The sequence below is a fragment of the Vreelandella lionensis genome (genome assembly GCF_002087295.1).
Taxonomy (GTDB): Bacteria; Pseudomonadota; Gammaproteobacteria; order Pseudomonadales; family Halomonadaceae; genus Vreelandella; species Vreelandella lionensis.
Genome location: NZ_MWVI01000074.1, coordinates 114,915 through 156,265 on the forward strand (window position 1 = coordinate 114,915; position 41,351 = coordinate 156,265).

The 41,351-nt window shown below is 56.4% G+C and carries 36 protein-coding genes, 7 pseudogenes and 1 riboswitch (1 of these 44 only partly in view); of the genes and pseudogenes, 26 read left to right on the forward strand and 17 right to left on the reverse strand.

Annotated features, from left to right (window positions below):
* The 3 genes from B4967_RS19470 to B4967_RS10670 form a co-directional block, all read left to right on the forward strand.
* On the forward strand, positions 1-206 hold the 3' portion of the coding sequence (locus tag B4967_RS19470) for a Gfo/Idh/MocA family oxidoreductase (protein ID WP_243470519.1). 148 nt of this gene lie to the left of the window's left edge; the window shows 206 of its 354 coding nt (coding positions 149-354); its start codon lies beyond the left edge, outside the window; it ends in the stop codon at positions 204-206.
* Positions 207-270: 64 nt separating this feature from the next.
* Positions 271-1,533: an ABC transporter substrate-binding protein gene (locus tag B4967_RS10665; RefSeq protein ID WP_083025149.1), complete on the forward strand. Its 1,263-nt coding sequence runs from the start codon at positions 271-273 to the stop codon at positions 1,531-1,533.
* A gap of 84 nt (positions 1,534-1,617) precedes the next feature.
* Entirely contained in the window at positions 1,618-2,601 is a 984-nt protein-coding gene (locus tag B4967_RS10670) for a LacI family DNA-binding transcriptional regulator (RefSeq protein WP_083025151.1), read from the forward strand.
* Between the two features lie 7 nt (positions 2,602-2,608).
* Here B4967_RS10670 and cdd read toward each other — a convergent pair.
* The 7 genes and pseudogenes from cdd to B4967_RS10705 form a co-directional block, all read right to left on the reverse strand.
* Positions 2,609-3,004 (reverse strand): annotated as a pseudogene (cdd, locus tag B4967_RS10675) (cytidine deaminase); the annotation flags it as partial.
* Positions 3,005-3,041: 37 nt separating this feature from the next.
* Positions 3,042-3,766: pseudogene (deoD, locus tag B4967_RS10680) on the reverse strand (purine-nucleoside phosphorylase).
* Positions 3,767-3,859: 93 nt separating this feature from the next.
* Positions 3,860-5,104, reverse strand: a pseudogene (locus tag B4967_RS10685) (phosphopentomutase).
* Positions 5,104-6,456, reverse strand: a complete 1,353-nt coding sequence (gene deoA / locus B4967_RS10690; protein ID WP_083025153.1) for a thymidine phosphorylase — start codon at positions 6,454-6,456, stop codon at positions 5,104-5,106. Before deoA ends, B4967_RS10685 begins: the two are co-directional and overlap by 1 nt.
* A complete protein-coding gene (deoC, locus tag B4967_RS10695) occupies positions 6,457-7,263 on the reverse strand; it encodes a deoxyribose-phosphate aldolase (RefSeq protein WP_083025154.1) in 807 nt (268 codons plus the stop codon).
* Between the two features lie 83 nt (positions 7,264-7,346).
* Positions 7,347-8,630: a NupC/NupG family nucleoside CNT transporter gene (locus B4967_RS10700; RefSeq protein ID WP_083025156.1), complete on the reverse strand. Its 1,284-nt coding sequence runs from the start codon at positions 8,628-8,630 to the stop codon at positions 7,347-7,349.
* 34 nt (positions 8,631-8,664) lie between these two features.
* Positions 8,665-9,510 carry an outer membrane protein OmpK gene (locus B4967_RS10705; RefSeq protein ID WP_083025158.1) on the reverse strand — a complete coding sequence of 282 codons (846 nt, stop codon included), beginning with the start codon at positions 9,508-9,510 and terminating at the stop codon, positions 8,665-8,667.
* Positions 9,511-9,805: 295 nt separating this feature from the next.
* On the opposite strand from B4967_RS10705, the gene B4967_RS10710 reads away from it, so the two are divergent.
* On the forward strand, positions 9,806-10,573 hold the full coding sequence (locus B4967_RS10710; protein ID WP_083025201.1) for a DeoR/GlpR family DNA-binding transcription regulator: 768 nt from the start codon (positions 9,806-9,808) through the stop codon (positions 10,571-10,573).
* Here B4967_RS10710 and B4967_RS17875 read toward each other — a convergent pair.
* Positions 10,529-10,747, reverse strand: a complete 219-nt coding sequence (locus tag B4967_RS17875) for a hypothetical protein (RefSeq protein ID WP_139794470.1) — start codon at positions 10,745-10,747, stop codon at positions 10,529-10,531. The genes B4967_RS10710 and B4967_RS17875 overlap by 45 nt on opposite strands.
* 135 nt (positions 10,748-10,882) lie before the next feature.
* Here B4967_RS17875 and cyoA point away from each other — a divergent pair, with 135 nt between their 5' ends.
* The 5 genes from cyoA to cyoE are packed head-to-tail and all read left to right on the forward strand — an operon-like array spanning position 10,883 to position 15,794.
* Positions 10,883-11,929, forward strand: a complete 1,047-nt coding sequence (gene cyoA / locus B4967_RS10715; RefSeq protein WP_083025159.1) for a ubiquinol oxidase subunit II — start codon at positions 10,883-10,885, stop codon at positions 11,927-11,929.
* A gap of 2 nt (positions 11,930-11,931) precedes the next feature.
* Positions 11,932-13,959 carry a cytochrome o ubiquinol oxidase subunit I gene (gene cyoB, locus B4967_RS10720; protein ID WP_083025161.1) on the forward strand — a complete coding sequence of 676 codons (2,028 nt, stop codon included), beginning with the start codon at positions 11,932-11,934 and terminating at the stop codon, positions 13,957-13,959.
* Positions 13,959-14,570 (forward strand): cytochrome o ubiquinol oxidase subunit III, encoded by a 612-nt coding sequence (gene cyoC, locus B4967_RS10725; protein ID WP_083025162.1) that lies wholly within the window; start codon positions 13,959-13,961, stop codon positions 14,568-14,570. Before cyoB ends, cyoC begins: the two co-directional genes overlap by 1 nt.
* A 1-nt stretch (position 14,571) precedes the next feature.
* Positions 14,572-14,913, forward strand: coding sequence for a cytochrome o ubiquinol oxidase subunit IV (gene cyoD / locus B4967_RS10730; RefSeq protein WP_083025164.1), 342 nt, complete (start codon positions 14,572-14,574; stop codon positions 14,911-14,913).
* A complete protein-coding gene (gene cyoE, locus B4967_RS10735) occupies positions 14,871-15,794 on the forward strand; it encodes a heme o synthase (protein ID WP_083025166.1) in 924 nt (307 codons plus the stop codon). The genes cyoD and cyoE overlap by 43 nt, the downstream gene beginning before the upstream one ends.
* Before the next feature lie 98 nt (positions 15,795-15,892).
* Here the strand turns inward: cyoE and pta are convergent, their stop codons facing one another.
* Together pta and B4967_RS10745 are read right to left on the reverse strand one after the other, a co-directional pair.
* Positions 15,893-18,076 carry a phosphate acetyltransferase gene (pta, locus tag B4967_RS10740; protein WP_083025167.1) on the reverse strand — a complete coding sequence of 728 codons (2,184 nt, stop codon included), beginning with the start codon at positions 18,074-18,076 and terminating at the stop codon, positions 15,893-15,895.
* Positions 18,073-19,255: pseudogene (locus tag B4967_RS10745) on the reverse strand (acetate/propionate family kinase). The gene pta and the pseudogene B4967_RS10745 overlap by 4 nt, the downstream one beginning before the upstream one ends.
* A 153-nt stretch (positions 19,256-19,408) precedes the next feature.
* Between B4967_RS10745 and B4967_RS10750 the strand changes: the two are divergent.
* The 11 genes and pseudogenes from B4967_RS10750 to B4967_RS10795 all read left to right on the forward strand — a co-directional run bounded on the left by B4967_RS10750 (position 19,409) and on the right by B4967_RS10795 (position 27,422).
* Entirely contained in the window at positions 19,409-20,329 is a 921-nt protein-coding gene (locus B4967_RS10750; protein WP_083025169.1) for an EamA family transporter, read from the forward strand.
* 75 nt (positions 20,330-20,404) lie between these two features.
* Positions 20,405-20,668 carry an outer membrane beta-barrel protein gene (locus B4967_RS19475; RefSeq protein ID WP_243470520.1) on the forward strand — a complete coding sequence of 88 codons (264 nt, stop codon included), beginning with the start codon at positions 20,405-20,407 and terminating at the stop codon, positions 20,666-20,668.
* Positions 20,669-20,728: 60 nt separating this feature from the next.
* Positions 20,729-20,914 carry an outer membrane beta-barrel protein gene (locus B4967_RS20370; RefSeq protein WP_279384697.1) on the forward strand — a complete coding sequence of 62 codons (186 nt, stop codon included), beginning with the start codon at positions 20,729-20,731 and terminating at the stop codon, positions 20,912-20,914.
* Positions 20,915-21,081: 167 nt separating this feature from the next.
* A complete protein-coding gene (locus B4967_RS10760; protein ID WP_083025170.1) occupies positions 21,082-21,360 on the forward strand; it encodes a hypothetical protein in 279 nt (92 codons plus the stop codon).
* Entirely contained in the window at positions 21,314-21,634 is a 321-nt protein-coding gene (locus tag B4967_RS10765; protein WP_083025172.1) for an outer membrane beta-barrel protein, read from the forward strand. Before B4967_RS10760 ends, B4967_RS10765 begins: the two co-directional genes overlap by 47 nt.
* A gap of 225 nt (positions 21,635-21,859) precedes the next feature.
* A complete protein-coding gene (locus B4967_RS10770) occupies positions 21,860-22,912 on the forward strand; it encodes a type 2 periplasmic-binding domain-containing protein (protein WP_083025173.1) in 1,053 nt (350 codons plus the stop codon).
* Between the two features lie 87 nt (positions 22,913-22,999).
* Entirely contained in the window at positions 23,000-23,515 is a 516-nt protein-coding gene (locus tag B4967_RS10775) for a TRAP transporter small permease subunit (RefSeq protein WP_083025175.1), read from the forward strand.
* On the forward strand, positions 23,512-24,840 hold the full coding sequence (locus tag B4967_RS10780) for a TRAP transporter large permease (RefSeq protein ID WP_083025177.1): 1,329 nt from the start codon (positions 23,512-23,514) through the stop codon (positions 24,838-24,840). The genes B4967_RS10775 and B4967_RS10780 overlap by 4 nt, the downstream gene beginning before the upstream one ends.
* A gap of 175 nt (positions 24,841-25,015) precedes the next feature.
* Positions 25,016-26,077 (forward strand): HlyD family secretion protein, encoded by a 1,062-nt coding sequence (locus tag B4967_RS10785; RefSeq protein WP_083025203.1) that lies wholly within the window; start codon positions 25,016-25,018, stop codon positions 26,075-26,077.
* Positions 26,067-27,129 (forward strand): annotated as a pseudogene (locus tag B4967_RS10790) (DUF2955 domain-containing protein). Before B4967_RS10785 ends, B4967_RS10790 begins: the two are co-directional and overlap by 11 nt.
* Before the next feature lie 104 nt (positions 27,130-27,233).
* Positions 27,234-27,422: a CsbD family protein gene (locus B4967_RS10795; protein ID WP_083025179.1), complete on the forward strand. Its 189-nt coding sequence runs from the start codon at positions 27,234-27,236 to the stop codon at positions 27,420-27,422.
* Positions 27,423-27,514: 92 nt separating this feature from the next.
* Here the strand turns inward: B4967_RS10795 and B4967_RS10800 are convergent, their stop codons facing one another.
* Genes B4967_RS10800 through B4967_RS10815 form a run of 5 tightly spaced genes read right to left on the reverse strand, consistent with a single transcriptional unit; the run spans position 27,515 to position 33,923 of the window.
* Positions 27,515-28,639 carry an ABC transporter permease gene (locus tag B4967_RS10800; protein WP_083025181.1) on the reverse strand — a complete coding sequence of 375 codons (1,125 nt, stop codon included), beginning with the start codon at positions 28,637-28,639 and terminating at the stop codon, positions 27,515-27,517.
* Position 28,640: 1 nt separating this feature from the next.
* Positions 28,641-31,082, reverse strand: coding sequence for a ribosome-associated ATPase/putative transporter RbbA (gene rbbA / locus B4967_RS10805; protein ID WP_479694228.1), 2,442 nt, complete (start codon positions 31,080-31,082; stop codon positions 28,641-28,643).
* Entirely contained in the window at positions 30,974-31,411 is a 438-nt protein-coding gene (locus B4967_RS21535) for an ATP-binding cassette domain-containing protein (RefSeq protein WP_479694229.1), read from the reverse strand. Before B4967_RS21535 ends, rbbA begins: the two co-directional genes overlap by 109 nt.
* Positions 31,408-32,475 (reverse strand): HlyD family secretion protein, encoded by a 1,068-nt coding sequence (locus B4967_RS10810; RefSeq protein ID WP_083025182.1) that lies wholly within the window; start codon positions 32,473-32,475, stop codon positions 31,408-31,410. The genes B4967_RS21535 and B4967_RS10810 overlap by 4 nt, the downstream gene beginning before the upstream one ends.
* 14 nt (positions 32,476-32,489) lie before the next feature.
* The gene (locus B4967_RS10815; protein WP_243470521.1) at positions 32,490-33,923 is read right to left on the reverse strand and encodes an efflux transporter outer membrane subunit; all 1,434 of its coding nucleotides are present in this window, start codon (positions 33,921-33,923) and stop codon (positions 32,490-32,492) included.
* A gap of 265 nt (positions 33,924-34,188) precedes the next feature.
* Between B4967_RS10815 and B4967_RS10820 the strand changes: the two genes are divergently transcribed.
* Positions 34,189-35,268, forward strand: a complete 1,080-nt coding sequence (locus B4967_RS10820) for an NAD(P)-dependent alcohol dehydrogenase (protein WP_083025184.1) — start codon at positions 34,189-34,191, stop codon at positions 35,266-35,268.
* 30 nt (positions 35,269-35,298) lie between these two features.
* On the opposite strand, the pseudogene thiC reads toward B4967_RS10820, so the two are convergent.
* Positions 35,299-37,214 (reverse strand): annotated as a pseudogene (gene thiC, locus B4967_RS10825) (phosphomethylpyrimidine synthase ThiC).
* A gap of 23 nt (positions 37,215-37,237) precedes the next feature.
* Positions 37,238-37,906 carry a thiaminase II gene (gene tenA, locus B4967_RS10830; protein WP_083025185.1) on the reverse strand — a complete coding sequence of 223 codons (669 nt, stop codon included), beginning with the start codon at positions 37,904-37,906 and terminating at the stop codon, positions 37,238-37,240.
* A gap of 79 nt (positions 37,907-37,985) precedes the next feature.
* A riboswitch (TPP riboswitch) is annotated at positions 37,986-38,140 on the reverse strand.
* Between the two features lie 410 nt (positions 38,141-38,550).
* Between tenA and B4967_RS10835 the strand changes: the two genes are divergently transcribed.
* The 5 genes and pseudogenes from B4967_RS10835 to B4967_RS21540 all read left to right on the forward strand — a co-directional run.
* Entirely contained in the window at positions 38,551-38,784 is a 234-nt protein-coding gene (locus B4967_RS10835) for a hypothetical protein (protein WP_083025186.1), read from the forward strand.
* A 4-nt stretch (positions 38,785-38,788) separates the two neighbouring features.
* The gene (locus tag B4967_RS10840) at positions 38,789-39,523 is read left to right on the forward strand and encodes a hypothetical protein (protein ID WP_083025188.1); all 735 of its coding nucleotides are present in this window, start codon (positions 38,789-38,791) and stop codon (positions 39,521-39,523) included.
* 112 nt (positions 39,524-39,635) lie between these two features.
* Positions 39,636-40,493: a tetratricopeptide repeat protein gene (locus B4967_RS10845; protein WP_139794471.1), complete on the forward strand. Its 858-nt coding sequence runs from the start codon at positions 39,636-39,638 to the stop codon at positions 40,491-40,493.
* An 81-nt stretch (positions 40,494-40,574) separates the two neighbouring features.
* Positions 40,575-40,973, forward strand: coding sequence for a hypothetical protein (locus B4967_RS10850; RefSeq protein WP_083025192.1), 399 nt, complete (start codon positions 40,575-40,577; stop codon positions 40,971-40,973).
* A 260-nt stretch (positions 40,974-41,233) separates the two neighbouring features.
* Positions 41,234-41,351 (forward strand): annotated as a pseudogene (locus B4967_RS21540) (hypothetical protein); the annotation flags it as partial.

The window sequence follows — 41,351 nt, forward strand, 5'->3', positions numbered from 1 at the left end:
TATGCCTGAACGACGATGTGCATCCAGCCCGCTGGAGCACCGTTAAAGCGCCGCCCACGCCCAGCATTTATCAGCGCTTTATCGAGAGCATTCGCACGGGGGAGAACGACCAGCCCGATTTTGCCCGCGGTGCGGCCATTCAAACCGTGCTGGACGCCTGCTTTGTTTCCAGTTTGGAGGACCGCAGCCTGGCGATTGCCAGCTAACGAGACCGTTTAATTACGCATCTTCTAAACGCAAGACACCCAATAACAAGATGAGGACTCCACGATGCGCCAACCACTGAAAACATCGCTGCTAATGCTGACCCTGCTGCCCACGACGCTGCCTGCGATGGCCGCCGAGATCACCGTTGCCTGTGGCGACGGTGGGGCGGCGGATTTCTGCCCGGAGCTATCGCAGCGCTGGGCCGAGGCCAACGGCCATCAGGTCAATATCGTCACCACGCCCGCTTCGCCCACCGAAAAGCTCTCGCTTTATCAACAGCTGTTGGGCAGCCAATCGCAGGATGTTGATGTGCTGATGGTGGATATCGTCTGGCCGGGCCTGCTGGCAGAGCACTTGGTGGATTTGCACGATTACTTGCCGGAAGGCGCAGCAGAAGGATTTATTCCCTCGCTGATGGAGAAACACACCGTGCATGGCAAGCTGGTCGCGCTGCCGTGGTTTACCGATGCCGGACTGCTTTACTACCGCCACGACCTGCTTGAGCAGTACGGCGCTGACGTGCCGCAGACGTGGCAAGCGCTGACCGACACCGCCCGACGCATTCAAAACGCCGAGCGGGAAGCGGGTAACGAGCGCATGCATGGTTTCGTCTTTCAAGGGCGCGCTTACGAAGGGCTGACCACCAACGCGCTGGAGTGGGTGGCGAGCTACGGCGGCGGTACGTTCGTGGATGCCGGGGGGCAGGTCACGGTGAACAACCCCCAGGCGGTGGAAGCCCTGGCGCTAGCGGCTTCTTGGGTGGGGGATATCAGTCCAGAAGGTGTGCGTAACTACATGGAAGAGCAGGCTCGCGGCGTTTTCCAGGCGGGCAACGCGGTGTTTATGCGTAACTGGCCCTACGCGTGGTCGCTGGGCCAAGCGGACGGCACGCCGATCCAGAACAAGTTCAGCGTAGCGCCGCTGCCCAGCGGGCCAGAAGGGCAGTCGGTGGCAACGCTAGGCGGTTGGAACTGGGCGGTTTCCCGTTACTCGGATGAGCCGCAGGCGGCCGCTGACCTGGTGGCTTATCTCACCGCTGAAGCGCAGCAAAAAGCCCACGCCATCGAGTTTGGCCGCAACCCCACGCGCCCAGCGCTCTATGAAGATGAAGACGTGCTGGCCGCTCAGCCGTTTATCGGTGAGCTGTATGAGACGGTGATGAACGGCGTGCCGCGCCCGGCCAGCATTACCGGCGATGCCTATCCGCGGGTCTCCAACGCGATCTTCAACCGCGTGCACGATGCGCTGTCCGGCAGTATCACGCCGGAGCAGGCGGTGCAGCAGTTGGATAGCGAATTGGCGAGACTGGGACGGCGTGGCTGGTAGCGCGAGCGACGTTAGCGTCCGTGCATTCAGCGATTTTCGGCCCCGCTTTTTGTACAATCAGGGCCCGACTGGCTGAGGCATGGCATGAAACAGAACAAACCGAGCGCGCAAACCGCCACCATTCGTGAAATTGCCCGGCGCGCCGAGGTATCGATTGCCTCGGTAAGCCGGGCGCTGAACGGCAAGCCGGGGATCAGCGACGCGCTGCGCGACAAGATTCTCACCATCAGCCGCGAAGTAGCCTATCAGCCCAGCGCGGCGGCGCGGCAGCTCATCAGCGGCAAAGCCGCCGTCGTAGGAATCTCCCTTGGGCGGCAGGATATCGAACTGCGCCCTTACTATAGTCTGCTCTATCAGCACTTAACCGTCGCGCTGCACCAGCAGGGCATGGTGCCGATCTTTTTCCACCATGACCAAACCCATGAGCTGCCCGAACGGGCGGGCGCGGCGATTTTGTTAGGGGAAACGGGAGAGGATGAGCGCCCAGGCGTACTGCGTGCGGCGGGCATACCGTTTGTGCGCATTGGCAATGCGGGGGAAGGCTTTTCGGTGGCTCCGGACGATGTCTCGGGGCTATACCAGATCACTCAGCATCTGATTCAACAAGGGCGAACGCGGATTGCCTTCGTGGGCGGAGAGTTGGACGTACCGCGCCCCCACAGCCGCCTTTCCGGTTACCAGCAAGCGATGGCAGAGGCAGCGCTAAGCGAGCAGCTACTGAGCCTGCCCCATCGGTTTACTTCCGACTCCCTGACCAGCTACCGCTACCTTAACCGTATTCTCAACCATTACGATCCACTACCGTTCGATGCGCTGGTCTGCGCCACCGACGAGCTGGCGCTCGGCTGTGTCGCCGCGCTCGAAGATCGCGATATTCGCGTACCTGAAGACGTGGCCGTTACCGGCTTTGATGACCTGCCCACCTTGGCCACGGGTTTAACTACGGTGCGCCAGGATATTGCGGCCATTGCGGCGATGAGTGTTGAGCTATTGAGCGAAGCGCTGGCGGGAAAAGCGCCCCGGCACGTGTCGCTGCCGGTGGCGCTGGTGTTGCGAGAAACCTCTTAACGGCTTGCAACTGCTCTGGGCCGAAGGCATCGGGCAGCAGGCTGTCCATGGTGTAGGTTTTTAGCACGTCACCCTGCTTGGAGAGCACCATGATTTGCGTGCTGGGGGTGGCGAACTCGCGAATGCGCTGGCGGCAGTCGCCGCAGGGCGTGCAGAGATGCTCGCCAGGACCCATCACGTACACCTTGGCAAGTTCGCGCTGGCCAGCGGTAATCATGGCAGAGATGGCCGAGGCTTCGGCGCATAGCCCTTTGTAGTGGGCCACTTCCACGTTACTACCGGCAAACTGCTGTCCATCCGGGCACTCCATGACGGCAGCGACCGGGTGGTTGGAGTAGGGCGCGTAGGCGTTGCCCAGGGTGGTCAACAGCGTGTCTACCAATGCCTGATCCGCTTGGCTCATGGCGTTATCCTCTCAGTGTGCGCTTGATTCCAAGCGATTAAGCGTTGGCAGCGTCGTCGCGCAGAACGGTGTCGAGCGCAATCACCATCATGTCGTTGAAGGTGGTTTGACGGTCGGCGCTGGAGAGCGAGTCGCCTTTCAGAATGGGTCAGACACGGTGCAGATGGTCAGTGCGCGGGCACCGAACTCGGCTGCCACGCCGTACAGGCCAGCGGCTTCCATCTCAACGCCGACGATGCCGTAGCGCTTCATCAGCTCAGCCATATCGGTTTGCGGGTTGTAGAACAGGTCCGCAGAGAAGATGTTGCCGACTTTGACCGGCACGTTCTGCGCTTTGGCGGCCGCAACGGCGTGGCTGGTCAGCTCGAAATCGGCGATGGCAGCGAAGTCGTGGTCGTTGAAGCGCATGCGGTTCACTTTGGAGTCGGTGCAGGCGCCCATGCCAATCACCACGTCGCGCACGTTGACATCGTCGCGTACCGCGCCGCAGGAGCCGACGCGAATGATCGACTTCACGCCGTAATCGGTAATCAGCTCTTTGGCGTAAATGGAGACGGAAGGGATGCCCATACCGTGGCCCATTACGGAAATCTCGCGGCCTTTGTAGGTGCCGGTGTAGCCGAACATGCTGCGCACGTCGTTCACTTGGCGCACGTTCTCCAGGTACGTATCCGCGATGTACTTGGCGCGCAGCGGGTCGCCGGGCATCAGTACGGTATCGGCGAAATCGCCCTTCTCGGCATTGATATGTGGGGTAGCCATGGAACACTCCTCTCTAAAAAATGTTTGGCCTGAATAACCCAATCAGTGGCATTCAGGCCGTGCACATCAGCGTGCTAGTGGGGTTGTCGGCCTTTACGCCGCGTTCGGTAAAAAGCTCTCGCCATCGGCCATGGCGTCTACGGCGAAGAACGCCGCAAGGGTTTGGCCAATGTCGGCGAAGGTGCCGCGCTCGCCCAGCGGGCCGGGGGCGACACCTGCGCCGCGTACCATGATCGGCACGTATTCGCGGGTGTGCTCGGTGCCTTCCCAACTAGGGTCGCAGCCGTGGTCGGCGGTGAGCAGCAGCAGGTCGTCGTCGTTGAGGGCGGCGAGCAGCTCCGGCAGGCGAGCATCGAAGTGCTCCAGCGCGGCAGCGTAGCCCGGAACGTCCCGGCGGTGGCCATAGACCGAATCGAAATCCACGAAGTTGGTCATGATCATGGTCGGGCGGTCGCTGGTTTCGTTGGCGGTGCGCGCCACTTCAGCCAGGGTGGCTTCCATCAGCGCGTCGTGGCCGCTGGCTTTGACCTTGTGGGTAATGCCGCAGTGGGCGTAGATGTCGGCGATCTTGCCAATCGACACCACTTCACCACCGGCGTCGGCGAGCTTTTGCAGCACGGTGGGGCTGGGCGGCTCAACGCTGTAGTCGCGGCGGTTGCCGGTGCGGGCAAAGCTTTTGCGGTCGTCGCCGGTAAACGGGCGGGCGATCACACGGCCAATGTTGTAGGGCTCCAGCAGTTAGCGAACGGTTTCGCACAGCTTGTAGAGGCGCTCTAGGTCAAAGTGCTCTTCGTGGGCGGCAATCTGGAACACGGAGTCCGCCGAGGTGTACACGATGGGTTTGCCGGTGGCGATATGTTCTTCGCCCAGGCGGGCAATGATTTCGGTGCCCGAGGCGTGGCAGTTGCCGATTACGCCGGGCAGGTCTGCCTGCTCGACGATGCTGTCCAACAGCACTTGAGGAAAACTATCGGTTTTGTCACTGAAGTAACCCCAGTCGAAGCGCACTGGCACACCGGCAATTTCCCAGTGGCCGGAAGGGGTGTCTTTCCCGCTGGAGATCTCTTTGGCGTGGGCGTAAGCGCCGTTCAACTGCTCGGGCAGGCTGACGCCTTCCGCCACGCTACCGGTGGCATCCCGGTGGGCGTGGAACAGGCCGAGCGCGGCCATATTGGGGAGCTAGAACGGGCCGGAACGCTCGGCGGTATCTGCTTCGCCCCGGGCGCAAGCAGCGGCGATGTGGCCTAGGGTGTCGGCACCCTGGTCGCCAAAGGTCGCGGCATCAGGCGCGCTACCGATTCCAAAAGAGTCGAGTACTAAGACAACGGCACGGCGCATTAGGCTTCTCCTCGGAAGGTCTCTTGCAGCAGTGTGTCGGCGGTGGCTTCAGCGTCACCGATGGTGACCGCCGCACGTAGCTGGGCGGCGGCGCGGGCGGCGGCCTCTTCGGTGCGGGCGTGAACAATAGCCAGCGGACGCTGGCTATCCACATGGTCGCCGATCTCGACGATATCGCTAAAGCCAACGCTGTGATCGACGCTGGCGTCGTTACGCAGGCGGCCACCGCCCAGTTCCACCACGCTCATGCCCACGGCGCGGGTATCGAAGCGCTGGACGATGCCGCTCTGTTCGGGGTACACCGCTTGAATCACCGGGGCGAGGGCCAGGTAGCTGTCCGAGCGCTCCATAAAGTCGGCAGGGCCGCCCAGTTCGCGCACCATGCGGGCGAAGACTTCCGCCGCCGCGCCAGAGGTGAGCGCTTTATCCAACTTGGTGAGGGCTTCTTCGCGGCTGGCGACGAGTTTGCCTACAATCAGCATCTCAACGGCGAGTTCACGAGTGACCTGCATCACGCGGCTGTTGGAGCGCTCGCCGCGCAGTAGCGCCAGGGTTTCGACGATTTCTACCGCGTGACCGGCACAGGGGGCCAGCGGCTGGCTCATATCGGTGAGCAGCGCGGTGGTGGGAGTGCCCGCTTGGGTCGCGACGTTGGCGATACTTTTCGCCAGCACGCGGGATTTTTCCGGGGTGGGCATGAACGCGCCGCTGCCGACCTTAACGTCCATCACCAGAGCATCCAGGCCAGAGGCTAGCTTTTTACCCAGGATGGAAGCGGTAATCAGCGGAATGGATTCCACGGTGGCGGTCACGTCGCGCACGCCGTAGATGCGTTTATCCGCAGGGGCGAGGTTGCCGGTTTGGCCGATGATCGCCACGCCGGTGGATTTTACGACATCGCTGAAGCGCTCGGGCGCGGGGTAGGGGTCGTAGCCGGGGATTGATTCCAGCTTATCCAGCGTGCCGCGGGTGTGGCCCAGGCCGCGGCCAGAAATCATCGGCACAAACGCGCCGCAGGCGGCGACCCAGGGGCCGAGCACCAGCGATACCAAGTCACCCACGCCGCCAGTGGAGTGTTTGTCTACAATCGGGCCGGGCAGGTTGAGCGAATCCCACTGCATAACGTGGCCAGAGTCCCGCGTGGCGGTGGTCAGTGCCACGACTTCTTCGCGGCTCATGCCGTTTAAAAACACCGACATGGTGAAGGCGCCAATCTGCGCGTCGCTGATGCGGTCGTCGGCGATGCCCTCTACGCAGGCTTTGATCTCTTCAGCGGGCAGCGGCTGGCCGTCGCGCTTCAGGCGAATCAGTTCTTGGGGGAGCAGGGAGTGGTGAGAAGCGTTAGACGGCATTTAGTAGCCTCCATTCGTCACGGCATCAGCATTGCCGTTTAGCGTGTTCAATAAGTTATTTAGCAGGCTGGATGCACCGAACCGGAAGTGATCGGGCGTCACCCACTGCGGGCCCATAATGTCAGCGGCCAGCGCGAGGTACTCGGCGGCGTCTTCAGCGCTGCGTACGCCACCTGCGGCTTTGAAGCCAACGTCTTTGCCGCTGGCTTTGATCGCCTTGAGCATAATCTCGGCGGCTTCCAGGGTAGCGTTCACCGGCACTTTGCCAGTGGAGGTCTTGATGAAGTCCGCGCCACCTTCAATGGCCAGCTCGCTAGCGCGTTGGATAAGCGCAGGCTCTTTGAGTTCGCCAGATTCAATGATGACTTTTAGCTGGGCTTGTCCGCCGCAGGCGGCTTTACACATTTCTACCAGCTCGCGGCCGGTCTCTTCGTCGCCTGCCATTAGCGCGCGGTAGGGGAACACTACGTCGACTTCGTGAGCGCCAGACGCCACGGCTTCGCGGGTTTCACGGGCAGCGCCCATGATGTCGTCGCCGCCGTGGGGGAAGTTGGTCACGGTAGCGATTTTGACCTGACCATCCAGCTTGTGGGCGCTAAGCGCGCGGGCAGCGGTGACGATGAACTGCGGATAAACGCAAACCGCCGCCGGGTTGCCGAACGGCGTCTTCACCTGCTGGCACAGCGATTCGATCACGCTGTCGGTGTCGCTGTCGTTCAGGCTGGTCAAATCCATCAGCGTCAACGCTTGGCGAGCGGCTTGGGTGAGTTGAGCTTGAGTGAACTGGGGGGAGGCAGTCGCGTTCATGAAATTCTCGCAAATCAATAAAAGACAAAACGGGCACTGCGAAAACATAGCAGCGCCCGTTGCATGGTGTCGTACTCGCTGCGTTAAGCCGTCAGGTTGCCCAGCGCAATAAAGAAGCCAGCAATGGATGCCGACATCAAGTTAGAGAGCGTACCGGCCAAAACGGCTTTCACACCGAAGCGGGCAATCTCTTTGCGACGCGTGGGCGCAATGCTACCCAAGCCGCCCAGCAGAATCGCAATGGACGACAGGTTGGCAAAGCCACACAGTGCAAAGGAGAGAATCGCCATGGTGTGCGGGGTCATCATCTGACCTGTAGCCGCCACCACCTGTTCCCCATCGATGTAGGGGGCGAGGTTGATATAGGCCACGAACTCGTTGACCACTAGCTTCTGGCCGATGAAAGAACCCGCCAGCGTCGCTTCTGCCCAGGGCACGCCTAGCAGGAATGCCAGCGGTGCAAACAGCCAGCCGAGAATCAGTTCAAGGCTCAGCGATTCAAAGCCAAACCAGCCGCCAACGCCGCCTAAAATGCCGTTAACCAGCGCGATTAAACCGATAAACGCAAGCAACATCGCACCCACGTTGGCCGCCAGCATCAGGCCAGAAGTCGCACCGGAGGCCGCTGCGTCCAGCACGTTGGTGGGCTTGTCGTCCTGCTCTTTCAGCTCTTCATCAACCTTGGAAACGCTGTCGCTATCTTCGGCGTCCTGGGTTTCCGGCATGATCAGCTTAGCGAACAGCAGGCCGCCTGGCGCCGCCATGAAAGAGGCCGCGACCAAGTACTCCATCGGAATACCCAGCGCCGCGTAGCCCGCCAAAACGGAACCGGCTACCGATGCTAAGCCGCCACACATCACCGCAAATAGCTGCGAAGGCGTCATGCGGGCAATGAACGGACGCACCACCAGCGGTGCTTCGGTTTGGCCGACGAAGATGTTCGCAGTCGCGGAGAGCGATTCGGTACGCGAGGTGCCCAGTGCTTTTTGCAGCGCGCCGCCCAGAATCCGAATGACCCACTGCATGATGCCCAGGTAGTAGAGCACGGCAATCAGCGACGAGAAGAAGATGATGACCGGCAGTACTTTGATAGCAAACACAAAGCCGACGTTTTCCACATCGGCTAGGCCGCCAAACAGGAAGCCGATACCGTCGTTAGCAAACACCAGTACCTGGCTAACACCGGCGGAAATGGTTTGCAGCACCGCCTGGCCGAACGGCACGTAGAGCACGAATGCACCGATACCGGCCTGGATAGCAAAAGCACCCAGTACGGTGCGCAGCCGAATCGACTTGCGGTCATAAGAGAAGATTAGGGCGATGGCCACCAGGGTGACCATACCAACCAAGCTCATGATGAGGGTCATGGAAGTACCTTCGGATCGTGAGGAGTGTGAGCGATTACAGTAAGTTCAACTTCACTGAGTAGATCATCGCGTTTTGATAAGCGTCCGGGGTGCCCAGTTTATTCTCTGAGTAGCGGTACTGCACGCCCGTGGTGATCAGATCGGACGGGTGCCACCACAGGCTCAGCGCACCGTTGGTACCGACGCTGCCTGCTTTGTCGCCCACGTAGTTCTGAGTCAGGTACTCGTCGTCGCGACCGAAGGTCTGCTCGTGCCAGTTGGTCACGCTGAAGTTTTGGTTCAGGGCGGTAAAGTCGTAGCCCGCGACCCAGCCAGCCATAAAGCCGTTCATGCCGGTGTAGCTATTGCTCTGCACTCGCGCGGCACCGATGAACGGTTTGAACCATAGGCCGTTATCAAAGGTTTTGCGATAGCCCAGACCCAGGATTTGGTCCTGCTCCCGAGACTCGTAGCCGTAGTCGCGGAAATCGTACAGGTGGGCGTAAATCGACAGCGGGCTGTCGCCCAGGTAGATGTGCGAGGTCACTTTACCGGCGGTACGGAAGTTGTCTTTACCGCCACTGGCCTGGTCGAACTGATCGTTAGTGGGGTTCTCGAAATCGAAGAAGCCGTAAAATTCGCCCCAGCTAAAGCCGACGCCGCCTTCGATTTCAACGTACGTAAAGTCGCTTTTCGCTGCGTTGCTAGCAGTGCGCGCTTCGGTGCCGTTCGACCAGTCGAGATAGTTGACGGAGACGTTGGCAAACGACCAAAGGCGGTCAAGGGTTTGCGGCTCGGCATCGTCGGCAAACGCAGGGGTTGCCACGGCAGCACTTGCCAGTAAAACGCCAGCGCCAAGCGTGACGAACGAAGAAGAACGAGAGAGGGATAGAGCAGTCATGGAAGCCTCAACAGGGTTGTATCTCGGTGCCAGGGCGGCTGGCATACCGACGTTATGGGTCGTGTGGGCTGGCGTTGATGTTAAAATTATAACATTGAGTGTTATTTTTTTAACGTTGATTTGCAAGTATTGTCCATCAACGTTGTTTAAATGTGATACGCGCATCATGCGCGGATGAAAGGGTGCATTGCAGTAGAAATAATCCAGTGGAAATAAATGAGGGCCTGGCTCAGCATAGAGCCGCTTGGAAGGGCTTAATGCTGATAACAAAATGAATCATAAGGAGATGCTGGACATGAATGATCGGAGCGCACAGCGCATGGCGATGTTGCAAGAAGCGTTGGCTAGCGGGGGAACGCTGCATCTTCGCGATGCCGCCGAGCTGTGTGGAGTCTCCGAAATGACCATTCGTCGGGATCTTTCAACGCAACCTTCAGCCATTAGCTTGCTGGGTGGGCGGCTAGTGATGGCAAGCTACCCCGGCGTGACGCCGGTATACGACCTTACTGAGCAGCAATCGAGCCACTATCAGGTCAAACAGCGTCTTTGCCAGCGTGCCGCCAGCTTTATTGAAGAGGGCGATACGCTGTTTATCGACTGCGGCTCAACGCTGATTCCGCTGCTCAGCCAGCTAAGCCACTTCCGCGAATTAACCGTAGTGACCTACGCGCTGAATGTGGCTAACGCGGTGGCCGTCTTGCCGAATGTGCGTTTGGTGTTACTCGGCGGGCTTTTTTACGCTTCCTCTCAATCGTTTGGTAGCGACGGCATGGGCGCGGCCATCGAGCGTTTGGGCATCAACAAAGCGCTGATTTCTGCCGCTGGGGTGGATTGCGAGCGGGGAGTAAGCTGCTTTCATTTTCATGAAGTCGGGCCTAAGCAGGCGGCGATTGCCACCGCGATGCAGCGGCTGTTGATTGTCGATGCCAGCAAGTTTGGCGTGGTGCGCCCGGCCTATTTTGCCTCGCTGGAGGATTTCGATATTGTCGTCACCGACGATGAGCGTGCCCCTGGCTTGTTAGAGCGCCACCCGCTGCCCACGCTGAGCATCTCGCTCGCCTAACAACAGCCACTGCTCAGCCACTACTCCCCAGTGCCCTGTGCCCAAACGGGTGCGCAGGGTGCGGCATAACGTCTCTTTCTGATTGACCGAGATCAATAGAAAATACTTTAGTCTTAGTTGATGCACGCAACGTGCACGGTTAAGGCTCGCCACTAACCCCATGAGGTGGCGCATATTTTTCCCGGAGCAACGTAGTCATACTCACTGTTTTGGGAAAAGTATGGGGTGATAGTTAGCTTGCTACTTAGCTGGCTAGTTAGCCAGCCAAGCAGTGAGCTGTTTTAGACAACTCTCTGATGAGATCACACCATGCAACTACCTACCCACTGGCGCAGGCGAGGCACTTTTGTGCTCGTCGTATTGTGCTTGCTGTTAACGGGCTGCAGTTCTGCATTGCTGGATCCCAAGGGGCAGATTGGCGTTGAGCAACGCTCGCTGATTCTGACCTCCTTTGGGCTGATGCTGATTGTGGTCATTCCGGTGATTGTGATGACGCTGCTGTTTGGCTGGCGCTACCGGCGCAGCAATAGCGTTGCCAAGTACCTGCCGGACTGGGCGCACTCCAATGCCATTGAAGCTGCCGTCTGGACCGTTCCCTGCTTAATCATTGCCGTTCTGGCCTTCCTCACTTTTAAACCCTCCCACAGCCTGGACCCCCACAAGCCGATTGAAGGCAGCGTGGAACCCATGGAGATCCAAGCCGTCGCGCTGGATTGGAAGTGGCTGTTCATCTACCCCGAACAGGGCATTGCCAGCGTCAATGAACTGGCGTTCCCGGTGGATACCCCTGTGCGCTTCCGAGTGAGTTCTGGCTCGGTGATGAACGCATTCTTCATTCCACGCTTAGGCAGCCAGATTTACGCCATGGCGGGCATGGATAACGACGTTCACCTGATTGCCGATGAAGAGGGCGTCTACCCCGGCCGTTCCACTAACTACAGTGGCGCTGGCTTCTCTGGGATGACCTTCGATGCCCACGTCACCTCACCGGCGGAATTCGATGCCTGGGTGGAAAACGTGCGCACAGCCGATGACACCCTGACCTTCCCGGACGGTTACGAAGCCTTGGCGCAGCCGACCGAGTATCACCCGGTGGAGTACTTCTCGGCGGTCACGCCTGAGCTGTATGAGTCGATTGTCAGCAGCTTCCACGGCGGTGAAGGCAGCGGGCACGGTGGCCATTCGAGTCACGGTGACGCCAACAGTGAGGGCCACGATAGCCACGGTGAATCCAGCGAGCTAGAGAGCGCCAGCGCGTCTCAACAGCAGGCCGCGATCGGCCACGTTACCAATCAGCCTGCAGGTGATGACCACGCCATGGGCGGCCATTCCACAAGCGTTGAAGCGGGGGGTTAAGCATGTTTGGAAAACTCACGTTAGAAGCAATTCCGTATCACGAACCGATCATTATGGTCGTTGCTGTCTTTATGGCGATCGGGGGTGCCGCGCTACTTGGCGCATTGACGTATTACCGTAAGTGGGGTTGGCTGTGGAACGAGTGGTTTACCTCCGTTGACCACAAAAAGCTCGGCATTATGTACTTTGTGGTGGCCTTGGTAATGCTGCTTCGCGGCTTTGCCGATGCGATCATGATGCGTACCCAATTGGCCATGGCGGCCGGTGGGGCCGCAGGTTATCTCCCTCCTGAACACTACGATCAGATCTTTACCGCCCACGGCGTAATCATGATCTTTTTCGTTGCGATGCCCATGGTCATCGGCCTGATGAACCTGGTGGTGCCGCTGCAAATCGGCGCTCGCGACGTTGCTTTCCCGTTTTTGAATAACCTGAGTTTCTGGCTGTGCGCTGTCTCAGCTATTTTGGTCAATATTTCCCTTGTGGTAGGGGAGTTCGACAAAACCGGCTGGCTCGCTTATGCTGCTTTATCGGGGATAGAGTTTAGCCCTGGGGTGGGGGTCGATTACTGGATATGGGCACTGCAAATATCCGGGATAGGTACCACGCTCACCGGCATCAACTTCTTCGTTACCATTCTAAAAATGCGCACCAAAGGCATGACCCTGTTCCGCATGCCGATTTTTACCTGGACGTCGCTGTGCGCCAACGTCCTGATTATTGCCTCGTTCCCGATTCTGACCGCGACCATCGCGCTGCTAACGCTTGACCGCTACTTCGGTATGCACTTCTTCACCAATGACTTTGGCGGCAACATGATGATGTACGTCAACCTCATTTGGGCCTGGGGTCATCCGGAAGTGTACATTCTGATTCTGCCGGCCTTTGGCGTGTTCTCTGAAGTCATCGCCACCTTCGCGCGTAAGCGCCTGTTTGGTTACAAAACCATGGTCTGGGCCACGGTGGCGATCACGCTGCTGTCGTTTATCGTGTGGCTGCATCACTTCTTCACCATGGGTGCTGGCGCCAACGTGAACGCCTTCTTCGGCATTATGACGATGATCATTGCCATCCCCACCGGGGTGAAGGTCTTCAACTGGCTGTTTACCATCTTCCGCGGCAGTCTAGAGCTGACCTCGCCGGTGCTGTGGACCCTGGGCTTCATCATCACCTTTACCCTAGGCGGTATGACCGGCGTGATGCTGGCGCTACCGGCGGCCAACTTCGTGCTGCACAACAGCCTGTTCGGGATTGCCCACTTCCACAACGTGATTATTGGCGGCGTGGTATTCGGCATGATGGCGGGCCTGACCTACTGGTTCCCCAAAGCGTTCGGCTTCACGCTGAGCGAGAAGTGGGGCAAGCGCTCGTTCTGGTGCTGGTTCATCGGCTTCTACGTCGCGTTCATGCCGCTCTACGAGCTGAGCTTCTTCGGTGCCGTGCGCCGTATGCAGTCTTATGCGAATCCTGAGTGGCAACCCTGGATGATTCTGGCTTGGGTAGGTGCCGTGATCATCATGATGGGTATTGCCTGCACCATTATTCAGTTCTGGGTCAGCATCCGCGACCGCAAGCTGAATGCCGACCTAACCGGCGACCCCTGGGATGGCCGCACGCTGGAGTGGTCGACCTCTTCTCCTGCGCCGTTCTACAACTTTGCTCGCTCGCCGGAAGTGGGTGATATCGACAGCTTCTGGTCGCAAAAGCAGCGTAGCAACGAGCAGTTAGATGACGCGCCCTACACCAATATTCATATGCCCCGTAATACGGTGGCGGGTCCGGTGATTAGCTTCGTCGCGCTGATTCTGGGCTTTGCGATGGTGTGGCATATCTGGTGGCTGGCAGCCTTTGGCGCATTGGGCGTTGTCGTCAGTTTCATCGCCCGTGTATTCAACGAAGATATCGACTACTACGTGCCCGCCGCCGAAGTGGCGCGCATTGAGCGCGAACACGAGAAGCGCAAAACCTCTGCGCCGAGCAGCGCAGCGTCTGATCGTGAACAGACCAACTATGTGGAGGCACGAGCGTAATGGCCACCGATACTTTACACCACGGCGCAACGCCTGAGCCCCATGAGCACCACGACACCACGGGCACCAAACTGTTTGGTTTCTGGGTGTATTTGATGAGTGACTTAGTGATTTTTGGGTCGCTATTTGCCACCTACGCCGTGCTGATGAAAGGCACGGCCGCCGGGCCAACGGCGGCGGATATTTTTGAGCTGCCCTTTGTACTGGTGGAAACCTTCCTGCTGCTGTTCAGTAGTTTCACCTTTGGTATGGGCGTGCTGGCGATGAACGCCGAGCGCCTAGGCCAGGTAAAAGCATGGCTGGGAATCACCTTCCTACTAGGCGCGGCCTTTGTGGGTATGGAAGTGTACGAGTTTCAGCATCTGATTCATCAGGGCTACGGCCCTGATCAGAGCGCGTTTCTCTCGTCATTCTTTACCCTAGTGGGTACTCACGGCCTGCACGTCACCGTGGGTTTAGTGTGGATCCTGGTCATGTTGGTGCAGCTCTCAACCAAAGGCATTACGCCCATGACACGCCCGCGTATTCTGTGCCTTAGCCTGTTCTGGCACTTCCTGGATATCGTGTGGATCTGCGTGTTCTCGTTCGTTTACCTGATGGGGGTACTGTGACATGAGCCATTCATCATCACCTTCAGCCGAACATTCAACGACTTCCCACGGAAGCGTTAAATCGTATGTTACTGGGCTTCTGCTATCTTTAGTGCTAACCGTGATTCCGTTCGCGGTCGTTATGGGCGGTGCGTTCAGTACCGCCACGACGGTGGTGGTCATCGCTGTAACAGCCGTGCTGCAGATTTTGGTTCAGCTGGTCATGTTTATGCATATGAATACCAAAGCCGACGAGGGCTGGAATGTTATGTCCTTCGTTTTCACACTGACGATACTCGTCCTGGTGGTAGGGGGCTCGTTATGGATCATGCAGCATCTGCATCTCAACATGATGATCGGCTGAACGTGGCACCAAGCCGCTGGCGCGATCTGCTGGCGCTCACCAAGCCGGGGATTATTGGTGGCAACCTGATTGCGACCCTGGGCGGCTACTTTTTAGCCGCTCACGGCACCTTCGATTGGGTCACCTTTGCCTCGGTGATGATGGGCATTGCCCTGGTGATTGCCTCGGGCTGTGCCTGCAACAACGTCATCGACCGGGATATTGATGCACTGATGGCGCGTACGCGCCATCGCCCGCTAGCCAAGGGGCGCATCTCGATCACCCAGGCGCTGGGGATTTCAGCGCTGTTGGGGGTTGCAGGCGTGGTCTGTTTGGCGCTGGGTACCAACGGCTTAACGGTGGCGCTGGCGGTAATCGGTTGGGGCGTGTATGTGGGAGTGTATAGCCTCTATATGAAGCGCCACTCCGAGTATGGCACGCTGGTAGGCAGCCTTTCCGGTGCGATGCCGCCGGTAGTGGGCTACTGCGCGGTGACCGGGCAGTTCGACAGCGGCGCGTTTATGCTGCTGGTGATTTTCTGCCTGTGGCAGATGCCGCACTCCTACGCTATCGCGATTTTCCGCTATGCGGATTACCGCCGGGCATCCATCCCGGTGCTGCCGGTGGTGCACGGCATTAAGCGGGCCAAGCACCACATTCTGGGCTATATCGTGGCGTTTATTCCTGCGTCACTGGCGCTGGTACTGGCCAGCCAAGCAGGCGCAGGCTACCTGTGTGTAGCGCTCACCATGGGCGGCTACTGGCTTTATCTGGCGCTATGCGGCTACCGGTTAGAGGATGACGTGCGCTGGGCGAAGAAGGTGTTCGGCGTGTCTATTCTGACCATAACTGCGATGAGCTTAGTGATGGTGCTGGAAGCGATGGTGCCCATGTGGGCGTGATACATCCCAACGATTCAACCTGACGCAAAACCTAAAACGCCCCGAACAGTTCACTGTTCGGGGCGTTGCTTTTAGCTCGTATAGAATGCGGCGAGGGCCTAACCTTCCCGCTGGCTGGCCTGAATCGCGGTGAGAGCGATGGTGTAGACGATGTCGTCCACCAGCGCGCCGCGGGAGAGGTCGTTCACCGGCTTGTTCAGACCCTGCAGCATCGGGCCAACGCTCACCACGCGGGCGCTCCGCTGTACTGCTTTGTAGGTGGTGTTGCCGGTGTTGAGGTCGGGGAACACAAACACGGTGGCCTTGCCCGCCACGGGGGAGTCGGGGGCTTTCTGCTTGCCCACGCTCTCGATGGCGGCGGCGTCGTACTGCAGCGGGCCGTCGATGGCCAGATGCGGCGCGCGCTCTTTGGCGATGCGGGTGGCTTCGCGCACTTTATCCACATCCGCGCCGGTGCCGGAGTCGCCGGTGGAGTAGCTGATCATCGCCACGCGCGGCTCGATGCCAAACGCCTCGGCAGAGCGAGCGCTCTGTAGGGCGATCTCTGCCAGGGTTTCGGCGTCCGGGTCTGGGTTCACCGCGCAGTCGCCGTACACCACCACCTGTTCCGGCAGCAGCATAAAGAAGATCGATGACACCTGATTGTACTCAGGGGCCGTTTTGATCAGCTGAAACGCCGGGCGAACGGTGTTGGCGGTGGTGTGAACCGCGCCGGACACCAGGCCATCCACTTCATCGAGCTGCAGCATCATGGTGCCCAGCACCACGTTATCCTGAAGCTGTGCTTCGGCGGTCAGCTCGTTGAGCTTGCCGCGACGACGCTCCACCATCGGGCCAATGTAGCTGGCGCGGGTGCTTTCCGGGTCGATGATGGTCAGCGCATCGGGCAGTGTAAGGCCACGGTGATGGGCGACGCTCTCGATATCTTCCCGTTTGCCCAACAGCACGCAGTCGGCAATGCCACGACGCTGGCAGATGATTGCCGCTTCGATGGTGCGCGGCTCGTCGCCTTCCGGCAGCACGATGCGCTTTTTGGCCTGCTGAGCGAGCTTCACCAACTGGTGGCGGAACGCCGAGGGCGAGAGGCGGCGGGTGTAGCCACGGCTCAGCTTGGCTTTCAGCCACTCTAAATCCATGTGGGCAGCCACGTAGCGGGCCACCTGCTCGGCGCGCTCGAAGTCATCCATGGGGATTTCAGTGCTGAGCTGGCTCAGGTTCTGCGCCGTGGTCAGGCTGTCGGTTTCTACCGCCAGCACCGGCAAGCCGGTTTTCAGCGCTGGGCGGCACATCTCGATCATGCCCTCGTTGGGCAAGAAACCGTTGGTGAGCAAAACGCCCGCCAGCTGGGTGCCGTTCATGGTGGCCAGCGCGGAGGCCAGCACCACATCGTCACGGTCGCCGGAGGCCACGACCAAGCTGCCCGGGGTGAAGATATGCAGCGCATTGGCCGCACTTCGGGCGCACAGGCTGGTAGATAGCACGCGGCGGCTGGCGGCTTCGCCTTCGTTGAGCATCTTGGCATTCAGCGCCCGGGACACGTCCAGCGTGCGCGGGGCACTCAGAGTTTTGCTGTAAGGCACTACGCCAATCAGGTGGAAGCGGTCGGTGGCCAGCGCCGGGGAGTAGCGGCGCAGCTCGTTGAGCACCGGCTCTTCCAGCTGCGGTTTGATGGTGCCCGGCGCGGCCGAAAGGTCATCTTCCTGGCCGTAGGGCAGGTTCTTCATGCGCATCAGAATGCCGCCCAAGGTGCGGCTAGAGCTAACGCCGCCAAAACTGCGGGCGTGCATATCCAACTCTTCGGCCAGCGCCTGGGGTTCGTTGAGATCCCCGGTGCCCACCAGAATGATTCGCGCGTTTAGCGCATGCGCGAGCTGCGCATTGGTTTGGGTAGCGTAGGTGGTGTGCTGGGTCGGCACCACGCCTTCCACCACGATCAGATCCAGCGCGCTGCCGTCTCGGTAGGCCTGCTGCACCACCTGCTCGTAGAGCTCGATGACGTTTTCCATCAGCTCGTCGGTTTGGTCGTCGCGCAGCAGCCGCTCTAGGCGGGCCTGGGAAATGGGCGAGGGCGGGCGCTGGCTTAGCGTGCGCGATACCAGCGCCGTGGAACGATCCAGGCCGGGGCCGTTCAACTCGTTCTGCATGAACGGCTTTAAAAAACCGGCTTTCAAGGCGATGGTGTCGAGCGCTTGAATCAAACCAAGGCAAGCGGACGTTAGCCCGGCACCGACGTTGGTGGGTACCAGGAGAATGGCTTGGGGTTGCTCGGGGGAGCTGTTCATTCAGGGGTCTCCACGCAGTGGCGGGGTTCCATGGCAATGCGGCTCTTCATCGGTGGGGATCACCCACACTTCCGGGCCTTGATGACCAGCGCTATCCAGCTTGCCCTCTTTACCGCGAATGGTGGCTTCGTTGGCCGCTTCATCTAAGCTGAAACCAAAGTGGGGCAGCAGGGCCAGCACTTCACGACGTACGATAGGCGAGTTTTCGCCAATGCCTCCGGTGAAGATCACGCCATCAAGCGTAGGCAGTGCACAGGAGAGCGCGGCCAGCGACTTGGCGATGCGGTAGCAGAACACGTCCAGCGCCAACTTGGCGCCAGGGTGCCCGGCCATGGCTTGGTCTTCTACTTCGCGCATATCGTTGGTCAGGCCGGAAAGCCCCAGCAGGCCGCTCTGCTTGTTCAGTACGTTATCGATTTCATCTAGCGACCAACCTAACTGGCGGTGCAGATGCGCATGCAGGCCGGGGTCAACGTCGCCGCTGCGGGTGCCCATCACCAAGCCTTCCAGCGGGGTAAGGCCCATGCTGGTATCCAGGCTCTGGTTGTTCCACACCGCCGCGGTAGAGCAGCCGTTGCCCAGGTGAGCGGTCAGCCAGCCGCCTGCACCACGGCTGCTCAGCTCGCCAGCGCGCTGGCTAACAAAGGCGTGGCTAGTGCCGTGGAAACCGTAGCGGCGAATGCCGTGCTCGGGGTAAAGCGCTTCTGGCAGTGCGTAGCGGTAGGCGCGGGGTGGCAGCGTTTGGTGGAAGGCGGTATCGAACACGGCTACTTGCGGCAGTTCTGGAAATACCTTGCGGGTAGCGGCAATGCCCGCCAGGTTGGCCGGGTTATGCAGCGGTGCTAAAGCAGCGGTGGTTTCGATGGCGTCCATGTCGCTGTCATCAATGAGTGCCGCCTGGGTGAAGTGCTCGCCGCCATGAACAATCCGGTGGCCCACAGCACCCGGCACGCGGCCTTCCAAGCGCTGAAGAATGGCGTTCAGAGCTTCAGCATGGTCAGCATTGGGTAGCGGCTGGGTAAAGCTCTCACCGGCGCTGTTTTTACCTTTCAAGCGGGCGTCATGGCTGCCTAAGCGTTCAGCTAGCCCGGCTAAGCGCGGTGCCTGCGGATCAGCATCAATCAAAGCGTATTTAATAGAAGAAGAGCCACAGTTAATAACCAGCACCGGTGCGTTCATAACAACCTTTGTAAAGTAGTTAAGAGGTAAAAAGAGAAGACTTTATTTTAACATGCTGCGACGCGAAAAATCAGCGAAGAATTTCGTTAGCCGTCTATGTAAAATGTCGGCATCCTGTTTCTTATATAACCTATCGTGAGCCGTTCTGTGCCTATGTCCTCAACATCTTCCCCTGCACTGCTACCCCGCCATATCGCTATTATGCTGATGATGACCGTGGCGACCATGTTCGCTGCTAACCACGTCTCAGCCCGTCTGGCGTTTGATAATGGCACAGGGCTGCTACTGGCAGTGTTGATGCGCTCGGGCGTTGCCTGCTTGATTCTGCTGACACTGGTAGTGGTGCAGAAAAAGCGCCTTTGGCTGCCTTCGGGTTCTTGGCCTCGGCAGTTAGTGGTAGGGCTACTGATTACTCTGCAAAGCGTGAGTCTGTACTCCGCTGTGGCGCGTCTGCCGGTCGTGATTGCACTGTTGCTGGTGAACACGTTTCCCATCCAGCTAGCGCTATTGAGCTGGGCACTGGGCGGCCCCAGGCCATCGCTGCGTAGCTGCCTGATTATGGGCACCATTCTGATTGGCCTATTGGTGGTGCTGGATATTCCTAGCTGGATTGCCAACGCCGATGCCATGGGGCCGGAGTGGCTGGCGGGTATCGGTTTTGGGCCACTGGCCGCCTTTGCGTTTGCCTGCGCCCTATGGCTTACCGAGCACCGCTTAGCCGGAGTGGGCAGCACGTTGCGCAGCCTGCTCACCATGCAGACCGTATTTATCGCCATGATTATTGGCGGCCTGGTAGGCGCGGTGCCTGGCGGCATGAGCCTGCCGGATAACAGCACGGGGTGGATGGGGTTAACGCTGCTGGCGCTGCTCTACGGCAGTGCGTTCTCGATTCTGTTTATTTTTGTGCCCCGGCTGAATATGGCGCGCAACGCCCCAGTGATGAATTTCGAGCCAGTGGCCTCGCTGCTCATCGGCTATCTGGTGCTCGGTCAAATGCTTAGCCCCAGCCAGCTGGTAGGTGGCGCGGTGGTGGTAGGGGGGATTGTGGTGTTGAGCTTATCCAGGAGCCGATAAAATTTGCGTTCTACTGAAAGCTGGACCACACTTATCTGCGTAAGGAAACGCTGTTCTTTAACTGAGGTTTAACTTATGAAGATGACCGTATTATCACTCACCTCCGCAGCGCTTCTGGTTGGTGCAGGTACTTTCGCGGCATCAGCTCAAGCCCAGCAATCATTTCAGTACCCACAAGGATATGTGGGCGGTGACGCCATGTTCTGGAGCCTAAACCCTGACCGTGGTTCTTCACGTGATGCCGTTGGGCTGCGTTTGCGCGGTGGCGCTCAATTTAACGACTACTTTGCTGTTGAAGGCCATCTGGGAACCGGCGGTTCTGTGGGGAAGCCGAACTAGATTACATAGCAGGTGCTTATGCAAAAGGGATTGTTCCTGTGGCGCCTAATATACGCCTTTATGGTTTGGCGGGTTTCACTGAGGTTTAATATCAACAGTGATCGTGGAAGCGGTTTTTCCTACGGTGCGGGTGCAGAAATGGATATCGCACCTAATGTGTCAGTAGGTGCCGATTATATGCGCTACCTAGATAAATCAGCTTATGATTTTGATGTAGCCAGCATAGGTCTGAGTTATCGGTTTTAAAAATTAGTCGCGATAAGTCAATAGTTTATCAAGGGAATACAACCCCGCTGTACTAAGTGAATAGCTTATGCAGCGGGGTTTTTTAATTGTATTTTATATTAAATCTAGTTAGTCTTGTGGCCTTTATTAAAGGCGCCTTAGTGGTGCTATAACGTTAAGGAAACAAGATGAAAGTATCAGCTAAAGCGCTAGCGGTGGCCTCTGCATTGTTAATGAGCGGCGCTGTACACGCACAGTCGTTCGGCGTTGGTTACGACGCAGGCTACCCACAGAGCTATGTGGGGGCAGATGCCATGGCATGGGCATTAGACCTGGATGGTGCGGATGAAAGTTTTGACGCTGTTGGCCTGCGCCTTGTGGCAGGCATGAAATTGGACGAGTACCTAGCCGTTGAGTTTCATGGTGCAACGGGAGGTTCTGACAAGCCACTATGGATCAGACATTGAACTGGACTACTTAGTCGGTGGTTATTTAAAAGGAATTGTGCCGTTAGGCAGCAGCGCTCGCTTGTTCGGCTTACTAGGTTATTCTGAAGTGAAACTCACAGAAACAACCGCCTTCGCTAACTACAGCGGCCGCGATGACGATATCTCCTTTGGTGCCGGGGCTGAGTTTGACGTTTCTGACTCCCTCGCCATCAGCGCCGATGCCACCCGTTACCTAAGCCAAGCAGAGTACGACCTGGATGCCTATAGCGTCGGCCTGCGCTATCGCTTCTAAAGAGACGCACTTACGTTGACGTGCTAAATAAAGCACCCTGCTGCTGAGCAAAGGCTCAGGCAGCGGGGTTTTTTACGTTGAGTTTGCCTATTTCTGAGGCTCAGCATAATTCTTCTGAGTCTGGGCCAAATGCTGCATACACGAAGATGGTACCTTCAAAAAAACGATAAACATAAGTAATGGCCAGCGAACAACTTATAACGCTCCATTTATGAGGAAACCATCATGCATAACGTAAATAAAATCGCTTTAGCCGTTGGTCTGAGCATTGGTGTATCAGCATCTGCCGCTGCGGCGGATATGAATTGGCGTATGGCAACGCCTTGGAGTGGTGGCCCGTGGCTTGAGCGCGACGCACAGATGTTTGCAGACCGCGTTAACGAGTTGACGAATGGGAAAATCGCCATCGAAGTCTACCCAGGTGGCACACTGGGTAGCGCGCTGCGTGTTACCAATACTGTTAAATCAGGCGTTGCTCAAGTAAGTCATAACTACATTAACTATGATTACGGCACAGACCCCACGACCGCTTTGCTGGCAGGCCACTCCAGTGGTCTAACACCGGAAGAGTTCATGTTGTGGATGTATGAAGGCGGTGGTGCGGACCTTTACGAAGAATATCGTCGTGAAGTGTTTGATGTTGTAGCATTTCCGTGTGCCATACTTGGCACCGAAATTTTCCTTCACTCTAATAAGCCTGTCAAAACGCTTGAAGACTTCCAGGGCTTGCGGCTGCGTACTTCCGGTGCATGGGCAGAGATTGCTTCTCGCCTAGGGGCATCGACCGTGGTCATGGCGGGTAGTGATATCTATAGCGCCCTTGAGCGTGGCGTTATTGATGCTGCTGAGTGGGGCAGCCCCGAAATGAACCGCCCAACAGGGTTTCAGGAAGTGGCGCAATATGTGATTACGCCTGGCGTTCACCAGTCTGGCGGTTTCCTCGAGTGCCAGGTCAATAGTGACACTTGGGATGAGCTGAGCGAAGAAGACCAGAGCATGCTGCGTCTTGCGGGTAAACTATCGGTTTTCGATACTTGGCTTGCTAGCTCATTCGCTGATCTTGATGCCTATCAAGAGTTGGTTAACGGCCCGAATGAGATTGTAGAGCTAGATCAGTCCTTCATCGATGCCATTTATGAAGAGACAACCAAATGGGAAGATGAGTATGCCGCAGAAAATGAGTGGTTTGCTCGGGTTCTAGAATCTCAGCGTTCCTTTAAAAATGACATGAACAGCTGGTCAGAATATCGCCTGCCCATTGGTGTAATGGCTCGCTAACCGTTGCTGTGTAAATGATCAGAGGGGCCTTACGGGCCTCTCTTTTGTTTGTTGTCTTATGTCTCTCTTATCCGCTGAGATTCCCTCATGAAACTAATCCGATCCATAGAGGCGCTGACCCGCTTTGCTGGTTGGTTGGGCGCACTTCTTGTCCTTCCCTTAATAGGTGCATTAATCATTGAAGTGTTGAGCCGCTATGTAGCTGGTAGGCCAACATTATGGGCCTTTGAAGTTAGCTACATGGTCATGGGTGCAATGTTTATGCTGGGAATGGCCAATGCCCTGCGTGTTGGCCAGCACGTCAGTGTGGATATTATGACTCTGCAACTGAGTCAGCGTGCCAATGCTGCCATTCGAACGATTGGTTACGTACTTTTCCTGCCCGTATTGGTATGGCTGGTATGGGAGCTATCTAAATACGCGCTGTCTGCTTTTGAAACCAATGAGCGCTCAGGACGTTCAGCTTGGAATCCGGTGGTCTGGCCGATTTTTACGGTATGGTTCGTGGGGTTTGCGCTGTTGGCACTCCAAGTATTCGCAGAACTTCTTAAATCAATATGTTTGCTAACAGGTAAACATCAAGCAGAGGAGTCGGCCGAATGAGTAGCTATCTTGCGTTGCTTATGTTTCCTGCACTGATGACGTTGATCATTGCTGGTTTTCCTATCGCTTTCTCAATGATTTTGGTGGCAACCGGCTTTGGCATTATCCAGTTTGGTGATGTGGCTGCTTACCAGCTATTGACTAAAATCGAAGATACAGCATCTAACTCGATTCTCGCTGCGGTACCGTTGTTTATCTTTATGGGCGCAATGCTTGAACGTTCAGGTATCGCCGAGCGTTTATTTGAAGCAATTCATATGTGGACGCGTCGCCTACCCGGTGGACTAGGTATCGGTGCCATTATATTGGGGACACTGTTTGCTGCTTCTAGTGGTGTTGTGGGTGCAACAGAAGCAGTTATTGGCATGTTGGCTATTCCTGTCATGCTTAAGCATCAGTACAGTAAAAGCCTAATGTCAGGCACGATCTGTGCCAGTGGCTCCTTGGGTACTGCGATACCACCGTCTATTACGGTGGTGGTGCTTGGCCCTGTAGCAGGGGTATCGGTTGGCTCACTGTTCAGTCGTTTGCTAATACCAGGCTTCTTAATGGCAGTGATGTTTTTGATCTATATCATTGGCATAGCTTACCTCAAGCCAGAGATGGCACCACGTATTCAAGAGCAAGAGCCAGATATTGCGTTAGGTGAGAAACTGCGTATTACATTAGTGGCATTAGTGCCGACCATGCTGCTGATTTTTACCGTACTGGGCACTATTCTTTTGGGCATGGCAACACCAACAGAGGCTGCAGCCTGTGGTGCATTGGGAGCCATTATTTTGGCTGCTGCTTACCGGAATTTAAATGTTGCCGTGCTTTGGACGTCAGCGGTGAAGACCGTCAATATCTCTGCGATGATTCTGCTTATCGTTATGGGCGGCAGTATGTTTGCAGGCGTCTTCTTTGCTTCAGGAGGAATGGCTACGGTTCAGGCGCTGCTCATGGATACAGGTTTGAGCCCGTGGATGATTCTAGGATTGATTCTGCTGATTGCATTTATTGCAGGGTTCGTACTGGATTTGATCTCGGTAGTGCTCATTATTATCCCCGTGGCGATGCCGATTGTAAGAATGCTAGGTTTTGATGAAATCTGGTTTTGCGTCGCCTTCCTGGTGGTGTTGCAAACCAGTTATCTCACGCCACCCTTAGCCCCGGCAATTTTTTACCTAAGAGCTATCACTCCTCCAGAAGTAACCCTCAAGCATATGTATAAAGGCGTTGTGCCTTTCATCCTTGCTCAATTAGTGGTGTTAGCACTGGTTCTTGCCTTCCCAGAGATTGCCTTGTGGTTGCCTGACGTTATGGGTGGCCCATCCTGGCGCTAGCTTGAAAGAGTTGCAAAATAAGTACATGGCCGCGGCCGCTCGTAACAGAGCGGCTTTTTTTATCGTCAAACAAGAGATCATTGTTAGCTTGCTAATAATTTTGTTAGACTAAAGTATTCCATCTAACGCTTCCCAAGGGCCATGACCGTTTGGGAACAGTGAACGAGTAATGCTAATTACCCCTGATCAACGATTTACCCGCTGGGTGAAGATAGCCCTAGCGGCGTTTTTGCTGCTGTTTGTCTATTTCTTGCTCGCCGATAGCTTTATGCCGATGACCCCAGAGGCGAGGGCGATGCGCCCCGTTACGCGTATTGCTCCGGAGCTAAGTGCGCCGGTTAGTGAGGTTGTGGTACGCGACCACCAGCGGGTTGAAGCTGGTGATGTACTGTTTCGCCTAAATCCCGAGCCATTTCAGTTAGCGCTTAACCAAGCGCAGTTAAACCGCGAACAAGCTGAGCAGGAGAATGCTCGCTTAACCGCTGAGTTAGCGGCCGCCAGGGCCTCGCTGGCATCTGCCCAGGCAACCTATGAAGAGCGCAGCGGTGAACGCCGCCGTGCCGAGGCGCTATTAGGCCGCCAGGGAATTTCCCGCCAGCAGTACGAGCAGCAGGTGGCCGCCGAACACACGGCCCGGGCGGCCGTGGCCGCGGCCCGCGCACAGATCGATAGCCTGGAAGTACAGTTGGGCGAAGAGGGCGAAGCCAATCTACGGCTGCGACAAGCTAACAATGCTCTCGAAAAAGCCGAGCTGGACGTGGCCCGCACGGACGTAAGGGCGCGCGAAGCGGGCGAGGTGACTAACCTGCAGCTTCAGCCAGGGGACTACGTTCAGGCAGGCCAGCCAGCGGTGGCGCTTGTGGCTAGTGAGGTGGATGTGGTGGCTGATTTTCGTGAAAAAAGCCTGCGCCACATCGCCCCAGGCGATGAAGCGAAGGTAGTCTTCGATGCGCTACCGGGGCGTATTTTTGCAGGCCATGTAAGGGCGTTTGATGCTGGCGTACGGGAAGGCCAGCAGGCAGCCGATGGGCAGTTGGTGGACATCCCCACCTCTGACCGCTGGGTGCGGGATGCCCAGCGGGTGCGCATTCACGTCGTGCTGGATGAACCGCTGGAGGAGCTGCCAACCAGCGGTGCGCGGGCCACGGTGCAACTGGTGCCTGGGGGGCACGCGCTAGCCAAGCCATTTGCTTGGCTGCAGGCTAATCTCATCAGCTGGCTACACTATGTTTACTAGATCAGCATCTACTAAGCCCGCGCCCACCAAGGCTGCACTGAGCCAGAATGGGCTTCGTCAGTGCCTGCGGGTCGCGGGTGCTGGCACGCTGGGCTTTATGATCAGCCAACTAATGGGCTGGAACTACGGCGTATTTTTTACCGTGTTCCCGATGTTTCTGCTCGGGCTGGTGCCGGTTTTAAATGGCTCAATTATTCGCCAGTTTCTCTCTAACGTGAGCCTCAACGTACTGGAAGTGAGTCTGGTGATTGGGCTGTTAAAGCATATGCCCGTGGTGATGACGCTAGTAGTGTTGGGCCTGTTCCTGATGCGCTTTAATTTAATGGCCAAAGGCCCACTGTTTCTGTTCGGCGCGAACGGCGTACTGACGCTCAGTATTTTACTGCACTTTGCCAGCTACCCAGGGGTAGATTTAAGCGATCTACTGGCCAGTAATCTAATGGCAAGCTTACTGGCGGTGTTTATCGCCATGCTGATGCATACGCTGTTTCCCGATGTAGAGCCACGTCAGCCGCCCCCCAGAGGCACCAAACCGGCGGCACAAATTCGCCATGAAACACTGATCGGCGGCATGACTGCTACGCTATCGTTCGTAGTGTTTCAGGTGTTCGACCTGCGCGATTCGCTCTCGGCGCAAATGGCCACCATCCTGATTCTGTTTACGCTGGGCTATTTCGGTGCTCAAATTTCAGCCGCTAAGCGTGCGGTGGGCACGCTGCTGGGCTGCAACTTAGCGCTGGTGATGCAACTGGGCCCTCTACACCCAAAGCCACCACTTTCTACTGGTGATACTGCTCTACTGGTTAGGGCTGATGCTGTTCGCCCGCGAGCATGTGTTGGAAGGGGGCGGCTCGGGCATTGGTTTTGGCGGGCTAACCACCATGGGAATTCTGTTTGGCCAATCCCTCGGGCCGCAGCAAGATCTTGTCTATAGCGCCTTGTACCGTTTTTCTTCTATGAGCGTTGCACTGATTGGCACGCGCTCGGTGATGGTTTGCTTACATTATTTACTCAACCGCTGGGAGCCGACGCGTCTGCCTGAAAGAAGTTGAGGCAACTTTTTAACAAAGGACTACTCTGAAAGTGAGCCGACGTTGAAGTAAGTGTTTACTCGGCGTGCGGCATTTTCCCTACTAACGGATTAGAGGTGTTCGTCATGGCAAGTGGCAAAGAAGATAAAGCGAAAGGTGCGGCTAACAAAGCCGCAGGTAAAGTGAAAGAAGCAGCAGGCAAGGCCACCGGCAGCAACAAAACCGAAGGCAAAGGTAAAGCCCAGCAAGCAAAAGGCGAACTGCAGAAGGCAAAGGTAGCGCCAAGGAGAGCCAGACAAAACAGCGCTAAATGACGCAGTACTCATATTAGTTGCAGTTTGCAGTACTTATATTAACAGGGGGCTTCGGCCCCCTGTTGGCGTTATAGGGTCTTAATAATATTGCCTCAAGCCACATGGTTAATGGCTTTGCGGAAACGTGCCAGGGAAATGCTGAATAGTACGCTGCCAATCAACAGCAGCACCAAGAACTGTTTCCAGACGACACCTAGGGCAGCGCTGCGGAAGAGAATGGCCTGGCTTAACTCGACAAAGTGAGTGGTCGGGGCCAGTAGCATAATGTTCTGAACCAGGTCTGGCATGCTCTCGCGTGGGGTATTGCTACCTGAAAGCATTTGTAGCGGGAGTAGGAACAAGACCATCAGCATGCCGAATTGGGGCATATTGCGCGCCAGGGTGGCCAGGAAAATACCCATTGAAGTGGGGGCAAACAGATGCAGCGCTGCACCTGTTAGAAAGAGGATGATCGAACCTTCAACGGGCCCCTGCAGTAGCCCACGCACAATAAAGGTGAGGGAGAGGGCCACCGCCAGTAAGACCACGGCCCCCATTGACCATACCTTGGCGAGCATGATCTCGGTTGGTGAGATGGGCATGACCAATAGGTGCTCGATGGTACCGTGTTCACGTTCGCGTATTAGCGCTGCGCCGGTAAGAATAATCGAGAGCAGCGTGACGTTATCGACAATCGCCATCAGCGAGCCAAACCAGTAATGTTCCAGCCCAGGATTGAAGCGGGCTCGCAGCACCAGGTCAACCGCAGGTGAAGCGCTTTCACGGTAGCGCTGAACAAACGTGTTGACCTCACTCATCACGATCTGCTGCACATAGCTGTTACCCGAAAAGGCTTGGCTCATGCGCGTGGCATCAATATTAAGCTGTAGGGCGGGTGTATGCCCAGCAAGTACATCGCGCTGGAAATCGAAAGGAATGACTAGCACGAAGGTGTAGTCTCCAGCATCGAGCCCAGCATCCATCTCCGAAAATGAGATCATTTCTGGGTATAGGAATTGTGGTGGGTAAAACGCAGAGATGATCCGTGCAGAGAGAGGCGAGCCGTCTTCATCGACGATAGCAATAGGCGCTTTGTTCAACGTCTCGGGCAACGCCGTGGCTGAGGCGTAAACGGCGACACTGAACACATAAACAATAAGCACCAGCATTGCCGGGTCGCGCAATAAGCTCCAGAACTCCTTGATACCGAGGCGAAAAATAAGCGTAAGCCGGTGCATGCTAACGCTCCTGCTTCTTAAGTAAGGCGATTGCCAGACCTGTTATCACTGGCACCGACAGCAGCATCGGCAAGAGTGAACCGATAAGATCCCGTAGGGTGAGTGCTTTGCTGAATACGCCGCGGCTGATAGCGAACATATAGGTTGCCGGATAAATATTACCGATAAAGCGCCCGAGTCCGTCCAGTGACGAAACAGGGTCGGTCAGCCCCGAAAACTGGGTGGCGGGGATTAAGGTGCCAATCATGGCAAAGAACATGGCAGCGATTTGACTGCGGGTGATGGTGGATGCCAGCAGGCCCATGCCGGTAGAGATGATAGAGAATACCAGCGCCGAAAGGGCCAGCGCCCAAAAGCTGCCCGTCATCGGTACGCCGAAGAGGGTGACTGCCAGTCCGGTCATCAGCAAAAAGTTGACCATTGCCAAGCCGATGTAAAAAATTTGCTTGCCCACCAGGAATTCGGTACGGGTCACCGGCGTGACATAAAGGTTGATGATCGACCCCATTTCCTTCTCGCGCACCACTGAGAGCGCGGTCAGCATGGCTGGCAGCATTAACAACAGCATGGGAATAACGGCGGGCACCATGGCCGAAAGGCTCTGTATATCGGGGTTGTAACGGTAGCGGTTTTCGATGCTGGCCGCTGGCGGTCCGTTGGTGTTTTCGTTACGGCCTTGCAGCCACTGCTGGTGAATACCCAGTACATAGCCCTGTACGGTTTCAGCGCGCTGGGGCATAGCACCATCAATCCACGCCCCGATGGCTGCATCGTGGCTACGTATGACGTCTCTGCCAAACCCTTCGGGGATTTCGATTGCCAGGGCCAGCTCTCCACTGCGCATGCGTCGATCCAACTCGGCATAGTCATAAAGAGGGGCATGCTCAGTAAAATAATGGGGCGATGCCGACAGGTTCAGCGCGTAATGGTGGCTGATAGTAGTCTGGTCGCGGTCAAGGATCGCATAGCTAAGATTCTCCACATCCATGCTCACGCCGAAGCTGATTACGCACATCAGAATCAGCGAACCAGCTAAGGCCAGGGACGCGCGTACAGGATCACGGCGAAGCTCCAGCGTTTCGCGCCACATATAGCTGAGCATCCTCTGGAAGCTAAAATGCCGGTGGCGTGGTGCTGTAAAGCGCGCCTTATCATCGGAAGGGGAAGAGGTGACCAAGGCATCGCTAGTGTGTGGTGGCTTGTCACTTTCTTGGGCACCAAGCAGATAGCCGATAAAAGCCTCTTCCAGCGATGCGGCTCCTCGCTTCTTGATGAGCGCTGCTGGCGTATCGCTGTCAAGCACTTGTCCCGCGTGCATCATCGATATGCGGTCGCAGCGCTCAGCTTCGTTCATGAAATGGGTAGAGATAAAAATCGTCACCCGGTCTCGTCGCGACAGCTCAATCAAAAGATGCCAGAAATGGTCACGGGCTATCGGGTCGACGCCTGAGGTGGGTTCGTCGAGTATCAGTAGCTCGGGTCTGTGTACCATCGCCACTGCTAACGATAATCGCTGGCGCACCCCCAGAGGCAAGCTTTCGGGCAGCTCATTGAGAACATTATCGAGCATGAAGCGCTTGACCATCTCATCGACCCGAGTGGGGATCTCATGTTTACCACTCTGAAACAAGCGGGCATGCAGAACCAGATTCTGGTGCACGGTCAGCTCGTTATACAGCGAGAACGTTTGGGACATATAACCCACCCGGCGGCGGGTATCCATATCGCGGGGATCTACCTCCTGGCCCAGCAGCCAGGCCTGCCCTTCGCTTGCGGGCAGCAGGCCGGTGAGGATCTTCATGGTTGTTGACTTGCCGCAGCCATTGGAGCCGAGAAAGCCAAAGATTTCACCACGGCGAATGCGAAAACTGACGTGATCAACGGCGATAAAGTCGCCGAAACGCATGGTCAAGCCCTTAGCTTCGATGGCGATGTCTGTATCGGCAACGGCAGGTAAAGGAGGGATGTGAATGGGGTGGTAGCCGCGCTTTTTCTCTTCTGGCAGCAGCTTGATAAAGGCCGCATCGAGTGAATCGCACTCAGTGCGTGCTAACAGTGCGGGTGCATCACCGGTAGCCAGTATGCGACCCGCATCCATGGCTACCAGCCAATCGAATCGCTGGGCTTCATCCATATAAGCAGTGGCCACGATGATGCTCATTTGCGGACGCTCAGCGCGAAGGCGGGCGATTAGCTCCCAAAACTGAACACGGGCCAGCGGATCGACACCAGTGGTGGGCTCGTCAAGAAGCAACAGGTCGGGGTCATGGATCAATGCGCAGCACAACCCAAGCTTCTGCTTCATGCCACCGGAGAGCTTGCTTACATGGCGGTTTAGAAACGGCAGCAACCCCGTTCTGCGGGTAAGATCATCAATACGGCGGCGGCGTTCGCTGGCTCCGTGGCCAAACAGCCGGGCGAAGAATTGCAGATTCTCCTCCACCGACAGCGTAGGGTAAAGATTCTGCCTAGCCCCTGGGGCATGTAGGCGATACGGGCTCCTATGCGCTTGCGATGCCGCTTATCGCGCATGTCGCCCCCTAACGAAGTGACCGAGCCCTCCTGCACAGCGCGTGCCCCAGCCAGTAGCGCCAGCAGGCTGGATTTACCGACACCGTCAGGGCCGATCAGCCCCACCATGCAGCCACCGGGTATCTCCAGGTCAATGCCATCCAGCACTCTCTTCTTGCGGTAGTGCAGGCGCACGCCCACCAGTTGCGCGACGCTTTTGGGAGATTCAGCCGCCGCGTTGGTGGAAGGGAGCGGGGTCATGGTAAGGCCTGGCCCGCCAGCGCGGCCGGCCACTCAGCGTCGGCATCCAGCTTGACCCAAGCGACGCCTGGTAGGCCGGTTTTAACCTGGTCTTGATGCTCACGTAGTAGCTCCGGGTCGATCTGTGCCTTAACCCGAAACATGAGTTTCTGGCGCTCGGAAGCTGTCTCCACGGTTCTGGGCGTAAATTGCGCAGTGCTGGAAACGAAGGAGATACGTGCGGGAATCGGGAAGTTGGGCATGGTATCGAGCACGATGCGAGCTTCACTACCCAGCGCTACTCGACCGACAATCTCCGTGGGTAAGAAGAAGGCCATGTGAACATCATTCAGGTCGACCAGATTGAGTACCCGGCCTCCTGCAGCAAGCACCTCGCCGGGCTGGGCGACGCGAAATTGCACACGACCATCCCGAGGTGACACCAGCTGGCTATCATTGATATCGGCGTCGATACGGGCGATGGTGGCCAAAGCCGCTGTCACACTAGAGCGAGTACCGATTAACTGCGCGCGTGCCGCTTCCACTGCGGCCCTGGCAGCCGCTACTTGGGCCCTGGCCGCGCTAACGGCGGCTTGAGAACCATTGACACGGGCACGGTCATCATCAAGCTCTTGGGTTGAGGCGGCACCATCACGGGCAAGCGCCTCAGTGCGTGCCAGGTGGCGCTGGGCTGAATCGAGTTCGCTCTCGCGCTGTACCACGGTCGCTTCAGCGGCCGCCTGATCGCTTTCGCGCATGACGACCTGAGCCTCGGCACTGAGCACGAGATGGGTGGCCTGTTGATGTTGGGCAATAGCCTCGTCCCGTTGTGCCTCTAGCGCTTTCGTATCCATTAGCGCCAGCGTTTGGCCAACGATGACCATGTCGCCTTCGTCGACCAATACGTTGTGAATGCGCCCGGCAAGCTTGGTCGCGATATCAATTTCGACGGCCTCAAGACGGCCATTTCCACTGGCAAAGCCTTCACCGAAACCCTCGTCATCCAGGTCGACCCAGTAGTAATAAAGCCCAGCGGCGACGGCAAGAATAGCCAGGGCAATCAACAGTTTTTTAATGGCGTGCATGACGTATGGGCGCCCTATAGAGAGTGAACAAGAGAACGGTGGGTACGAGCGCTTTCGATAGCCGCCTGATGCTCTCCGCCACCCAGCGCGGCATACAGCGCGATGCGGGCTGAAATCATTTTACGACGTATCTGTACCTGTTGCTGCTCGGCATCCAGCAGGTCACGCTGGGCGTCGAGCACCTCTAAATAGGGTACTGCCCCGTGGTCATAACGTAGCTGCGCGAGGCGTGCGCGCTCGCGTTGTGCAGCGAGCAAATCGCTAGCCGTTTGTGCCTCTTCCACTAGCCACCGCTCTGCTGCCAAGGCGTCCGCAACATCGCGGAATGCCTCCTGAACAGTCTGTTCATAATCCACCACCGCCTGCTCACGACGCACTTCGGCTAAATTGAGACTGGCGCGAAGTCGGCCAGCAGTGAAGATCGGTAACGAGATCGTAGGGGCGAATTGCCAGGTACGGCTATCGTGACTGAATAGGTTGTCGAGATCTCTACTGGCAGTGCCTAGCGAGCTGGTGAGGGCAATGCGCGGAAAAAACGCTGCCCGTGCCGCGCTGATATTGGCATTAGCCGCACGCAGCGCATGTTCTGCCGCACGAATATCAGGGCGATTAACCAGTAACTCGGAAGGCAGGCCGGGAGGCAGGGCAAACAATTCATCGCTATCTGCCAACGGGGGTAGCTGCCACGCTGTTTCGGCGGGGGAGCCCAGCAGTAACGCCAGGGCATTGGCCTGTTGGGCGCGGGCATTCTCGAGCTGAGCACCGAGCGCCCTTGCTTGATGCAGCAACACCTCGACTTGACGCAGTTCAAGCTGCGCTGCGGCGCCCACCTCGACTCGACGGTTAAAAATCAGTAAGGACTGTTCGCGGCTTGCGATGGTCTGGTGGGCGAGCTGTAGGCGGTTATCAAGCTCCAGCAACAGGTAGTAACTATTGGCCACTTGAGCGATAAGGCTCAGTTCGACAGCGCGGCGCGCCTCGTCGGTGGCCAAGTACTCTTCTAATGCAGCCTCGTTCAGGCTACGTACCCGGCCCCAGAAATCCAGCTCCCAGTGGTTGAAACCAACGCCCACCTCATATCGGTTGCTAACTTGAGGAGCGCTGGGGGCATTCAGGTCGCTAGGCACACGAGAGCGCTCGCTACTGGCTTCGGCACCGATGGTTGGCAGCAACTCTGATTGCTGAATGCCATAGAGGGCGCGAGCCTGCTCAACCCTCAGCAGTGCGCTGCGCAAATGGCGGTTGGTGGTCAGTGCTTGTTCAATCAGGCGCTGTAGCTGCAAATCGGTAAAGTAGTCGCGCCAGGGGAGGTTGGGAGCTGCAGATATTTCAGAGAGTGCCGTTGAGCCAACTTGGTAGGTGGAGGGCAGTTCAACCGCTGGAGTGGAGTCGGGCGGTGGTAGCGAGATGCACCCGGCCAGAGGCAGCATCAGTACCGTGCTGAGCAAAAAGTCAGGTCGTACTCTCGGAATACAAAACACGGTTGAAACCATGAGTATCGCCGCCACGCTCAGGGAGAAGCACTACGGTTAAATTGAAAGCACTATTTTAGTATCTAATTATTGATAATTGATCGCATTGACATAGATCAATAAACAACCGATCAGGCGACTATTTTTATCTTGCACAACCTTGATGGAGCGCAAGATAGCGGAACGCCTGCTATGACGTAATGGTGATGTGTCATGACTCCCCTCACTGAGGAAGTGTTCCATGCCTACCATGATGAAAGCGGCCATTTTCGTTGAGCCCGGCCGCATCGAAATTGACGAAAAACCCATTCCCGAGATCGGCCCCAACGACGCGCTGATGCGTGTGACCACCACCACGATCTGCGGCACCGATATACATATCCTGAAAGGTGAGTACCCGGTGGAGCGCGGCTTAACCATCGGCCATGAACCCGTGGGTATTATTGAAAAACTGGGTGCCAACGTTAAGGGCTACCAAGAAGGCCAGCGGGTCATTGCTGGCGCCATCTGCCCCAGTTTTACCTCCTACGCCTGCCAGGATGATTGCTGCTCGCAGGATGGCGGCCACCACGGCCACGGGTATAAACCGATGGGCGGCTGGCGCTTTGGTAACACCATCGACGGCGCCCAAGCCGAGTACCTGCTGGTGCCGGATGCCCAGGCCAACCTCTCGCCAGTGCCGGATGGCCTAACCGACGAACAAGTGCTGATGTGCCCGGATATTATGTCCACCGGCTTTGCCGGTGCCGAAGCCGCTGGTATCAAAATTGGCGACACGGTGGCGGTATTCGCCCAAGGGCCGATTGGCCTATGCGCCACGGCGGGTGCGCGGTTGCGTGGGGCCGGGATGATCATTGCGGTAGACGGTGTTGATGAGCGTTTACAGATGGCCAAGCAGATGGGCGCGGATGTAACGCTGGATTTCCGCAAGGTGGATGTGGTCGAGGAAATTCTCAAAATCACCGGCGGGCGCGGCGTCGATTCCGCGATTGAAGCGCTTGGACTGCAACAGACTTTTGAGTCCGCTCTGCGGGTGCTAAAACCCGGTGGAACGCTCTCCAGCCTGGGTGTTTACTCCCAAGACCTAACGATTCCGCTGGGTGCTTTCTGTGCGGGCCTGGGTGACCACAAGATCGTTACCTCACTTTGCCCTGGCGGCAAAGAGCGTATGCGCAGGCTGATGAGCATCATTGCCGCCGGACGGTTGGATCTTGGCCCCATGGTGACCCACCGTTACGCGCTGGATAATATCGTCGAAGCCTACGACCTGTTCTCCCACCAGCGCGACGGCGTATTAAAAGTGGCCCTCAAGGTTTCCTGAGGGCCACAGGCAGCGTGCGATGCCGCTTTTTTATACCTCCTGGTAAAGCTCGCTGCCTTCCCGGCGGAACTTCTCCGCCTGCTCCTGCATGCCGCGCTTCACTGCTTCGGCGTCGCTTTCGCTGGCGTTTTCCGGGGCGCGGTCGCGGTAGGTATCGCGCACTTCCTGACTGATCTTCATCGAGCAGAACTTCGGCCCGCACATGGAGCAGAAGTGCGCCACCTTGGCGGAGTCCTTCGGTAGGGTTTCATCGTGGTATTCCCGCGCGGTGTCGGGGTCTAGGCCCAGGTTGAACTGGTCCTCCCAGCGGAACTCGAAGCGCGCCTTGGAGAGCGCATTATCACGGCGCTGCGCGGCCGGATGGCCCTTGGCTAAATCCGCTGCGTGGGCGGCAATCTTGTAGGTAATGATGCCGGTTTTTACGTCGTCCTTATTGGGCAGGCCCAGGTGCTCTTTCGGCGTCACGTAGCAGAGCATGGCGCAGCCAAACCAACCAATCATCGCCGCCCCAATGCCAGAGGTAATATGGTCGTAGCCGGGGGCGATATCCGTCACCAGCGGCCCAAGGGTATAGAAGGGCGCTTCGTCGCAGTACTCCAGCTGCTTGTCCATGTTCTCCTTCACCAGGTGCATGGGCACATGGCCGGGGCCTTCGATCATCACCTGTACATCGTGCTTCCAGGCAATGTGGGTCAGCTCGCCTAGGGTTTTCAGCTCCGCCATTTGCGCTTCATCATTGGCATCGGCAATCGAGCCGGGGCGCAGGCCGTCGCCCAGCGAGAACGCCACATCGTACTGCTTGCAGATCTCGCAGATCTCCTCGAAGTGGGTATACAGGAAGCTCTCTTGATGGTGATACAAACACCACTTTGCCATGATGGAGCCGCCACGGCTAACAATGCCGGTGACGCGGTTGGCGGTGAGCGGCACATAGCGCAGCAGCACCCCCGCGTGAATGGTGAAGTAATCCACCCCCTGTTCCGCCTGCTCGATCAGCGTATCGCGGAAGATCTCCCAGGTGAGGTTTTCGGCAATGCCGTTGACCTTCTCCAGCGCCTGATAGATGGGCACCGTACCAATCGGCACCGGCGAGTTGCGGATGATCCACTCGCGGGTTTCATGGATGTTCTGGCCGGTGGAGAGGTCCATGATGGTATCCGCGCCCCAGCGGATGCCCCAGGTCATCTTGTCCACTTCCTCTTCAATGGAAGAGGTGACCGCCGAGTTGCCCAGGTTGCCGTTGATCTTCACCAGGAAGTTGCGGCCAATGATCATCGGCTCGCTTTCCGGATGGTTGATGTTATTGGGAATAATCGCCCGCCCACGGGCCACCTCATCGCGCACGAACTCCGGGGTAATTTCCTTGGGCAGGCTAGCGCCAAAGCTCTGGCCCGCATGCTGATGGCCCAGAATGCGCTCCACCTCTGCCGTACCCAACGCCTGGCGGCGTTGGTTTTCCCGCAGGGCGATAAACTCCATTTCCGGCGTGATGATGCCCTGGCGGGCGTAGTGCAGCTGGGTCACGTTCTTGCCCGCTTGTGCCCGGCGCGGGGGCGGGTTAAATCAAAGCGCAGCTGGGCCAGCGTCGGGTCGTTGGCGCGGCGCTGGCCGTATTGGCTGGTGGGGCCATCTAAAAACTCGGTGTCGTTGCGCTCTTCAATCCAGGCCCGGCGAAGCTCCGGCAGGCCTTGGCGCAAATCGATATTGGCGTTGGGATCGGTGTAGGGGCCGGAGGTGTCGTACACCAGCAGCGGCGGGTTCTTTTCATCCACGCCACTGGTTTTGGTGGGCGGGAGAGGGATTTCCCGAAACGGCACGCGAATATCTGGCCGCGAGCCTTCCACGTACACCTTGCGCGAGCCGGGCAGCGGCGCCACGGCGGCGGCATCCACCTGGGCGGTTTCGGCTAAAAAGTGGGCAGTTTTACTTTTAACAGTCTTGGTCATAACGGTTTCCTTGTTGTTGGTCATTATTCAGAAAGGTCTAAACCCATCTGCCAAAAATCGATTTCCAGGCGGGTGGCATCGCGGAAGATTTTGCTTAGCTCAGCAAAACGGGCGGGGGTGACATCGGCTAAGCGGGCATCCAGCCACGCAAGTTCCGCCTGCATGGCGGCTTGGAATTCCTCGCCTTCGTACATGGCAATCCAAGCATCGAAAGGGTTTTGCGCGTCGCGCAGGGTAGAAGGCTGCGCGTTCAGCCAGTTGGCGATTTCGCCGTAGCCCACCAAGCAGGGGGCCAGCGCCACGTGCAAATCCAGCAGATCGCCTCGGTTGCCGGTATCCAACACATAGCGGGTGTAGGCCAGCGTGGCGCGGGCTTCGGGGAGTTCGGCAAGCGCTTGCTCACTGATGCCCCACTCCTCGCAAAAGCCCACGTGCAAGCCCAGCTCCACATCCACAATGGCTTTCAGGCCTTCATGGGCTTGGCGCAGATCCGCCAGGGTGGGGCTTTTGTAGGCGGCCAGCGCGTAGGCGCGGGCGAAGTGGATCAAGAACAGGTAATCCTGCTTCAGGTAGTGGCGAAACGACGCCTCAGGCAGCGTGGCGTTGCCCAGCTGGCGCACGAAATCGTGCTCGATATAAGCGCACCAATCGTCTTGGCAAGCGGTGGTGAGATCGGTAAAGCGGTAGCCCATGATGCCTCCGGTGGTAATGATCCGGAGGGCAGGCGAGAAAGATCGAGGGAATGGCACGGAAGGGTGGCGTAAAGGTGCGCCGCGGCCATCGCTTGATCCCTACGCCGGTACCCGCGCCGCCATTCAAAAAGCAGTGCATTAGCCGGATCAGGTTCAGCGGGACCAGCGCTCGGTAGCCAAAAGCTCACCCTGCGCCATCTCAGCCGGATATCACCGGCACCCCGTCAAGCTGTTCGTGGATGGAGTGTAGGAGGCGGGTGGGGGAGATGCAAGGGGGCTTATTTTATTGGGCGCACAGAAGTGGGCTGCCGTGAAATCAATAAACAACAAGAAAAGACGATGGCATTGAGTGCTTGCCCCCTATGGTTGCCTTGACGCGTTCCATCAGTTTCATAGGTGGATGCCCCAATTATGCTGTTCATAAAGACAGTATTATTGAGGCAAGCAAAACGCGCAAGCCCGCGAATTTTGGATATAAAGCCAAAATTCGCTTTGCTTTCAATAGAGTCAATGGTGTAGAGTCAATTTGATGGCTGTGAACCAGCAGTCAATGTGACGTCGCGTTCATTGAGGTTTTATTGCAGGGTGTATAATCACTGTTAGGCTGCCGAGTTACGCTGTGTAACCGAAGAAGGAAAAATGAAATGAGCGGCATTGAGATATACATTCGGCATCGGAGTGAGGGAGCCTTACTCAATATCTACTTGGACAAAAAAACCAAGGTGGCACTTGTTGCTGCACTTGAGAACGGGAAATTTGATGACCCCAATGTGCCAATCAACCTAGAGTTATCAATTCTTCCTCAGTGGCTTAGTGAGGAGAATTCAACACACGTGAGAGTTCCGATCTCCGAAATAAATATCAGTACGGATGAATAGGGCAATGATAAAAAACATCGCTGACCTCAGTTCGGATGAGGAAAAATACAAAGATAAAGTCTGGTTTGAGATAGAAAGCCTCATCAACTGTTATATCGAACTTACACCGGAACAGCGTGTAGCGCTAAAAGACAAAGTTCTCAGTGAAGCGGAAGACCAAATAGCGCTCGCACGGAGAATTGGGATAACGCCGTTTGAACTCGAACAAGAACGCGTTAGGAAAGCAAACGAAAAGATACGTGAAATTCGTAAAATTGAATTAAATGGCTACACCCTTGGTATTGAAGAGTTTTGGGAAAAGTTCGAAAGCATATTGAGTTCAGTCTCCTTCTTTCCTTCTCCCGTTACGATAACATTGGCTGGAACTACAGCGCGTGAGGCAATATATCGCGCGTCATCTCCAGAGCCCCGAGAATCCTATGAGGCATGCAACCAACTCTTAGGGATATGCGACCCCAAAGCAGTGCAAGGCTTCTCAAAAGCAATTAGAGAAAATTACGAGATCTTACGAAAATCTAAGATTTTGAGGTATACAGAAGTTCGCGCCGTGAACAGTCGTCTCGTTTGCGACAAATGTGTAGAGCAAGGTGATAAACACCTTTCAACAGATGCTCTTTTAAATGCGTATGAACTCGGAGTTTTGCCGTTTCCACACGAGCTACCTTCCGAAGGTGAATTTCGCTGGTGCTCAGGGCCAAAGCTTTTGCTCGCTCCGAACGATGATTTTGGGTTGAGATAAAAGCATAAAAATTCATGCCAATCAACCAGCAGGCAGGCCTTGTAAAAATTTATGCCATCACGCAATCAATAGCTTTTGCGGTAGGACTTAATCAGAAGAGGTTTCAAAAATTGTGATTCGTTATCCTATATTCATACTTGTTCTTTGTCTTTACGCACCTGTTTTTGGACAAGAATTGACACTATTGCAATCATTCTCCGCGGCTGAAAAAGCTCTGGAGGAAAAGGATTACTCTACCGCTTTTAGATTGTTCAAACCTCTTGCTGAACAGGGAAATTCTGAGGCTCAAGCTAATCTTGCGTTGATGTATGAACACGGACGAGGGGTTAAGAAAGATCTTGTAGAAGCATTTAAATGGCATAGCTTAGCTGCCAATCAGGGATTAGCATGGGCTCAAACTAACCTTGGGATTGCCTATGCTAATGGTCGCGGCGTCGAACAAAACGATCAGGAAGCAGTTAAATGGTTCCGCAGTGCTGCTCTTAAAGGCAAAATAAGGGCTCAAGAACTCCTTGCGTCTATGTATGATCGTGGGCGCGGAGCGCCACAAAACCAAATGAGTGCCGCTCAATGGATTAATCCTTCCAATTTAATGTATATTGCTGAACTGGCAAAAGACTATGGGGACATGGTTCATTTTGAAACACGTGATGCCGAAGAAATCGTTCGCAACTTCGATATCAAATGTAACAGCAGAATGGATGACCGCTACCTACCTTTGTTCAATATAATTCTTGCTAGGCTTCCTAGTCAAAACGGAAATGAAATAAAAACTAATACCTTCGTTTTGGAAAGGGATGGCGAAGTTAGGATTGTCGATTCACATGAATTATCCAATGGCAGATCTTTCGAAACCGTTGTTTTTCAAATAAACAAATGGGGCGAGCTTATCCCAATGGGTGGCATTACAAGCTCCGCCGTATTAAATGCTTGTTTCAGTTCCTTCGGCCCAATATGGCTTATTGAATAGCTTCAAGTATTGAATAATTTTTTAAAATGAATATTCCTAACGTCATCTTCTAGAGGATTTTTTCAAAACGCGGAGTTTCAAGTGAAACAGAAAAATAAAAAAATCCCTCGTGAGTTTTTCAGTTATGCCGAAACTCTAGCCACTATGAACGACGAGAAATTCGCCAATGAATTTGTGGAATCTGAGGACATGGTCGAACATTATATTTGGTCGGTAAGAAATAATGAGAAAGATTTGCCGAGCAAGGAGCAGCTCGCTCGTGCGGCTTTATGCTTAATGTTCTCGCTGCCAGAACATGTCAAGCCACATCAGTCGTGGAATGTTATTCATTTGCTGGCCGCTCCAGAAGTGGGTGTGTCTCTATACTCCATCGAGCCTCAGATTAGTGAAATTCTTTTCTTAGCCAAGAATAACTTGGGAAAGCTAATGAATAAAGGTAGGAGTCCGAAATCTAAGCATGCTTCTGATGACCTTTTCTAGGATTGATTCAAAGCCTAACAAGGCCAGGCACAGCGACGGCTTTTCCGTTGCGGCTTCGCCTTCACTACTAAACCGCGCGTGCTGGCGGCGTTATGCAGTGGCGTCCGTCTTAACGTACGTACCCAAAAGCGTACATTTCAAGGAAAGTTAAGCACGCAAGAGGTGCGCCATAACCGGAATCACAGCCACTGAGGCGCGCAGCAACCTAAATCGGTTGATCGACGAGACCGTCTGCCGAGTCCCACCAACCCATCGTCATTATGGATAAGCGCAACAAAGCCGTTCTGGTTTCCGAAGAAAGTTGGTCCGCCATTCAGGAAACACTTTACCTGCTCTCCGTGCCAGGTATGAGGGTAATCCCCCCATTTTCAGAGGGTT

What these genes read in the sequence shown, in the direction of transcription:
- B4967_RS10780 (WP_083025177.1), top strand. Translation starts at nt 23,512, where the DNA reads ATGAGTAGCTATCTTGCGTTGCTTATGTTTCCTGCACTGATGACGTTG.
- pta (WP_083025167.1), bottom strand. Translation starts at nt 18,076, where the DNA reads ATGAACAGCTCCCCCGAGCAACCCCAAGCCATTCTCCTGGTACCCACC.
- B4967_RS10820 (WP_083025184.1), top strand. Translation starts at nt 34,189, where the DNA reads ATGCCTACCATGATGAAAGCGGCCATTTTCGTTGAGCCCGGCCGCATC.
- B4967_RS10770 (WP_083025173.1), top strand. Translation starts at nt 21,860, where the DNA reads ATGCATAACGTAAATAAAATCGCTTTAGCCGTTGGTCTGAGCATTGGT.
- B4967_RS10705 (WP_083025158.1), bottom strand. Translation starts at nt 9,510, where the DNA reads ATGACTGCTCTATCCCTCTCTCGTTCTTCTTCGTTCGTCACGCTTGGC.
- B4967_RS10765 (WP_083025172.1), top strand. Translation starts at nt 21,314, where the DNA reads ATGGTGCAACGGGAGGTTCTGACAAGCCACTATGGATCAGACATTGAA.
- cyoE (WP_083025166.1), top strand. Translation starts at nt 14,871, where the DNA reads ATGGATCATGCAGCATCTGCATCTCAACATGATGATCGGCTGAACGTG.
- B4967_RS10760 (WP_083025170.1), top strand. Translation starts at nt 21,082, where the DNA reads ATGAAAGTATCAGCTAAAGCGCTAGCGGTGGCCTCTGCATTGTTAATG.
- B4967_RS10750 (WP_083025169.1), top strand. Translation starts at nt 19,409, where the DNA reads ATGTCCTCAACATCTTCCCCTGCACTGCTACCCCGCCATATCGCTATT.
- B4967_RS17875 (WP_139794470.1), bottom strand. Translation starts at nt 10,747, where the DNA reads ATGCGCCACCTCATGGGGTTAGTGGCGAGCCTTAACCGTGCACGTTGC.
- B4967_RS10810 (WP_083025182.1), bottom strand. Translation starts at nt 32,475, where the DNA reads ATGCACGCCATTAAAAAACTGTTGATTGCCCTGGCTATTCTTGCCGTC.
- cyoC (WP_083025162.1), top strand. Translation starts at nt 13,959, where the DNA reads ATGGCCACCGATACTTTACACCACGGCGCAACGCCTGAGCCCCATGAG.
- B4967_RS10795 (WP_083025179.1), top strand. Translation starts at nt 27,234, where the DNA reads ATGGCAAGTGGCAAAGAAGATAAAGCGAAAGGTGCGGCTAACAAAGCC.
- B4967_RS10775 (WP_083025175.1), top strand. Translation starts at nt 23,000, where the DNA reads ATGAAACTAATCCGATCCATAGAGGCGCTGACCCGCTTTGCTGGTTGG.
- B4967_RS10670 (WP_083025151.1), top strand. Translation starts at nt 1,618, where the DNA reads ATGAAACAGAACAAACCGAGCGCGCAAACCGCCACCATTCGTGAAATT.
- B4967_RS21535 (WP_479694229.1), bottom strand. Translation starts at nt 31,411, where the DNA reads ATGACCCCGCTCCCTTCCACCAACGCGGCGGCTGAATCTCCCAAAAGC.
- tenA (WP_083025185.1), bottom strand. Translation starts at nt 37,906, where the DNA reads ATGGGCTACCGCTTTACCGATCTCACCACCGCTTGCCAAGACGATTGG.
- B4967_RS20370 (WP_279384697.1), top strand. Translation starts at nt 20,729, where the DNA reads ATGGTTTGGCGGGTTTCACTGAGGTTTAATATCAACAGTGATCGTGGA.
- B4967_RS10665 (WP_083025149.1), top strand. Translation starts at nt 271, where the DNA reads ATGCGCCAACCACTGAAAACATCGCTGCTAATGCTGACCCTGCTGCCC.
- B4967_RS10800 (WP_083025181.1), bottom strand. Translation starts at nt 28,639, where the DNA reads ATGCACCGGCTTACGCTTATTTTTCGCCTCGGTATCAAGGAGTTCTGG.
- deoA (WP_083025153.1), bottom strand. Translation starts at nt 6,456, where the DNA reads ATGCCGTCTAACGCTTCTCACCACTCCCTGCTCCCCCAAGAACTGATT.
- deoC (WP_083025154.1), bottom strand. Translation starts at nt 7,263, where the DNA reads ATGAACGCGACTGCCTCCCCCCAGTTCACTCAAGCTCAACTCACCCAA.
- B4967_RS19475 (WP_243470520.1), top strand. Translation starts at nt 20,405, where the DNA reads ATGAAGATGACCGTATTATCACTCACCTCCGCAGCGCTTCTGGTTGGT.
- B4967_RS10840 (WP_083025188.1), top strand. Translation starts at nt 38,789, where the DNA reads ATGATAAAAAACATCGCTGACCTCAGTTCGGATGAGGAAAAATACAAA.
- B4967_RS10710 (WP_083025201.1), top strand. Translation starts at nt 9,806, where the DNA reads ATGAATGATCGGAGCGCACAGCGCATGGCGATGTTGCAAGAAGCGTTG.
- B4967_RS10700 (WP_083025156.1), bottom strand. Translation starts at nt 8,630, where the DNA reads ATGACCCTCATCATGAGCTTGGTTGGTATGGTCACCCTGGTGGCCATC.
- cyoD (WP_083025164.1), top strand. Translation starts at nt 14,572, where the DNA reads ATGAGCCATTCATCATCACCTTCAGCCGAACATTCAACGACTTCCCAC.
- cyoB (WP_083025161.1), top strand. Translation starts at nt 11,932, where the DNA reads ATGTTTGGAAAACTCACGTTAGAAGCAATTCCGTATCACGAACCGATC.
- cyoA (WP_083025159.1), top strand. Translation starts at nt 10,883, where the DNA reads ATGCAACTACCTACCCACTGGCGCAGGCGAGGCACTTTTGTGCTCGTC.
- B4967_RS10835 (WP_083025186.1), top strand. Translation starts at nt 38,551, where the DNA reads ATGAGCGGCATTGAGATATACATTCGGCATCGGAGTGAGGGAGCCTTA.